This is a genomic window from Thioalkalivibrio thiocyanodenitrificans ARhD 1, assembly GCF_000378965.1.
Taxonomy (GTDB): domain Bacteria; phylum Pseudomonadota; class Gammaproteobacteria; order Ectothiorhodospirales; family Ectothiorhodospiraceae; genus Thioalkalivibrio_A; species Thioalkalivibrio_A thiocyanodenitrificans.
Window position 1 is genome coordinate 2,170,543 of the sequence record NZ_KB900536.1, and the last position, 55,824, is coordinate 2,226,366.

A 55,824-nucleotide genomic window follows, 5' to 3' on the forward strand; every position below is an offset into this window, starting at 1 on the left:
CGCCGCTCCGGACGCAGGCGGCGCCCCGCCAGATGGCCCATGGGCACCGGATGATGGAACGGGCGCGCGGTGGTGGTGCCGGTCTCGTCGATGTCGCGCCCGTTCAGGCGCGCGAGGATGCGCACCCCGTTCATGTTGGCGTGCTTGCCCTGGCTCGGACCCATGCCCACGGTGGAGTAGCGCTTGAGCAGTTCGATGTTGTCGAAGCCCTCGGCGGCGGCACGCTCCAGGTCCTTGAGCTGCAGGTCCTCGTCCAGGTCCACGAACACCTTTCCTTTTGGATGCGGGAACACGGGCCAGGGATGGGACATGCGTTCGCTTCCACGGCCGGGGCGCGCGTGCTGCCTGCTGTCCCTGCCCAGATACGCCAGTGCCTCGCCGGCCGCGGCCATGCCGTCGTCCATGCGCGCCTGAGCGCCGAACACGCCGTTGACCCGCCCGCAGGCAAACACGCCGGGCGAAAGCGCCTCCGGGACAAACTGGCCGGGCGTCCCGGCGAACACCATGCGCGCGCCGGACTGATACAACAGGGCGGCGGCAGGCGCATAGCCCACGGACATGAGCAGGCCGTCGCAGTCGATGCGCCGGGCGGTGTCCGGCCTCGCGCGGCCCTCGCCGTCCAGTTCGCAGACCGTCACCCCGTTCAGGAGGCCGTTGCCTTCCGCGCTGTAGACGGCGCTGCGTCCGAAAACGGGGATGGCCGCCGCCTGAACATCGGCCAACAGGTCGCCCCGTGTCCCGGGATCCTCCAGATCCACCAACGCGCGGATGGCGACGCCGGCGGCCTGCAGTTCCAGCGCCGTGCGATAGGCATCGCCGTTGCCGGCCAGGATCACCGCGGACTCGCACGGGGCGACACCGTAGCGATGCACCAGGCGCCGGGCCGCGCTTGCCAGCATCACGCCCGGGAGATCGTTGTTGCGAAACACGGCGGGCTGCTCGTAGACGCCGCCGGCGACGATGACCGCGCGGGCGCGCAGGCGGATCAGACCTTCGGGGGTTACCAGTGGGATGTAATGGTCCGCGTACCAGCCGGCGGCGACCGTGTCGGTCAGGATCGTGAGGTTTTCCAGTGCATGCGCCCGGCCCAGCAGTTCGTCGCACTGCAGATTGGCCTCCTGATCGTTGAAGCTGCCGCCGGGGCGCGCATTCTCGTCCGCCAGCCAGACACTGGCGCCGGCCTCGGCAGCCGTGACGGCCGCGGACAGACCGGACGGGCCCGCGCCCACCACCAGCAGATCGCAGAAAGCGTGCCGTGCGGGCGCGCGCCTGTCGTCGGGCCACGCGGCGTCCACGCGCCCCAGACCCGCCATCCGGCGGATGCGGTTCTCCCAGAAGGGAAGCAGCGCGCGGGGTCGGTGGAAGGTCTTGTAGTAGAAGCCCACCGGCAGCATGGGCGAGAGACGGTCCATGATGCGCCCGCGGTCCTTTTCCAGTCCGCCGGCCGTGTTGACGGCGGCGAGCTTCATGCCGTGCTCGACCGTGGTGACATCGCCGCGGATGTTGAAGTCGGTCTCCGACTGGAGCAGGACGTTGGTGTCGTGGTTGGCCGCCGAGAACACGCCCCGCGGACGGTGGTACTTGAAGCTGCGCCCCAGCACGCGCACGCCGTTGGCGAGCAGCGCTGACGTGATGGTGTCGCCCGCGAAGGCCGTGTACTTGCGCCCCTCGAAGGTGAAAGGCATCGTGCGCTCCCGGTCGATCCATTCCCCAGGCTGGGGCGGCAGGCGCCTAGCCATCGGCCGCCTCCCTCATGGCCTCGGCCACGGTCATGGTGTGCAGCAACTCGTCCTTCATCGTGTCGCGCTCGGCCACAAACCACATGCCCGTGGGCGCATGGCACCACCACTCCCTCTGTACCCCGGGGGCACCGTCCCGGTGGAAGACGTAGTGGCACCATTCGGTATCCGAACAGGCGTCCGGATCCGGCATGGGGCGCCAAAGGCCGCCGTAGACGAACTCGGACGCGGGGCGGGTGCCGACTTTGGGGCAGTGGATGAGTTTCATTGGGTTAACCGCGACGCAAAGGCGCCAAGACGCAAAGGGACGCAAAGGTAATTGATGTAAAAGCAGAAGCTGGCATAGGGCTATAACGGCCACAGCAACAAAATATGGCCACAGCAAACGAACAAACATTCATTAACTTTGCGTCCCTTTGCGTCATGGCGTCTTTGCGTCGAGTGCCTTGCTTTTCAAACTTACAAACCTACCGCGGCGCAAAGACGCAAAGGCGCGAAGGGACGCAAAGATGATCGGTGTAAAAGCAGAAGATCGCATGGGGCTGTAGCGGCCACAGCAACAGAGCCGAACCACCGCGCTCAAACAAGCATTCATTAACTTCGCGTCCCTTTGCGTCATGGCGTCTTTGCGTCGAGTGCCTTGCTTTTCAAACTTACAAACCTACCGCGACGCAAAGACGCTAAGGCGCGAAGGGACGCAAAGATGATCGGTGTAAAAGCAGAAGATGGCATAGGGCTGCGACGGCCACAGCAACAGAGCCTGGCCATCGCGCTCAAACAAGCATTCATTAACTTCGCGTCCCTTTGCGTCATGGCGTCTTTGCGTCGAGTGCTTTGCTTTCTGAACTTACAAACCTACCGCGACGCAAAGACGCTAAGACGCAAAGGGACGCAAAGTAGATGAATAGTTGTTTGAGCACTGGAGCCACGGTTCGCTACACCTGCGGCCGAAGCAGTGTGTCTTCTCTTGCTTTTACCTCCATCGTCTTTGCGTCCCTTTGCGTCTTTGCGCCTTCGCGTCGAATGGTTTTAAAACCCTCAATGCCCAACCGAAGCCGCCCCCCGCTCGCCGACCAGTTCGAAGCGGTCGAAGCGGGCGAGGCTGAAGGGTTCGATGAGTTCGTGGTCGCGGTCGTTGGCCACGGTCCAGGCCATGGTCTTGCCGGAGACGGGCGTGGCCTTGAAGCCCCAGGTACCCCAGCCGGCGTCGATGTAGAAACCGTCGATCGCCGTCCTGCCCATGATGGGTGCGAAGTCCGGCGTCATGTCCGCCATGCCCGCCCACTGGCGCATCACTTTGGCGCGCGACAGGAAGGGGAAGAGATCCAGCATCTGGTCGGCCAGCCCCTCCACGAAGTCCAGCGTGGAGCGCGTGGAATGCAGGATGGCGGGATCCAGCGCCGCGCCCATGACCAGCTCGCCGCGCGAGGACTGCGAGACGTACACGTGCAGGCTGCCCGAGACGATGATGGTATCCAGCCACGGCTTCATGGGTTCGGTCACGCAGGCCTGCAGGGGATGGATGACGATCGGCGTGGTGATGCCCACCATGTCGGTGATGCGCGGCGTGGAGCCGGCCACCATGGAGATCACCCGGCCCGTCTTCACGAAGCCCTTGTCGGTCTCGACACCGGTGACCCTGCCCTGCTCCACGCGGATGCCGGTGACCCGGGTCTTCTGGTGGATCTCCACGCCGCGCCGGTCGGCGCCGCGCCCGTACCCCCAGGCCACGGCATCGTGACGCACCACCGCGCCGGGTACGTGGTAAAGGGCGCCCAGCACCGGATGCTCGCCGCCGCAGTCCAGGTCCAGCATGGGCACGGCGTCGGCGATGAACTCCCGGTCCACCAGCTCGCTGTCGATGCCGAAGTGCTTGTTCACCTCGGCGCGCCAGCGCATGGTGCGCACGGCGGCATCCGTGTGGGCGAGGGTGAAGTGGCCGCGCTCGGAATAGAAAATGTTGAGGTCGAAATCCTCGGCAAGATCCCTGAAAAGACGGATGCTCTCGTCGTAGAACTTCACGCCCTCGGGGGTGAGGTAGTTGGAGCGCACGATGGTGGTGTTGCGCCCGGTGTTGCCGCCGCCGATGTAGCCCTGCTCCAGCACCGCCACGTTGGTGATGCCATGATCCCGGGCCAGGTAGTACGCGCAGGCGAGGCCGTGCCCGCCGCCGCCGATGATGACCACGTCGTAGCTGTCGCGAAGGGACTTGGGCGTTGTAAAGAAACGCGGGTCCGGCGCATCGCTGAACGCGTTCTTCAGCAGGCGCAACGGCATCAGTCGAACACCACCGTCTTGTTGCCGTGGACCAGTACCCGGTCCTCCAGATGATAGCGAAGCCCCCGGGCCAGCACGGCCTTCTCCACGTCACGTCCGAGGCGGATCAGTTCCTCGATGGAATCGTCGTGGCGCACGCGGATCACGTCCTGCTCGATAATGGGACCGGCATCCAGTTCCTCGGTCACGTAGTGGCAGGTGGCGCCGATCAGTTTCACGCCGCGCTCGAAGGCCTTGTGATACGGCTTCGCGCCCACGAAGGATGGCAGGAAGCTGTGATGGATGTTGATGATGCGCCCCGGATAGCGTTCGCACATGTCGGGCGGAAGGATCTGCATGTAACGGGCGAGCACCACGGCATCCGCCTCGCATGCCTCCACCAGGCGCATGACCTCGGCGAAGGCCGGCGCCTTGTCGTTTCGGTCCACCGGCACATGGTGGTAGGGAATACCGTGCCACTCCACGTAGTCGCGCATATCCTCGTGGTTGGAGATCACGCAGGGGATGTCGAAGAACGTCTCCCGGCTGCGCCAGCGGTAGAGCAGGTCCGTGAGACAGTGATCCAGCCTGCTGACCATGACGACCACGCGCTTCGGCACCTGCGCGTCGGTCACCTGCCACTGCATGCCGAACTCCTTGGCGATGGGGGCGAAGGCCTCGCGCAGGCCCTGCTCGTCGAAGGGCAGCGAGTCGGCTCGGATCTCGTAGCGCATGAAGAACCAGCCCAGGCCCTGGTCCGCGTGCTGGCTGGCCTCCGTGATCCAGCCCCCGTGGCTGGAGAGGAAACCGCTCACGGCGGCGACGATGCCCACCCGGTCGGGGCAGGACACGATGAGGCGGTACGTGTGCTGGCTCACGGGAATTCTCAAAGGGAAACTTTGTTTCCCATTAGGAATTATCCGGGGAGCCTTGTCAAGCGGGCATTGCGGTTGCCATAGGGGCTCATCCATGGCTCCGCGGGTTCCCGCTTGCGGGTCTCCCCATGCCAACCTCCAACCGCCCATGCCGGCACGGCGCAGGCGCCGTGCCGGCATGCTTCAGCCTGCGGGACGATCCCTGAACGCCCCCATCACCTGTGCCCGGATCCGGGCCTCGTCGCCCGTGTGGCGGGCAGAGGAATGAAGTGATCCATGTGGGCATGGGAGACGAACACATCGCTCAGGCGCGGGATGCGCCGGGGCTCCAGGCGGCTCACGTCCCCCAGATCGAACATCAGGGCGCGGCGGCGGAACTGTAAGTCGATATACAGCGCGGGGCCTCCGCGAGTGCCGTTGACAAGCCGGGTATGAAAGAGCGGCTTCATGGCACGGTTTTCACGGCTTCACGTGCACCGTGCCCGGCTCCCCCAGCTCGCCGTCGATGCGGATCGTCACCGGCAGGAAGCGGCGGATCACCTCCGCGTGGGTCAACAGATGCAGGGTCACCTCACTGGTGCGGAATGCAGATGGCCCGCCGGCGCACGCAAGGGGCAACAGCAGCTGATCGGCAAGCCAGCGATCCACGGCCCCGCCGGTGGCCAGAAAGCCGAGCAGTTCGTCCACGGCCTCGTCGGCCACCCGCTCCGCGCGTTTCCCCCGCGCACCGAGCGCAAAGAAGCAGGCCTGGCCGTGTTCGAAACGGGCCAGCAACACCAGCACCGTCCCCTGTGAACGGGCGGGCATGCTTTCAAGCACGATCCGCGCGGGACAGTCCAGCTCCCGCAACCGTCGAAGTGCACGGCCTCGCTGACGTTGGGCAATCTCCTCCGGCAGGTTGGCCACCGCGGAGAGGCCATGCACTTCGAGCAGCCTCCCCCGGTGGCACAGATTCAGCGCGTCGATGCGTGCGCCACCGGGAATCGCGGCATGGATCTCACCGCCGCCCTGGGGATAGAACCCGGCCGTGATCATCCCGAGGTCGAAACTCAGGCCCAGGCGCGAGAGCATGACCCGCCAGTGCCAGTCCAGGTAGTGAAAGCACGGGCTCAGGGGCACATGGGTGCCGCCCGTCACGCCGACGGTCGACGGGCCCCGCGCCAATGCCAGGGGCAGCAATACGGTCTGCAGCACCAGGGAGGTGTTGCCGGCCGTGCCGATATCGAAGTGATAGTCGCCGGGGACCACCGGGCCGGGGACGAACTCGAGGTCCTGCGAGCCGACCCGGTCGCCCTCCACCCGCGCACTGCTGATACGCGCCGCCGCATGCACCGCCATGCGGTGCTGAAAACCCAGTCCGGGCCGGTCCCGGCGGGCACGAATGCGGGTGAGACGGACCGCACGACCGGACAGCAGGGCGAGCGTCAGTGAACCGCGCAGCACCTGGCCGCCGCCCTCGCCCATGGTGCCGTCGATGTGGATCATCTCTGCCATGACCTGTGCCTCCGGCCGCAGGCGGTGTTCCGGGTTCCCGGCACTGCGCGACTGGCGAAACCGGACGTACCATCTTTCAATATCCGTCTTCGCCCGCCCGCCCGCAACCGGCTCACGGTTTGCGATAGAGGGCGAGCCGTTCCGAGATGACCGAGAAACCCGGCCCGCCCTCCGGAACCCGTTCATGCACGCCCAGCACAAGCACGCCACCGGGCAGCAGGCGGTCATGGAGCGCCTGAGCGGCCTGGAGCTGAAGGTCGTGCTCAAAATAGGTGAAGGCCAGATTGCGGCAGCAGATCAGGTCGAAACATCCCTCGTCCAGAGGCGTACGCAGGTCGTGGGACCGGAACCGGACCGCTGTCCTGAACTCCGGCTTGAGACAGTAGCGCTCGTCATGCAGCCGGAAGGCCCGGGCAAGCCAGTCCGGCGGCAGGTTGCGCACGGCGCTCCAGGCATAACAGCCTTCCGATGCCCGCGACAGCAGGTCGTCATCGGCATCCGTGGCGAGGATATCAAGGACGAGGCCCGGGAATCGTCGGGCGAGCTGGAGCTGCCATCCGATGGCCAGCGTGTACGGTTCCTCACCGGAGCCGCATCCGGCACACCAGACCCGAAGCGTCCGGTCGGAACGCGCCAGCGCCGCCCGGGCCAGTTCCGGCAGAACATCGTCCATGAGCGTCTGGAAGACCCGCCTGTCGCGGTAGAACCGGGTGACGGTGATACGGCAGAACGCGTCCAGACTGGCCCACTCCCCGGGATGTTCGTCCAGATACAACCGATAGGCTGCCACGTCCGGACAGGACAGGGCAGTCATGCGCCGCTGTATGCGCTTGCACGCCTGTTTACGCACCCGCCGGAAACCCGGCCAGCGCAGCTTCAGCCGGGGCAGCGCCCACTGCAGAAAAGCGACACATTCCGCATCCTTCACGCCACCCCCTCCTGATTCCCAATTCCCGAAAGCGTGTCACCGCCTACACTGAAATGGAATCCACGCTGCCGGGAGATCTGCCATGGAGCACGCGGTTCGGGCCCGCAGGTCCGACATGCCGGACGACGCCGTGACCCTGTTCGTCTGCGGAGACGTCATGACCGGGCGGGGCATCGATCAGGCATTGCCTCACCCGGGCAGCCCCGAACTCTACGAATCCTTTGTACGGGACGCCCGGGACTATGTGGCCCTGGCGGAAGCCGCCAGCGGCGCATTTGCCCGGCCCCTGGGCTTCGCCGGCATCTGGGGGGCCGCCCTGGACGAACTGGCGCGCTTCGATCCGGCGGTGCGGCTCATCAACCTGGAAACCGGCATCACCCGCCATGACGCGCCCTGGCCCGGGAAGGGCATCCACTACCGCATGCATCCGGATAACGCCCCCTGCCTGCAGGCGGCACGTATCAACTGCTGCGCCCTGGCCAACAATCACGTGCTCGATTGGGGCCGGGAAGGCCTCCGGGAGACCTGCCGGGTGCTGGACGAACTGGGGATCGCCCGTTGCGGTGCCGGGGAGGACGGACCGGCGGCGGCACGACCGGCGTGCCTGAAAGCTGCTCCGGGCGTGCGGGTGCTCATCTGGAGCATCGGTCTCTCGGACAGCGGCATCCCGGCCGACTGGAGGGCGGATACCGGCCGGCCCGGCGTGTGGCTGGCGCGCAAGGCATCGGGGCGCGGCGCGGAACCCCTGGCCGAAAGAATCGAGTCGGAGAAGCGGCCCGGTGACCTCGCCGTGGTCTCCATCCACTGGGGCGGCAACTGGGGATACCGGATTCCGGCGGGGCACCGCGCCTTTGCGCACCGCCTGGTGGACGCCGGCGCCGACCTCGTCCACGGGCACTCCTCCCACCATCCGCGGGGCATGGAGCTCTACCGGGGCCGGCCGATCCTCTACGGCTGCGGTGACTTCATCAACGACTACGAGGGCATCCGCGGCTACGAGGAATTCCGACCGGATCTGACACTCATGTACTTCCTGCGCCTTGCGCCGTCCACGGGAACACTCCTGGACCTCTGGATGACGCCGCTTCGCATGGCCCGCTTCACGCTGCACCGGGCCGACACGGACGACGCCCGCTGGCTGTTGGACCTGATCAACCGGGAGCGTCATCGCGACATGCCGCTCTTCAGCCTGGACGCGGAGGACCGGCTGTTCCTCCGACCCGGTCACTGACTCACCGGCCTTGTGTCCCGATCACACCGCTTCGATACGCCACCATGGGCATGTGAGCAGACATCAACCGCCTTCGGTCCAGCGTCCCATCGAGGCACTTGAACCATCCTGTGCCTCACTCCAAAAAAGCGGGCGCCGAAGCGCCCGCAACAGACCACACCTTGTGTGAGAGGTGCTGGCGGCCCGCGAACGGGCCCGGTAAACCCTATTTGACGGTGAACTCCGGGTAGGCCTCCAGTCCGCACTCGGACTGGTCCACACCCTGGTATTCCTCGTCCTCGCTGATCCGGATGCCCATCAGGGCCTTGAGGATCGCCCAGACGATGAGGCTCGCCACGAACACGAACACGAAGATCGCCACGATGCCGATCAGCTGATTGATGAAGGTGGCATCCGGGTTGGACAGCAGCACCGCAAACACACCCCAGATACCGGCCGTGCCGTGCACGGAGATGGCACCCACCGGGTCGTCGATCCGCAGCTTGTCCAGACCGATGATGGAGAACACCACGATGGCACCGCCGATGGCGCCGATGATCACCGCCAGCAGCGGCGAAGGCATCAGCGGTTCGGCGGTAATGGACACCAGACCCGCGAGGGCGCCGTTGAGCCCCATGGTGAGGTCGGTCTTGCCGTAGACGAGGCGGGTGATGATCAGCGCGGCGAGCACACCGCCGGTAGCGGCCAGGTTGGTGTTGGTGAACACCTGGGCCACGGCGTTGGCGGACTCGATGTCGGAGACCTTCAACTCGGATCCGCCGTTGAACCCGAACCAGCCCATCCACAGGATGAAGGTACCGAGCGTCGCCAGCGGCAGGTTTGAGCCGGGAATGGCATTGACCTCACCCCTGGGACCGTACTTGCCCTTGCGCGCCCCGAGCAGCAACACACCGGCAAGGGCCGCCACGGCACCGGTCATGTGCACGATGCCGGAACCGGCGTAATCCAGGTAACCGATCTGGTCCAGCCAGCCTTCGCCCCAGCTCCAGTAGCCCTGGAAGGGATAGATGACGCCGGTCATGAACACCGCGAAGGCCAGGAAGGCCCAAAGCTTCATGCGCTCGGCCACGGCACCGGAGACGATGGACATGGCAGTGGCCACGAACACCACCTGGAAGAAGAAATCGGACATGCCGGAGTAGTAGATCTCGCCGTCGCTGGCGAGTACTTCCTCGACGGTGTTGTCGCCGCCGATGAAGAAACTGAGTCCCGGAATGACAGAGTTCAGGCCGTCGCCGTACATGATGTTGTAGCCGATGAACATGTACATGATGCAGGCGAGCGAGTAGAGCGCGACGTTCTTGGTGAGAATCTCGACCGTGCTCTTGCTGCGGACAAGACCGGCCTCCAGCATGGAGAAACCCGCGGCCATCCACATGACCAGCGCGCCGGATACCAGGAAATAGAAGGTATCGAGCGCGTAGGCAACTTCAATGACTTGACTTTCCACTTGTGTGTCCTCCGCTAACGCTTGTCAGCTTTGTGATTTAGAGGGCGTCGGTGCCGCTCTCGCCGGTACGGATGCGGATCGCCTGTTCCAGCGGAAACACGAAGATCTTGCCGTCGCCGATCTTGCCGGTGTTGGCGGCCTTGGTGATGGCCTCGATGACCTGATCCGCCATGGCGTCGTCCACGGCCACCTCGAGCTTCACCTTGGGCAGAAAATCCACCACGTACTCGGCGCCCCGATAGAGTTCCGTATGCCCTTTCTGCCGGCCGAAGCCCTTGACCTCCGTGACCGTGATGCCCTGCACCCCGATCTCCGAGAGGGCTTCGCGCACATCGTCGAGCTTGAACGGCTTGATGATTGCAGTGACTAGTTTCATGTGAGTCCTCTCCCGGGAAGCGGGCCCGCTCAGGCGGGGACCGCCCCCATGAAATGGTGTTTCCCGCTGCTTCAGAACGACATGGTGTAGGAGACGTAGGCGCGCAGATCATCGTCATCCGTGAGGTCGTTCCGGACGATACCGATCTCGAAATCGCTCTTGGTCAGAAAGATGCCGTACCAGGTGTAGTCCTCGGCGGCGCTGTCGTCGAAAGCCACGTGGCCGATGCGGGCGCCGGCGGTCATGTCGCTGGCCACATCGAACTCGGCGCCAAGCTCATAGGAGATCGTGCCCTCGAAATCGCCGTCATCGGCGTTGGTCACGTAGGCGAGGCTTCCGTAGAAGTTCATGAAGCTCAACTCGCCGTAGAGCTCGCCGAAGTCGGCATCATCGCTGCGCGGATAGGTGTAGGCGATGTAGCCCACGTCGTAGCCGATGTCGCCCGCCTCGCCGGAGAAGCCCAGGTAGAGGTCGAGTTCGTAGTCGCCGCCGCCGCCGAGACTCGACATCCAGGTGCCGACGTAGAATCCGGATTCGTGCTCGTAGTCGAGCCCGCCGGAGATGGCAGCGTCATCGTCGGATTCGCTGACGCCACGGAAGAGGTAGTTGCTGGTGAGGCCGATGTTCGCGCTCACCTCGGCCATGGCGGTGCCGCCGGTGAGCCCTCCCACCATCAGCGCGCCGGAAAGGGCGGAGGCCAGCAGGGTCTTCTTGATGCGGTTGTTCATCGTGTTGCTCTCCTGGATTCGGGATTCTCGGTATGCAATCAGACGTTGCCGGCTTCACTGATGCACAGCGTGTGCCACAACTTTTTTCGCTTTGCATACAAATGGTTATGGGGAAGCCGGCAGAGACCGGACGGATGGCGCACCAATGGAGAGCGCCCTGCGCACGGATTTGCACCATATCCGTGCGCGCGACCGGCTGGTCTGGGGCACCGGGTCGGGGGCACAATGAATCGAACCCAAGACACCCCGTCGAACCGCAGCCAGGGAGGATCCCCATGCCCACCACAACCCAGCCCCTCGATGACCTGGTCCGGCGCCTGGCGGAGATGATGCCGGCGTCGGTCCGTCACGTTCAGGAGGACGTGGAGAAGAACCTCAAGGCGGGGCTCGCCGGTGCCCTGCAGCGCATGGATCTGGTCACGCGGGAGGAGTACGAGGTGCAGGCGAAACTCCTGGCCCGCAGCCGGGAGCGGCTGCAGGAACTGGAGGCCCGCGTTGTCGCCCTGGAGCAGGCGCTCTGGGCCGCGCGCGCCAGGGGATCACAGGGAAAGCCTCCGCCCGGGGAATAAACCCCGCCAACCCCGCATCTTCCTTGACAGGGTCCAAGGAAGGACTATGAGGATAGGGTCGGGAATTTAGAATCTGTCTAAGTTCTTCGGCCTGCCACGTTGTGCTTGAGCACCTGAGACGCGAACATCCGGGCGACCGTTGCCGGCGCCCGATTCACCTTTCGCGTGACACATCGATAACGATGCTGGAGGGGTAGGAACATGAAAAAAACGGATAACGGCACCTGGGAATGGCTGCGGGGCTATACCCGCGATCATGGCGCGAGCCCTCAGGACCTGGAAATCTTCGACGAGGTATCGTCCCGTCGCCAGTTCTTCGGCCAGGTGGGCAAGGGGGGCGCCGCCCTTGCCCTGCTCGGCTTCGGCGCCGGCACCGAGGCGGCCCTGCAGGGTCTGTTCGGCCGCGGCATGATCCCCGCCGCCTGGGCGAACACGGGGGCCGATATCACCGACGAGCAGGCCAGGCACATGATTGCCGACGCCGGCAAGGAAGGCCTGATCGTCTACAACGAACGTCCCATGAACGCGGAGACCCCGCCGCACCTGCTGGCCGACGCGGTCACCCCCGCCAAGCGCCACTTCATTCGCAACAACGACATGATCTCCGATCGGGCCATGCGCAAGGACCCCCAGGGCTGGAAGCTGGAGATCGAGGGGGAGGTACACAACACGGTCTCCTTCAGCCTGGACGACCTGAAGGGCATGCGCACGGTCTCTTATCGCGTACCCATCGAGTGCGGCGGCAACGGTCGTGCCCGTTTCGATCCCTCTCCTCGGGGCAACCAGTGGAAGTATGGCGCCATCGGTAATGCCGAGTGGACCGGTGTACCCCTGGCCGAATTACTGAAGGCCGCTGGACTCAAGGACACCGCCGTGTACACCGCTCACTATGGTGAAGAGCCGATCCTGGGCGACCGCCCCCGTTTCTCCAGGGGCATCCCCATCGAGAAGGCGATGGAGCCGCACACCCTGGTTGCCTTCCAGATGAACGGTCACGACATCCCCGCTGCTCACGGCTATCCCGTCCGTCTGGTGGTACCAGGCTGGGTGGGCAGCTGCTCCCATAAGTGGCTCAACAAAGTCGTGGTTCGGGATCGCGAGCATGACGGTCGTGGTATGACCGGTTACTCCTATCGCATGCCCAGATATCCCGTGCGCCCCGGGGATCGCCCGCCCGAGGAGGATATGGTGGTGGCCACTTCCTGGGTGGTTAAGTCACTGATCACGGGGCCTGCCGAGGACAGCGAGTTCAAGGTCGGTGAGACCATCAAGGTCACCGGCCACGCCTGGGCCGGCGAGAACGATGTCAAGGAGATGTGGGTGTCCACCGACTTCGGCCTGAACTGGAATAAGGCCAAGCTCGGCAGCCCCCACAACAAATATTCCTGGCAGCAGTGGGAGACCGACCTGAAGTTCGACGGAAAGGGCTACTACGAGATCTGGGCCCGGGCCGTGGACGACGAAGGCAACACCCAGCCCATCATCGAGGGCTGGAATCCCCGGGGTTATCTCGGCCACAAGGTGCACCGCGTGCCGGTGGTGATCCAGGCCTGAAGGCAGAAAAACCTCAGGCACGAGAAGCGGCGGTCCGGTCATCGGGCCGCCGCTTTCTCTGTCAACGACAACAATCCCGACGAGGAAGGAACAAGATGTTCAAGCGACACCGTCTCTCCCTGTGGCTGACCGCCCCCGCGCTGCTGACCGCATGGCTGGTGGGCCTTCCCGTTTCGCAGGGCGCCCTGACGACCGACGCCCGGGCGGACGAGATGACCCCGAAACAGCTTTTCGAAGTGCACTGCGCGGCCTGTCACTCCATCGAGCTGCCCATGACCCAGCGCCTGGCCCGCCATGACTGGGAATGGGTTCTCGACGACATGGAGGACTACGGCATGACCTGGCTCACAGACGAGCAACGCGAGCAGATCGTGGATTACCTGACCGAGAACTACGGGCGCGACACGCCGCGCTAGCGGAAGTCGGGTCTTCCCTTGACGACGAAAGCAGACACTCCGGTGTCTGCTTTTTTACATCCATCACCGGTATACGCCGCCGGCGCATGCGTCCCCCGGTCCGCCCTGATCCCGCCTGTCGCGGTGGGGTGGCGCTTCGGCAGGGCCGCAACGCCTCAGGCGTCGCGCCGATACCACTGCGCCTCGTCGCCTTCCCCCGGGTCGCCCGGGCGCACCACGTAGGAGCGCTGCTGCCCCGATTCGAAATAGGTGCGCGTCATCAGCTCGCTCAGTACCCCGGTGGTAATCAGCTGCACCGAGACCAGCATGCACATCACGCCCACAAACAGCAACGGACGGGTACCGATGTCCGAGCCCATGAAGACCTTGATCACGAACAGGTAACCCAGGATCACGGAACCGATGGCGCCGAACACCAGGCCGATGGAACCGAAGAAATGGCCGGGCCGCGCCTTGAAGCGCATGAAGAAATAGACCGACAGCAGGTCAAGGATCACGCGGAAGGTGCGGGAAATGCCGTACTTGGACGTACCGTGCGCGCGGGCATGGTGCTGCACCACGTGTTCGCGTATCCGCCGGGGGGAGGTCTGGGTGGCGAACCAGGCCGGGATGAACCGGTGCATCTCCCCGTACAGGCGCACCCCCTTGAGGACGTGGGCGCGAAACACCTTCAGGCTGCAGCCGTAATCGTGCAGGTTCACACCCGTAATGGACCGGATCAGCCTGTTGGCGATGCGTGACGGGATCTTGCGCCGCCAGAAGTCATCCTGGCGGTTCTTGCGCCAGCCCGCCACCATGTCCAGGTCCTCGTCGATCAGGCGCTGCACCATGTCGGGGATGTCGGCCGGGTCGTTCTGCAGATCGCCATCGAGCAGCGCCACCACGCTGCCCCGGGCGCAGTCGATGCCCGCCTGCATGGCGGCGGTCTGGCCGAAGTTGCGCTGCAGGGTGAGCACCCGCACGTGAGGCCCGAAACGCTCGCGCTGGGCGCGCATACGTTCGTTGGTGGCATCCGCGCTTCCGTCGTCCACGAGGACAATCTCCCAGGGATGGGGATAGTCGCCCAGCACCTCGTGGATCCGCGCCAGCATGGGCGCGACGTTCTCCTCCTCGTTGTACATGGGCACCACCAGCGAAAGACTCAGGCCGGCGGCCGTCCCCGGCGGCCGGGGCATCTCGTTCATCGCGGGCGTGTCGGTCGCACTCATGGGCATGCATTCTAGCCGTTTTGGAGGGCATCGCGCCCGCCCGGCAGGGTGAAAGTCAGCAGGCCACCGAACACCGCCGAGCCCAGCAGGAACAGGTGCAGGTTCACGGCCGCGGCCAGGGCGGCATCGGCGGTCACGCCAAAGGGCAGCAGTGCGGCCACCACGCCGGCTTCATAGGTGCCGGCCCCGGCCACACCGTGGACGGGCAGCACGCTGGTGAGATCGCCGGCAATCACCGCCAGCCATGCCGCAGCACCCGGGACCTCCAGGAACAACCCGAGCACCCAGACGAATACCGCCAGTTTCAGGAGCCAGTTGGCGAACGTCCAGGCCCAGGCGCGCCAGAACGTGCGGGGGGAATCGGGCAGCGCATCGAAGGCCCGGTACAGGAGCGCGCGCACGCGCCCCCCCTGCGGGTCCCCAAGCCGGTCGCGAAGCCGCGGCGCGAGCCGTTGCGCCACGGGCAGCAGGGCGAGCCACACGGCGGCGCCGGACAGGGCCGCCCATGGCCCCAGCAGGGACGCGCCCGCCGCAACCCAGGCGAACAGACCCAGGGTGTGCAGATCCATGAGCCGGAACCAGAGCAGCACGGGTACCGAATGGGTGGGCGGCACCTGGAAGTGGCGCGCCATCAGTACGGGAAAACTTAACTCCCCGGTGCGCATGGGCAGCAGATTATTGAGCAGATTGTGAACCAGCGTGAGGCGCAGGCAGACGAGAAAGCGCCCCCGCATCCCGTGGCGATAATAGTCGTAGACGCGCAGCGCGCGCAGCCAGTAGGTGAACAGGGTCAGCGCCACGGCGGCGGCAACCCCCGGGAGCGCCACATCTCGCCACGGCGACAGCAGCGCGCGCCAACCGAACCAGGCCTCCACGAACACCACGAAGGCTATGAAGATGACGGCGGAAAGCAGTGATCGCAGGTTCGGCATGGCGATAGGCGCGCCGCACTGGTGGGGGCCGGTGCGGACGGTTAGACTGTGCCACTTTCCAGAAAGGCCCCGGCATGACCCACACAGATCCCGGCGGGCACGGCCTGCGGACAGTCCCGGAGCGTTGGCTCGGCGTGGCGCTGGGCGTCGCGGTGTTTGCCGCGTTCTTTTTCAATCTGCACGGTTTCCCGCTGTTCGACCTGGACGAGGGCGCATTCAGCGAGGCGACCCGCGACATGCTGGCGCGGGGAGACTACATCGCCACCTACCTGTATGGCGAGCCGCGTTATGATAAGCCCATCCTCATCTACTGGCTACAGGCGGCCTCGGTCAGCCTGTTCGGGCTGAACGAGTTTGCCCTGCGCCTGCCCTCGGCGCTGGCCGCCACGGGCTGGATGCTCGCGCTCTACGCGTTCGCGGCCCGCGTATGCGACCGGCGCACCGGACTGCTGGCGGCGATCATCGGCGCCACCACGCTCGAGGTCGGCGTCATCGGCAAGGCGGCCATCGCCGACGCGCTGCTCAATCTCATGATTGCCGCGAGCCTGTTCTCCATCTATCTGCACTACCATGACGGACGGCGGCGATGGATCTACGCGGCCTTCCTGTGCATGGGCCTCGGCTTTCTCACCAAGGGCCCGGTCGCCGTGGCCATCCCGTTTGTCACGAGCCTGCTGTTCTTCGCATTCAAGGGGCGCATTCGCGACTGGCTGCGCGCCGTGTTCAACCCGCCGGGCATTGCCCTGTTTCTGCTCATCGTGCTGCCCTGGTATCTGGCGATCACGGTCCGGGAGGGCCCCGGTTTTCTGCTGGGTTTTCTGCTGGAACACAACCTGGGCCGCTTCCGGGAACCCATGGAGGGCCACAGCGGACCGATCTTCTATTACCTGCCCGTACTGCTGATCGGCACCCTGCCGTGGACTGCGATTCTGATCGCCGCCCTGTGGCGCGCGCGCGGGCAACTGCGCGACGACCTGGCGCTCTTCCTGCTCATCTGGTTCGGCTTCACATTCGTGCTCTTCTCCCTGGCAGCCACCAAGCTGCCCCACTACCTGCTCTACGGCATGACGCCGCTGTTCATCCTCATGGCCCTGGAACTGCCCCGGATGCGATCCGCATTCTGGTCGGCACTGCCGGCGGCGCTGTTCTTCGCCTTCATGCTGGCCTTCCCGGCCATCGTCGCCGCGATCAAGCCCACGGTGCGCGATCCGTTCACCGTCGCCCTGCTCACCGACGTGGACCGGCACTTCGGAGTGCTCTGGTACGGCGGCTTCGGCATCGCCCTTGCCGTCAGCCTGTGGTTCATGTTCGAGCGGCGCATTCACACCGCCTGGCGCATGATCGCGCTGGGCGTGCTGGTCACGGTGGGCGTGACGGGCCTGCTGCTGCCGACCGTAGCCGCTGTGCAGCAGGGGCCCGTTCGCGATGCGGGCATGGCCGCGCGGGACAGGCCCGAAACGGTGGTCATGTGGGGCCTGAACAACCCCAGCTTCAATGTCTACGCCGATCGGCACGTGGAACGCCGCGAGCCCCGGCCCGGGGAAGTGGCGGTAACCCGCTTCAACCGGCTGGACCCTGGTGTCGATTACGAGGTGCTTTTCGAGCGCAACGGGGTGATGCTGGTGAAGGTGGCGGAGGAGTGAAGGGGGAAGGGGGAAGGGGGAAGGATGAAGGTTGAAGGGACTGTAATTAAATCTGTGTAACTGCTTGTTTCTGTTTATGGTAGCTGAAACGGGAGGCAAGCAGATGCAAGAACAAGAGAAGAAGGAGTTGGCGGCGCGCCTGGCCAAGGGGATCAAGACGGAGAAGGATCTCAGTGATTTCAGCGCTGAGCTGATGAAGCTGGTGGTGGAAACCGCGCTGGGCGCGGAGATGGAGGCGCACCTGGGCTATGCCAAGCACGACCCGGCTGGGCACCACAGCGGCAACAGTCGCAACGGATTCAGCCGCAAGACGCTCAAGGGCAGTCACGGGGAGGTCGAGATTGCCACGCCCCGGGATCGCAACGGCAGCTTCGAGCCGCGGCTGGTGGGCAAGGGCCAGACGCGGCTGACACAGTTTGATGATCAGATCCTGGCGCTCTATGCCCGGGGCATGAGCACGCGCGACATTGTCTCGGCCTTTGAGCAGATGTACGGGGCGCAAGTGTCTGCGAACCTGGTCTCGCGGGTCACCGAGGCGGTGATCGAGCAGGTTGAGGCCTGGCAGAACCGGGTGCTCGACGAGGTCTATCCCATTGTTTTTCTGGATTGTGTGGTGCTCAAGGTGCGCCAGGACCGGCGCATGGTGAATAAATCGATGTACCTGGCGCTGGGCATCAACACCGAGGGCGAGAAGGAGTTGCTGGGGCTGTGGCTGGCCGAAACCGAGGGGGCGAAGTTCTGGCTCTCGGTGCTCACCGAGCTTCAGAACCGGGGGGTCAAGGAGATCTTCATCGCCTGCGTGGACGGGCTGAGCGGCTTCCCCGATGCCATCGAGGCGGCCTTCCCCCATGCGCGGGTGCAGCTGTGCATGGTGCACATGGTGAGAAACAGCGTGCGCTACGTCTCCTGGAAGGAGCGCAAGGCGGTGTGCCGGGACCTGCGCCAGATCTACCACAGCGCGAGCGCCGAGCAGGCCGAGGCGCAGCTTGCTGCCTTTGAGGCCGTCTGGGGCGAGCGCTATCCCAGCATTGGGCCGATCTGGCGCCGGCACTGGGCACAGGTGATCCCGCTGTTTGATTATCCGCCCGAGATCCGCAAGGTGACCTACACCACCAACGCCATCGAATCGCTCAACAGCGTCATCCGCAAGGCCACCAAGAACCGGCGTGTCTTCCCCAGCGATGCCTCGGCGATGAAGGTGGTATTCTTGGCCGTGCAGAGCGCCTCAAAGCGCTGGACCCGGCCCATCCAGAACTGGAAGGCCGCCATGCATCGATTCGAAATCGAACATGGCGAGCGAATCCGGGCCACTCAGGGATAGGCAGTTACACAAAAAGAATTACAGACTCAGGTTGAAGGATGAGGCTGGTCTTACGCCTATCGCCTATCGCCTTACGCCTTACGCCTTACGCCTACCACCTATCGCCTCACCCCCCTTCCCGCCCTTGAGCCCCCCGCCGCGCGCGGCTACCCTGTAACTACCCAAGGACGAACCCCAGTGGACGGATCCATGAACCTGGCCATCGTGCATGCCCGGGCACTCTCGGGCATCGACGCCCCGCCGGTACAAATCGAGGTGCATCTGGCCAACGGCCTGCCCGCCTTCGCCATCGTCGGTCTTCCCGAAGCCGCCGTGCGCGAGAGCCGCGAGCGGGTACGCGCCGCCCTGATCACCAGCGGCTTCGAGTTTCCCGCACGGCGCATCACCGTCAACCTCGCCCCGGCGGACCTGCCCAAGGACGGCGGACGCTTCGACCTGGGCATCGCACTGGGCCTGCTGGCGGCCTCAGCGCAGTTGCCCGTCCAGGCCCTGGAGGGTCACGAGTTCCTGGGCGAACTGGGCCTGAACGGCGAACTGCGCCCGGTGCGCGGCGTACTGCCGGCGGCCCTGGCCGCCCGGGCGGCGGGCCGGAGCCTGGTGGTGGCACAGGCGGACGCCGACGAGGCCGCGCTTGCCCGGGGGTGCCGCGTGCTGGCCGCCGACCAACTGCTGGCCGTCTGCGCCCACCTGCGCGGCGTGGAGCCCCTGGCCGGACACCCCGAACCGCAACCCTGCCGGATCTCCCCGGCCGGACCGGACATGGCGGAGGTCAGGGGCCAGCCCCAGGCAAGGCGCGTCCTGGAACTCGCAGCGGCCGGCGCCCATCACCTGCTCATGATCGGCCCGCCCGGCACCGGCAAGACCATGCTCGCCAGCCGCCTGCCGGGCCTGTTGCCCGACATGGACGACGACGAGGCCCTCGTCACGGCCGCGGTTCACGCGGTGAGCGGACAACCTCTGGACGTAGAGCGCTGGCGCCAGCGGCCGTTTCGCGCGCCGCACCACACCGCCTCCGGTGTGGCACTGGTGGGCGGCGGTTCCTACCCGCGGCCCGGCGAGGTGTCCCTGGCCCACAACGGAGTGCTGTTTCTGGATGAGCTGGCGGAGTTCGACCGCCGGGTGCTGGACGTGCTGCGCGAGCCGCTGGAGAGCGGCCGCATCACCATCTCCCGGGCCGCCCGTCAGGCGGAGTTTCCGGCGCGGTTCCAGTTGGTGGCCGCCATGAACCCGTGTCCCCAGGGCTATGACTGCGACCTGGCGGAAAACTGCCGGTGCAGCGCCGAGCAGCACCGGCGCCAGCGGGCCCGGCTTTCAGCACCCCTGCTCGACCGTATCGACCTCTCCGTGCAGGTGCCGCGGCTGCCCAGGGGCGCGCTGTTCGAGGACCACGGTCCGCCCCCCGAGGACAGCACCACCGTGCGCGGGCGCGTGCGGGAATGCCGCGAACTGCAGATGGAACGCCAGGGATGTGTCAACGCCAGGCTGGACGGACAGGACATCCATCGCCACTGCGCGCTGGATGGCACCACCCGGCAGACACTCGAGCAGGCCATGGACCGGTTCAGGCTGTCCGCCCGCTCCGCCCACCGCATCCTGCGCGTGGCGCGCACCATCGCCGATCTGGCGGAAAGTGAACACATCTCCCCGGCGCACCTCGCCGAATCCCTCAGCTACCGGGTGCTGGATCGATGGCGGTTGTAAAGCAGTGGCTTGAAGGCAGTGGCAAGTGGCAAGTCTCAAGTGGCAAGGGAACCCACCCTCACCCCGGCCCTCTCCCTGAGGGAGAGGGAGTAAAGCCCCCTCCCCCGCTTGCGGGGGAGGGTTGGGGAGGGGGCCCTTGCCACTTGAGACTTGCCACTTGCCACTGCCTTTCAGGTGGACTGATCGAAACCCTTAAAGGGTTTCGATATAAGCGGCCAGGTTGGCGATGTCCTCGTCGGACAGGGTCACGGCCTGCGGGGCCATCAGCGGCGTGTTTGGACCCACGGTCTCGCCGGCGCGGTATCTCGTGAGCAGGTCCACGATCTCCTCGGCGGTATGACCGGCCAGCTTGGGGAAGATCCCCATACCCTGGCCCTGTGCCCCGTGGCAGGCGATGCAGGTGGCAAACTTGGCCTGACCGGCGGTGGGGTCACCAGCCACAGCCTCGGCCTCCGGCTCTGCGGGGACATCCGGCTCCGCTTCGGCGTCGGCCTCCGCAACGGCCTCGGGCGCCCCGTTGTCCACGGTCTGCCCGCTCTCTTCCAGCAGGTAGACCACCGCGGCGCGCACTTCCTCGTCACTGAGGCTGGCGCCGCCCCGTGCCGGCATGGCGCCGATACCCTCGATGGCGTGCTGAACCACCGTATCCAGCCCCTGACCCAGGCGATCCGCCCAGATGCCCTCGTCACCCTTGAGGGGGGCTTCCGCGGCACCCGTATCGTGGCAAGCGGCACACACGGCGCGGTAGATATCCGATGCCGAGCGGCGCGCGGGCTCACCGTTCTCCGGCGCGTCTTCTTCGACATCGTCGGCTGTGGCCACCCGCCCGATAGGCCGGATACGCTCCTCCACGCGGGCCTGCGCGGCGGCGGCGAGGTCGTCCGGCAGGGCCGTGCGCTGCGCCACGGACACCAGCCGGGCAGCCAGGAAGAATACGGCCGCAAGCAGGACCAGTACGCTCAGTACCACCACGAACCGGGTCATGAAATCTTTGTCTTCTTGGGACGCCACAGTTTCCTCCCGCTTCTAGCGTAAGTGCGTTGACTCCCATCGGCACGATCCCGCCGCTCCTGCAGATCGCATGGGTCTTCTGCCTCGGCAGCAGGCGCGGATTATAGGGCATCGAACCGGTCGAGACCACTCGGGCAGCGATCGTGCCAAATGACAATGCGGGTGTGTCCAATGCCGCACCCACACCGGCCGCCGCGCCCCCCCTCTGACGCCAAGCCATTGAACCGACGAACGCTACCGGCTCTGGCACCGGGCTTGCTTGGCGATCACGTTATCCGGCTCATTAACCTCCTGGGAGTTCGCCAATAATGACAACTATCAGATTCGTGCGGCGTGTCGCGCCGCTATCCGCCCTGCTGCCCGCCATGGCCCTGGCCCAGGGGACCACCCTGGAGCAGGTCATCATCACCGCGCCGCAGATGGCGGACCCGCTCACCGTGATCACCGATCCGAAGGCCCCGCGCCAGCCGCTGCCGGCCCACGACGGTGCGGACTATCTCAAGACCATCCCCGGCTTCAACGTCATCCGCAAGGGGGGCACCGACGGCGACCCGGTGTTTCGCGGCATGGCCGCCTCACGCCTTAACATCGTGCTGGACGGCGAGCACATCTTCGGCGGCTGCGGCGGGCGCATGGACCCACCCACCGCCTATGTCTACCCCGAATCCTACGACCGGGTGACCGTCATCAAGGGCCCGCAGACGGTGCTGCACGGCCCCGGCAACTCCGCCGCCACGGTGCTGTTCGAGCGTGATCCGCCGCGTTTCGACGAGCCGGGCCGGGAGGGCTACGGCAGTGCCCTCCTGGGCAGCTTCGGGCGAAACGACCAGGTCCTCGGCCTCAGCGCCGGCGACGAGTCCTACTATGTGCGCGGGGGCGCGACCCGCTCCGACATGAACGACTACCGGGACGGCGACGGCACCAGGGTCCACTCCCGCTACACCCGCTGGAGCGCGGACCTGGCCGTGGGCTGGACCCCCGACGCGGACACCCTGATCGAGCTGTCCACCGCCCGCAGCGACGGGGAGGCAGCCTACGCCGATCGCATGATGGACGGCACCCTGTTCGAGCGCACCAACTGGGGCCTCAAGGCCGAACGGCGCAATCTCTCGGCGCTGATCGACAAGGTGGAGGGACAGGTCTACTACAACTACGTGGACCACGTCATGGACAACTATTCGATGCGCTCCCTGCCTCCGATGGGCATGATGGCCAACAAGCGCGTGGGCAATCCCGATCGCGAAACCACGGGCCTGCGCATGACCGCCGAGCTGTTGCCCGGCGGGGCCACCCTGGCGACCATCGGCGTGGATCACCGCCGCGACGTCCACTCCGCGCGCAGCAGCCAGAACCAGGACATGGATCCCTACCAGCTCAAACCCCGGATGGAGGATGCCCGCTTCTCCCAGACGGGGCTGTTCGGCGAGGTGGAGCATGACCTGAACGCGCGCAACCGCATCATCGGCGGTCTGCGCGTGGACTGGTGGGAAGCGGAGGACCGGCGCCGCTCCGGCCCCACGGCGGGCGAGACGCGCGACAAGACGCTGACCGGCGGCTTTGTGCGCCAGGAGCATGATCTCGGCACAGCCACGCTGCTGTACGCCGGGCTCGGCCACGTGCAGCGCTTCCCCGACTACTGGGAGCTGATCTCCCAGGGCCGCGAGAGCGAGACCACCGGCAGCGCCTTCCACACCCGCCCCGAACACACCACCCAGATCGACGTGGGGCTGATCCACGCCTCGGGCCCGTGGCACACATCCGTATCGGGCTTCATCAACCGCATCGATGACTTCATCCTCATCGACACGCGGTTCCCGGGCAAGGAGGGCACCATGGTCAGCCGCAACATCGACGCCAGCACCTGGGGCGCGGAGGCGGGGCTCGCCTGGTCCTCCGGACCCTGGAAGCTGGACGGCACGCTGGCATACGTACGTGGCGAGAACGACACGGACAACGTGCCGCTGGCGCAGATCCCGCCGCTGGAGGTGCGTCTGGGGGCCGAGTACACCACCGGTGCCTGGTCCCTTGGCGCCCTGGTGCGCGTCGTAGCCGACCAGAACCGGGTGGATGTGGGCGCCGGCAACATCGTCGGCCAGGACATCGACGAGACCGACGGCTTCACCGTGGTCTCCATCAATGGCAGCTACAGGCTGCGCCCCAACATGCTGCTCGCCGCCGGCATCGACAACCTGTTCGACGAGACCTACGCGGAACACATCAGCCGCGCCGGTTTCGCCGTGCCGGGCTTCGAGCAGACCACCCGGGTCAACGAGCCCGGCCGCAACCTGTGGGCCAGCCTCAAGGTGGATTTCTGACCGGCAGACCTCCCCGCCGCCCGTCGCGGCGGCGATACACGCGTTTGAGCAACCCCCCGTAGGAGCCCGGGGCACCGGGCGATCGGCCCTCCGGCGTTCCGACCGATCGCCCGGGGGACCGGGCTCCTACGGGGCGGGGCGGCAACCCGGCCCGCCGCATTCGCTTCGCCAGGGCCGGAACATATTCTATCCCCGCACCCGAAGCTGGTATCATGCGCCCGATGCGCCCGTAGCTCAGCTGGATAGAGCGCTGCCCTCCGGAGGCAGAGGTCAGAGGTTCGAATCCTCTCGGGCGCGCCATTCACTCACGTTCGTGTCGCTTCCGGTCGGATTGCCGGCCCCTCGGCACAGCCTCGCGGCGCTCGGCTCGTGCGAAGCGGTGCTTCGCGCAGATCACTCGCCTCGCCCTCTCGGGCGCGCCATTCACCCTCCTCGCCCTCCCGGGCACGCCCTGTCAGCTCCTGCTACGATCTGCGACCTGCTCCCTGCATCGTGACCGTTCGCCGTGGATCTGCTCTGGCACTACACACTGGTCTTCCTGGCCGCCGCCACGCCCTGGATCGAGATCCTGATCGTGATCCCCGTCGCCATCGGCGCCGGGCTGGCGCCCGTGCCGGTAGCCCTACTGAGTTTCGTGGGCAACGGACTGCCGGTACTGGCCATCGTGGTCCTGTTTCGCTGGTGGGAGCGGCGCAGGGGCCCGGTGCGGCGGCGCTGGAACCGCCGGGCGGTGCGCGTCTGGACCCGTTGGGGGCTGCCGGGCCTGGCACTGCTCGGACCGCTGGTCACGGGCATTCACCTGGCGGCGGTGATGGCCCTGGCCCTGCATGCGGAGCGCCGTGCCACAATCTGGTGGATGACCGCGAGCCTGGCCGCCTGGACCGTGGGCACGACCCTCGCCACGGTGGCCGGGCTGGAGGGTCTGCGGCAGCTGCTCGGCCGGGAATGAGCAAGGGAAGCCGCGGGCGGCTGGTACCTGCCTGCAGGTCTGCGACCAACGGTCAAAAAAAAAGACCCCGCTTCCTCACGAAAGCGGGGTACGGGGCCTCGATGGCCCGCGGCACTTCACCCATGTACTCGATTCATCTGCCCGGCCCGCTCCCGGCGGTCGGACCGTCGACCTCAGCCGGTGCTCCACGCCCGCGGACGCCGCATGCCGGCGATCTTGCACACCTGCTGCATGTAGCCGTAGGGAAAGAGTTCGTAGAGGCGCTGGCGGGCCCGGTCTCCGTAGCCCAGTTCCTCGGCGATGTACTTGATGACAAACCGGGCATCGATGGCCACATGCTGGGTCTCGAAGTGCTCGCGAATGTACTCCAGCACCTTGCGATGCTCCTCGGTGAGCACCACGCCTTCACGGTCCGCGATGGTCTCGGCCACCTTCTCGTCCCATGCCTCGGGGTCGATCAGATAGCCCTCGTCGTCGGTCTCGATACGCATGCTGTTGACTTGTATGCTCATGGAAATCTCCCGTCCGGTTTCACCTGTCAGGGGTTGCATCACGGCCCCGGTGCACTGTGGCGACAGGGCGCCGGGGACGGCTTTGATTTCCACTATAGGGATGATTTAGCCAAAGGCAAACGAAAGTTATTGCACTTTAATATCGTTATGACAGATATTAATACCCATGCCTCTGGATACGGACCAGATTCGAACCTTCCTGGCGGTGGCGGCCCACGGCAGCTTCGTGGAGGCCGGCGAACGGCTGCATGTCACCCAGTCCACGGTGAGCGCCCGCATCCAGAAGCTGGAAGCCGACCTGGGCGCCCGATTGTTCGTGCGCAACCGCTCGGGCGCCAACCTCACAACGGCCGGCCGGCGCTTCATGCGTCATGCCAAGGCCCTGATGCTGACCCTGGAGCAGGCCCGCCACGACGTGGGTCTGCCGGGCCGGTTTCGCGCCAGCATCACCGTGGGGGCCCGCATCGCCCTGTGGGAGGGGTTTTTCCTGCCGCGGTGGCTGGACCGTCTGCGCCGCAGTGCGCCGCATATCGCGGTGAGCAGCGAGATCGGCTTCGAGGAGGACCTGATGCGGCGGCTGGTGGAGGGCACGCTGGACATCGGCCTGATGTACACCCCCCAGCACAGCCCGGGGCTGGTGGTGGAACACCTGTTCGACGAGACCCTGGTGCTGCTCACCACGGACCCGGAGCGGCCCTGGCCCGACGACGGGTACGTGCACGTGGACTGGGGCCCGGCGTTCCATGCCCGGCATGCCAACCATTACCCGGACATGGAACGCCCGGCGCTGCACGCCAACCTCGGCTGGCTGGGCATCCAGATCATCCTCTGCAGCGGCGGATCCTGCTTCATGCCAATTCGCGTGGCGCGGCCGTTGGTGGACGCGGGGCAGCTCTTTCTGGTGCCCGACAGTCCGCGCTTTTCACTGCCCGCGTACATGGTCTTCGCGCGCGAGCGGGATGCATCGGCGGTGGCGTACGCGCTCGAGACACTGCGCGAGGTGGCGGCCGCCGAAGCGGCGCACGGTGCCCGGGAGAGCGCGTCTGCTCCGGTGGCGTAGGGGTCAGTCCAGGCCCGCGTCGTGGCCGTAGCGCAACACACGCACGTTCTCCAGTGTCACCAGGGCGCTGCCCAGCATGGGGACGAGCCGCTCCAGAAAGCCCTTGATGCGCGCCTCGGCGTCGACCATCTCGATCACGACGGGGAGATCCTCGGACAGGCGCAGGATCTTCGCCGTGTGCAGCCGGCTGGAGCGCCCGTAACCCATGGGCCCGCGCAGCAACGTGGCGCCGGCCAGGCCCTGCTCGCGGGCCTCGAGCACGATGGCCTCGTGCAGGGGCCTGCCCTCGAACTCGTCCGATTCGCCGATGAAGATGCGCAGCAGGGTCGCCTGGACGTAGTCGGTCATGAATCACTCCGCCTGAGCCGGTTCAAGCGCATGCCCGCGGCGTGTCCGGCCCACACGGCCGCGAGCCAGGCGGCGAGCGAGACGCCCACATAAAGCAGCGCCACACCGCTTCGCCCCTCACCGAACAGTAGCAGGGTTTCCAGGCTGAAGATGGAGAAGGTGGTAAACCCGCCGCAGAACCCGCCCAGCACGAACTGGCGCGCGGCGGGTCGAGCCATGAGTCTGCCGCCCGGTTCCGTGAGCGCCGCGTACAGGCCGATCAGCCAGGAGCCCAGCACGTTGGCGATCAAGGTGCCCCAGGCAAAGGCGGGGCCCAGGGCGACGAGCGCCGCCACGGATACCAGGTGCCGGGTGACGGCCCCCAGCGCACTGCCCAGGGCCACGGCCAGGTAGATGCGACCCGCACCCCCCTTCATGGTCCGCCTCCGAGAAGCGTCAGGGTCAGCGCGTGGCCGGCGGCGGCGGCGCCGAGGCACAGCGATACCGAGAGGATCACGTTGGCGGCCGCGCGTCGTCGCTCACCCTCGCGCAACAGGGCAAGGGTCTGGAGGCTGAACGAGGATACCGTGGTGTAGCTGCCGAGCACCCCCACCACCAGGGCCGCCCACAATGACACCGTGAGCCCGTGTCCGTCTCCCGGAGGCAGCAGGGCCGCGAGCACACCGATGCAGAGGGCGCCGCTCACGTTCACGGCCATGGTGCCCCAGGGGAAGGTCTCGCCGACGGCGCGCCCCACCACCCCCGAGAGCCAGTAGCGGGTCAGCCCGCCGACAAATCCGCCCAGGGCGATCATCGCGAGCAGCGCGGGACTCAATCCCGGCACCGGCAGCGGACCCTCCATCACCGGCCCCGACGCGCCGCGGGGGCGGTGACGCGAAGCCGCGCTTCCGCCCGACTCACGGGGGACCGGCCGTCAGTTGGCAGCAGAACGTGCGTCATGGGCGTCCATTGATAGCAGAAGTCGCGCCGCAAAACCCGTCGTTCCTGTGCCTGCTGTTGAGTTCGAAGTTCAAGGTTCAATGTTCAAGGTTCAAAGTTCAAAGGGAGAGGCGGGAACCGAATGCGGCTTCTCACCCGCGAGTCCGTTGCATTTCCTTTGAGCATTGAACTTTGAACTTTGAACCTTGATTTCCAAGCCCGTCGGACAAACGAGGCGGGGCGCCCCCGATCTCAGCGATAGAACAGCATCAACGTGGATACCGCCAGCGCGTTGCCGATGGCATGCGCCGCCATGCCCGGCAGCAGGCTGCGGAAACGCTCGAAGCTCCAGGCGAGCACCAGGCCGCTCCAGAACACCGACAGCATGGCGGTCATGGAATACAGGTGCAGGCCGCTGAACAGGGCGGCGGAGAGCACGATGGCCAGCCAGGGCCGCATCACGCTCCTGAGCGTCACATAGACCAGACCCCGGAAGGCGATCTCCTCGATCACCGCGGCCCACACCACCGCGTTGAACCCCGTGATCAGCGTATTGCGCAGGGAGCCGAACAGGGCCAGTTCGTGTATGCCGTGGGACCAGTGGCCCTCCAGCCCGGCGGCCCACCCGAGCCAGGCAATGACCATGTTGCCGCCCCACTGGATGGCCAGCACCACGAGGGTCACTGCGGCGAGGGCGCGCAGTCCCACACCGGAAAGGCTCAGCCCGAAGGCCTGCACATAGCCGATGCCCCGCGGGCGCAGCAGGTGCCGGTGGATGAGCCACAGCATGGGCAGGGCGACCACCAGCGTGCTCCACATGGAGAGGATGCCGGGGCGGAAGTAATGCTGCTGAAACAGGCTCAGACCCAGGGCGATGAGTACCGCGTAGAGGGCCGCACGCACCCCCACGGCAAGACCCTGGAGCGGCGCCCAGGGTTGATCCAGCACCGCCGCGCGCCAGGGCGGCGGCCGGGTGAACACCCGGGCCCGCACCAGCAGGATGATCCCCGCGCCAAGGGTGCCCGCCACGAATGCGGCGAGCCAGCGCAGGCGCTCGCGCATCTCTGTACCCCGTACCGCGAGGGCGGTGCGGAAGGCCCCGGCGGTCTCCAGGTCCCCCGCCCGCTCGGCCAGACGCATGCGCAGATGGTCGCGCCCCCAGCCGCCGGGCACCATGCGTGCGCCATAACGCAGCTCGGCTGGGATGAGCGTCTCACCTTCCACCCCGTAGGCATGGGCCAGGGTGGCCCGGAGCACGTCCTCCTCCGGCCCGCTGCCCAGGGTCTGCAATCCCTCGACGAAGGCCTCGACCCGGCCGGTCTCGGCCAGCGCGATCAGCCAGCGTGCGCGGGTGTTCTGTTCATTCCAGGGGCGGGTGCGGGACGGGTTGCGGGCGAACCATTCCAGCGTCTCCGCGTAGATATCGATGGACTTGCGCTCCACCGCCTCCCGGGGGCCGAACAGCATCCGGTGCATGGCGCGTTCCCACGCGGGCACGGTCTCGTAGCCGCCATAGAAATACAGGTGCCGGTCGGCCTTACGGCCCGCGGACTCGCCCACGAAGCGCAACCCCGAGGGGCCCTCACTGATCGCGGCCGGGTACAAGGTGAACACCATGACACCGGCCACCAGCAACGCCAACAGGCCGGTGAACCATGGATTGGGTCGGGTTTCCCCCATGAGCCTCATGGACCGTGGCGCGATCCGCAGGTTCCCGGGCCCGGTTGGTGCGCCGCGGAGCCGGCGGATGCGTCGACGCGACCGGCGGGTCACAAAGCCCCCGGGTTTGGTTTAAGGTTAGGAGAGTATTCTTCACCGGTCGAGCGGAGGACAACCATGGCTCAGTCGGATTACCGGGTCACACTCACCGGACCCTCGGCCTCCGGCGTGCCGCCGGACCAGGCCCGGGCGGCGCTGGCGCGGCTGTTCAAGCTGCCTGACGACCGGGTGCAGGCGCTGCTGGCCGAGCTCCCGGTGGTGATCAAGAAGGGCCTGGACGAGGCCACCGCCCGCAAGTACCAGGCCGTCCTGCAGCAGGCCGGCTGGCGCGCGGAGATCAGTGCACCCGGATCATCCTCCACCTACGCTCCGCCGGGCGGAGGGGCGGCGGGCACGGCCCTGGAGGCCACCCTGGCACCGCCAGGCGCGCTCATGGCCGACCCCCGGGATGTCCCGCCGCTGGAGGTGGACCTTTCCGGTCTGACCCTGGCCGAGCCCGGCGCGCAGATCGGGGAATCCCGCGAGGCGGCCCCGCTGCGGGTGGACCTCTCCGGCCTCACCCTGGCCGAGCCCGGCGCCCGCCTGGACAAGGATCCGTCCTGACGCGCCGGGTTCCACCCGTTTGCCGGGCAACCCGGATCCGCGCGCGGCGGGGACGACCGCGACCGCGTTGAACACCTGCGGGCAATGGGCGCCGGATCACCTTCACGCTTCGCGGCACCCGCGCCAACTTCCCCGGGGAACTCCGCCCGCCCGCCGGACACGAAAGGTGCATGAGGCCTGTGACGGCCGCCACCGGTCGGTTTTCAACGGGAGACGCCCATGACTCATCGCAGCCACTTGAGCCTGGCATTCGCCGTACTCGCCTTCGGCCTTGCCGCCGCCTGCGCCGCCGACACCCGCTTCGACACCCGGGAGCACGTGGTGCGCATGGTGGAGGTCGCCGACAACCTGGAACATCCCTGGTCCCTGGCCTTTCTGCCCGGCGGCGACATGCTGATCACGGAACGGCCCGGCCGGTTGCGGATCCTGCGCGACGGTGTACTGCTGGCGGACCCGGTACCCGGTCTTCCGGAGATCCGCGCCATCCGCCAGGGCGGACTGCTGGACCTGGCCGTCCATCCGGAGTTCGAGGCCAATCGCCTCCTGTACTGGTCCTACTCCGCCGACCACGGGCGCGGCGTGACCACCCATGTGGCCCGGGGGCGCCTCGAGAACGATGCGCTGCACGACGTGGAGGTCCTGTTCATCGCCGAGCCGGCTTCCGACGGCGGCCGCCACTTCGGCTCCCGGCTGCTGTTCGACCGCGTGGGTTATCTCTACATCACCGTGGGTGACCGCGGCGAGATGGAGCGCGCCCAGGCGCTGGACGACCACGCCGGCACCACCATCCGCCTGCACGACGACGGGCGCACTCCCGGGGACAACCCGTTCACGGACCGTGACGACGCCCGGCCGGAGATCTACACTTACGGCAACCGCAACGCCCAAGGCATGGCCCTCCACCCGGAGACCGGCGCCGTCTGGCAGAACGAGCATGGCCCCCGGGGTGGCGACGAGGTCAATCTCATCCGCCCCGGTGTGAATTACGGCTGGCCGGTGATCACCCACGGGATCGACTATTCCGGCGCCACCATCGGCGAAGGCATCACCGAGAAAGAAGGCATGGCGCAACCGGTACACCACTGGACGCCGTCCATCGCGCCTTCCGGCATGGCCTTCTATACCGGCGACAGATTTCCGCGCTGGCGGGGCGACCTGTTCGTGGGCGCCCTCGCCCGCACCCATGTGGCCCGGCTGGTGATGGAGGGTGATCGCGTGGTGGACGAGGAACCGCTCTTCCGGGAGCTGGGCCAGCGAATCCGCGACGTACGCCAGGGGCCCGACGGCTACCTGTGGCTGCTGACAGACCATCGCAACGGCCGGCTGCTGCGCCTGGAGCCGGCAGACTGAACCCGCTTCCGGGAGGACACGATCCATGTTCGGATTCATGAAGCCCGCCCTGATGCCCCGTCCGGAAGAGGCGCTCCCCGGCCGGGCGGACGCCATGCCCGTGCCGGAACGCCACGCGGTGCTCGGCACACCGCTCACCCCGCCCTGGCCCGAGGGCTTCGAGGAGGCTGTCTTCGGGCTGGGCTGTTTCTGGGGCGCGGAGAAGGCCTTCTGGGCACTACCCGGCGTGTACACCACGGCGGTGGGCTACGCGGCGGGCTTCACCCCGAACCCCACCTACCGGGAGGTATGCAGCGGTCGTACCGGCCACAACGAGGTGGTGCGCGTGGTCTACGACCCTGCGAAGATCACGTTTGCGGACCTGCTCAGGGTGTTCTTGGAAACCCACGACCCCACCCAGGGGATGCGCCAGGGCAACGACGTGGGCACCCAGTACCGCTCGGGCATCTACGTGAGCGGGCCGGACCGGCAGGCCGAGGCGAAGGCCTCCATGCACGCCTACGCGGCCGCGCTTGCCGACCGGGGCCTCGGACCCGTCACCACGGAGATCCGCGACGCCGCGGAATTCTACTACGCCGAGGACTACCATCAGCAGTACCTGGCCAGGAACCCGGGTGGCTACTGCGGCCTGGGCGGCACCGGTGTAACCTGCCCCGACTGGAGCCCGCGGGATGCCGGTGCCTGAGGCGGACCCCGCCGCGGGGGCGGCGCAGATCCTGGAGTTCTGGTTCGCCGGGCGCATCCGTTCCCGCTGGTTTCATTCCACCCCGCAACTGGACCGGGAGATCCGGGAACGCTTCGAGCCCCTGTGGCGGCAGGCGGCCGCGGGGGATCTGGATCACTGGGGCGACACCGCCGAGGGTGCCCTGGCCCTGGCCATCCTGCTGGACCAGTTTCCCCTGAACATGTTTCGCGGCACGCCCGAGTCCTTCTCCACGGAGGCCGCCGCACGCGCAGTGGCCGACGCCGCCATCGCCCGGGGCCTCGACCGGGAACTGAGCCCGGATCAGAAAGCCTTCCTGTACATGCCCTTCATGCACAGCGAGTCCCTGACGGATCAGGAGCGTTCCCTGGAACTGTTCTCCCGGCCGGGCCTGGAACACAACCGCCAATGGGCCGGACATCACCGGGACATCATTGCCCGCTTCGGGCGATTCCCTCACCGCAACGCCATCCTAGGCCGGGAAAACACCGCCGGGGAGCAGGCCTGGCTCGACAGCGACGACGCCTACCGCGGTTGATCGGGCGCAAGGACCTTGGGCGGGATTGTCTAGTTCACGGACCCCGATCCCGGACCTGATGTGTCTCGGGAAGTAAAGGCGGATTTGCCACAGAGGGCACAGAGGAAAAGACCTGAACGACTGCAGATCAGGCGCATCATCATCCCGCCTGCAAAGCCCCGGCCCATCGGCAACGCCTCGCTTTCGCATTAAACCTCTGTGACCTCTGTGCCCTCTGTGGCTGATCATTTCTGATACTGAAACCTCTGTGGCCGACCCTGGCCGATCCTGAATGGCTTCACGCCCCATTGCATCCTGCGCGGTTCGCCGTGCCAATCGCCTGTTTATTCCCGCACCGCCCGGGCCTAATATGGACCCATGACCACGACACCCGCCCCGCGCCATGTCGGCCTGTTCGTCACCTGCCTGGTGGATCTGTACAGACCCTCGGTGGGTTTCTCCGCGGTGAAGCTGCTGGAGCAGGCCGGCTGCCGGATGGAGGTGCCACCCGCCCAGACGTGCTGCGGGCAGCCCGCCTACAACAGCGGCGACAACCCCACCGCCGCCGACCTGGCCCGACAGGTGATCGAGGCCTTCGAACACTGCGACCACGTCGTGCTGCCTTCCGGCTCGTGTGCGGGCATGGTGCATGACTACCCGCGGCTGTTCGAAACCGAGCCCGACTGGCAGATCCGCGCCAGGGCACTGGCGGACAAGACCTTCGAACTCACCAGCTTTCTCACCGACGTATGCGGCATGACCTCCGTCGACGCGCGCTATGCCGGCACCGTGACCTACCATGACAGCTGCTCCGGCCTGCGCCAGCTGGGCGTGAAGCGCCAGCCCCGCGACCTGCTGGCCACAGTGGACGGTCTGCAGCTCGACGAGATGGCGGACGCCGAGGTGTGCTGCGGCTTCGGCGGCACATTCTGCGTCAAGTATCCGGAGATCTCCCGGCGCATGGTGTCCGACAAGTCCGACGCCATCACCGCCACCGGCGCGGACACGGTGCTGGGCGGCGACCTCGGCTGTCTGCTCAACATCGCCGGCCGGCTCAAGGCCGTGGACAGCCCGGTGAAGGTCTACCATGTGGCCGAGGTGCTGGCCGGTATGACGGATCATCCGGGTCTTGGGGAGCCCGAGATCAAATGAAAAGGCAATTTGCCACAGAGGTCACAGAGGTCACAGAGGTCACAGAGGCAAGAGACAACAACCCGGCTGAGCACCTCCCACATGTGGATGTATACAAGCGCGCTTCATGACATTGTTTTTCTCTGTGCCCTCTGTGGCAAAAAAGGTTTTCCGACAACATGACCCAGCCCCGTAGCCAGGAATTCAAGACCCGCGCCGTGGAAGCCCTTCGCGACGAGACGCTGCGCAGCGCGCTCGCGCGCGCAAAGGACGGGTTCGTGCTCAAGCGCCGGGTGGCCTTCGAGGCCCTGCCCGAGTACGAGGCGCTGCGCGATCGCGCCGTGGTCATCAAGAACCACGCCCTGGAAAACCTGGATTATTACCTGGAGCGCTACGAGGAGGCCGTCACCCGCCAGGGCGGGCACGTGCACTGGGCCGCCACCCCGGAGGACGCCTGCCGCATCGTGGTGGAGATCTGCCGGGACGCCGGCGCCCGCAGCGTCACCAAGGGCAAGTCCATGGTGGGCGAGGAGGTGAACGTCAACGAGGCCCTGGAGGCCGCGGGGATGGAAGCGGTGGAGACGGACCTGGGCGAATACATCATCCAGCTGGCCGGGGAACTGCCCAGTCACATCATCGCCCCCGCCGTGCACAAGACCCGGGGGCAGATCTCGGATCTCTTCCAGGAACACCACGCGAAATACGGCCTGACGGAGAGGCTCACCGAGATCCCGGACCTCGTCAACGAGGCCCGCCAGGTGCTGCGCCAGAAGTATCTGGATGCGGACGTGGGCATCACCGGCGCCAACTTCCTGATCGCCGAAACCGGCTCCAGCATCATCGTCACCAACGAGGGCAACGGTGATCTCACCAACACCCTGCCGAGAGTGCATGTCGTCACGGCGGGCATCGAGAAGGTGGTGCCCACCCTGGAGGATGCCACCACCCTGCTCCGCCTGCTGCCGCGCAGCGCCACGGGCCAGCAGATCACCAGCTACACCACCCTGTCCACCGGCCCGCGGCGCACCGATGATCCGGACGGCCCGGACCAGTACCACGTGGTGCTGGTGGACAACTGCCGTTCCGCCATGCTGAAGGACGAGTTCCGGGAGATGCTCCGCTGCATCCGCTGCGGGGCCTGTCTGAATCACTGTCCGGTATACGGGGCGGTCGGCGGACATGCCTATGGCTGGGTGTATCCCGGCCCCATGGGTTCGGTGCTCACGCCGCTCACACTGGGGCTTCGGGAAGCGCAGGACCTGCCCAACGCCTGCACGCTCAACGGCCGCTGCCGCGAAGTCTGTCCGGTGCGCATCCCCCTGCCGGACCTGTTGCGCACCTTGCGCCATCGGCAGTTCGAGCATCACCTGGGTACTCGCCGTGCCCGCTGGGCGCTGGCTGCCTGGGGCTGGCTGGCCCGCCGCCCGGGGCTCTATCGGCAGGTGACGGCCCTGCAGGCGCGCGCGCTCGCATTCCTTGCCGGACGGCGCGGCCGCCTCGACGCCCTGCCGCTGGCCCGTGCCTGGTTCCGGGGCGGGCGCGTCTTGCCCGCGCCCCAGGGCGACACCTTCATGGCCGCCTGGAAACGCAGGGAGAAGGACCAATGAGCGGGGCGCGTGACCACATCCTCGCCGCCATCCGGCGGGGGCTCGGACGCGGTCCCCTGTCGGCGGCGTCCCGGGAGGCCCTGGATGCGCGCCTGCGCCCCGGCGCGGGCGCGCAAGACAACCTCCGGCCCCGCCTGCCGGTAGGTGACCTGACCACGCTGTTCCGCTCGCGCCTGGAGGCGGCGGCAGGCTCGCTCGAGCCGCTGGACGCCGAGACCGGGGTGCCCGCGCGCGTGGCCACCTACATGACCGGGCGGGGACTGGCCGGTCCCGTCGCCGTGGCGCCGTCGCTGGAAACGCTGGATTGGCGGAGCGCAGAGCTCGAGCCGCGCTTCGGCCGAAGCTTCGGCGAGGAACCGTTGTGCGTGAGCCGCGCGTTCTGCGCCGTGGCCGAGACGGGCAGCCTCGTCCTGCTCTCCGGACCGGAGAATCCCACCACGCTCAACTTCCTGCCGGACCATCACCTGGTGGTCCTTCACGCGGCCGATCTGGTCAGCCATCTGGAGGACGCATGGGACCGCATCCGCGCACGGGATGCCGTCTGGCCGCGCACGGTGAATCTCATCACGGGACCGTCACGCACCGCGGACGTGGAACAGACGATCCAGCTCGGGGCCCATGGGCCGAGAAGCCTGCACGTGCTATGGGTCGAGTCCGACGTTCCGGAGTCGGTCGCCTCGCAGACCGGGTGAAGGCGCAGCCGTAGCCGGCAATGGCGCAATGCCCGTCCGGCAGGGAAAGGACAGACGGGATGCGCAGGGTTAGCAGGCTGTTGAAAAACCCTCGGGCGGCGCCATGCTGCGTTGGAAAGCGGCTCAAAATGCTCATGTACTCCCGTGTACACTGCGCTTTTTCGCCACTTTCCGCCTTGCCTGGCATCCGCCGGAGACTTTTTCAACAGCCTGCTAGGGGCCTGACCGGGTGAAGGCGCTTCAATCGGTTCTTCGACGTTTCGAGTGGAATGCCTTCGTTGGCGACAGCCGGAACATGCACGTCCCGTTGTAGATGGATACACACGTAGGAGCCCGGTCCTCCGGGCGATGCGCCCCTGACCGGGGACAACCATGAATTCCCGGACGTCGTCAAATCCACTCGAAACGGCGAAGGGCGCTTCGGCGGCCGTAGCCGAGGGTAGAGGGATCTGCGGGTCAGAACCGGGACCAGCGGATCTCGATGATGTGCCCGCCGCTGACCCGGATGGTGTAGTTCAGGTCATTGTGCCGATAGAACCAGGTCTCCTGTTGCTGCCAGCGCTCGCAGCCGTACACGCCCCGCCGCACGCACACATCCTCCCGGCTGCGATACAGGGGTTCCCCCAGATGTTCCAGCAGCAGGTAGGCGGGGCTGCCCTCGCGGATCAGCACCCCGTCAAAACGCAGGCTGGAGGCCGCAGCCGTGCCGGCGGCGATCAGCAGAATGAGTACCGCGATGCGTGACATCCTGTTCATGACCTTCTCCCTGGCCGGCATGAGGGGCCGGTGGATTCAGGTGTCGACTCAACCCGCATATTGCACCAAAACGGATTCAACGACCCGATGCCGGCTCCGGAACTTCCGACTCGAAGGGGTTGAGCACGACAACCTGATCCAGGGTCTGACCATGCTGCAAATCTTCACTCAGCAGATAGCGGCATCCTGCCCGGCTTGCCGCCGCGACGATCAGTGCGTCCCACCATGAGAGATGATAACGGGCTTCCAGTGTCCAGGCCACCTCCAGGACCAGGCTGTCGGCAGACACTGGCCGCCAGGACATGAGGTCTCGGACATCCGAACGCGCTGACTCCACATCCATTCCCGGTGTCAATTTTCTGGTAACGACCTGGTAGTACTCCTGCAACACCTGATAGCTAAGGAAATCAAGGGGTCAGAGTTGTTGAAGTTGGTTTCAACAACTCTGACCCCTTGATTCGTTCTGTCATGTTTGGTGGGGACACGCCGGCTTGCGCTGGCGATACGCCTTGCTGCGCCGATCACCCCCATGGTTCAGTCGTGTCACCGGTCGGCGCAGTACCGCTTCGACCTCCTTCCGAAAGCGCTTGCCACCCAGAATCGTTCCGGCATGTGTCGCGTCCCGGATTTCCCGCAGGGTTCGAGATTCAAGGTGGCCGTCGAACAATGCCCTGTAGGCCGCCTCCCGCTCCGCAATGGTCGGCCCCAATGCACGATAGATGGGATGCGGCGTAGTCAGGTTGTCTGCGAGGCCTCGGGCATTGCACCCGTAACTTGACCAGGAGTACTCACCGGGGTGCGCCACCATCCCGGCGCGCACCGGATTGAGTTCGATATAGCGGCTGCATACCAGCAGGTAGTTCTCGGAATCCACCACCACCGACTTATAGCGCCCTTCCCATAACGTACCCGTTCGACCGTGACGCGTATTCACATAGCGGACGTAGCGCCGGCCAACGGCCTGCATCATGCGCGCAGGCCCCTGCTCATCCTCGGGGGTCAGAAGCAAGTGCACGTGGTTGGTCATCAGCACGTAGGCATGAATGGCGCAGCCATGGCGCTTGGCAGCATCACGCAGGTCGTTCAGGTAACGCGGATAATCGCAGCGCTCAAAGAAGACATCCCCACGATTATTGCCACGCTGGATGATATGTAACGGCTGACCCGGGATCACGATCCGTGGCATCCGTGCCATGGACGACTCCTTATCTCCTTAACTCAAAAAAAATGGGCCGGTGGGCAATCAGCTTTCCAATCGTCCGAACCCGATCCCAACGACGTCCGGTTACCAGCAAGTCAGCCGACTCGGGTGGATCAACGACTCTGACCCCTTGATCCGGGTCAGCGCCAGCAATCGTTCTCCGCAGCCGTGCGCTGCCCGGCCTGGTCGAGCGACAGGGCGCCGCATCGATGGCCCGCCTGCGGGCCCGTGGGGGTGGCGGTCAGGGTGAACGTGGTGGCGGTCACGTTGCCCAGGGCGATGTTGTAGGCGGTGGTGGAGTTCGGGTTCCGCGGAGAGATGGAGAAGGGCAGGTTCGCGGTGGTGATGCCGGCATAGGAATTGTTCAGTGAATAGCGCCGCTCCACCCACTGGGCCAGTTCCATCAGGTCCCCCTGCACGGTGGCCACCCGACTGTCCTGGATGTGGCGCGTGTAAGCGCCGTAGGCGATCGTCCCCAGGATGGCGACGATCACCACGACGATCATCACCTCGATCAGTGTAAAACCCCTGTTCCTGTCCATTTGCATGGTTTCCTTTCGTTCCAGGCGACTTGCCTCTTCAAGACCGGTTGACGCACGGGCCGGGCATCATGCCGCCGTCACGAGCCCGCCGGGGTGATGTCGATCCACGAACGCCGGCCCGGGCGGAAGTTGGGGCCCAGGGCGGGGCTCAGGTCCTCCGAGGCGTCCACCACGTCGGCGGGCGTGCCGTCCTCGCTCACCCGGTCGATATCCAGCAGGTGCTGATCGGGCACCAGGCCGGGGGCGTAACCCCGATACTGATGGTATTGCTCCAGTTCCGGGCTTTCCGCGAACAGCTCATGCAGTTCCAGCATGATCTGCTCGATGGCGTCCTCATCCATGATCTCCATGGCCTGATGCAACCGTTCCAGAAGAGCGCCGTACTCCGCGATCAGTGTCGCGGCGTTGTCGAAGTCGATCAGCGCCGAATACTGGCCGAAGTTGATGCCCGCGGTCTCGTTGCGCAGCACGGCGCCGTAGTATGACACTCCGTAGCACGAGGGCGGGTGGCCCTGCTGCTGGAGGTCGTACATGTCACCCCAGTGCCAGAAGATGCTGGATTCGTAGAGAAGGCCGCTATTGTTCTCCGCGGTCGCCCGGATGATGTCTTTCTTGTTTGCATGCCGCGCGAAGCCCTTCGCAAAGATGCCGCCGAATCCCAGACTCGCCCGTGCGTTGAGCCCCACCGGCAGTTCTTCGTCCTGCAGTTCATAGGCGGCGGTGCCATCAGGGTTGACCGCGAGCAGCTGCATGGTGAGCGCGCCGTTGCGCCAGCGGTAGCCGTGACCCTCGTTGTTCTCGGTGACATGCGGGTCAACCGAGTACAGATCCTCCAGCCCGGGGTCCTTGGGCGTGCCATCGTAACGATGGGTGTTGTTCACGCAGCCCGGCAGCGTGCCGTGCAGCACCCCGTCCCGGCCGACACGGTCGGTGATGGTGATGCGCAGCGTCGGGTTGTCGCAACCGGTGTCGTTGAGAATCCCGTTGAGCGTGAACACCAGGGACCCGCCGTTCTCGTCACGGAGATCACCGGGCGCCGTGCCATTACGCAGCTGCGGGGTGATCATCTGCTGGTAGTCATAGGTATTCCAGGTGCGGCAGCCGATCTGGAGCTCGGTGCCCTTGGACAGGTCCGCGTTGGTGAGGGTGACGATGAACGGGGCATTCATGTCCAGCCCGTTCACTTGGGTCACCTTGTTGAGTTCACGCTGCACGGTGTACGGACTGGTGCCGATCAACAGGCTGGTCTTGCCCTCCCGCGGCTCCATGTCGAAGAAGTCCACGTACTGGACATCGTGCACCTTGTCGTAGGCATGGTGATGGGCATCGGTGCGGTTGCCGATGCCGTCCGCGTCCAGGAAACGGTTCATGTCATCGGGGTCGGGATAGTCGCCGCCCGGGACGATCATGTCGCCCAGCGGGCTGTCCGTATGCACGTCCACGTCTCCGGAGAAGGTACCGCCGCCCTGCGGCGGCAGCAGCAGGCCGTTGATGTAGAGGGCGTCCGTGCCCACGCCCAGCCGGGCGATGGCCGGCTGGGCGATGTTGCCCGGGCCCAGGTTCTGGCCGATGGGATGCTCCCCGTCCGGCAGGGCGTCGTCGTCGTCCAGCACGCCGTTGTGGTCGAAATCGAACAGCGCGCGGCCCGAGGTGCCGCCGGTCTCCATGTTGAGCTGCATCATCCAGCTCTCGCCGTTGACGTCGGCAATCGGATTGGTGGTGATGAACTGCAATCGCGCGGAACGGATCTGCGGACGACCCACCAGCCGCTCGCCCTCCTTGGGCAGATCCACACGCCAGCCGAGATCCGTCGACCAGTCCGGCTCGTTGCCGCTGGCGTCGATGCGCACGATCCGCTCGTTGGTACCCCCGTCCCCGGTCTGCCAGGTATGGGTGCGCTCGGCGAGCGTCTGGGTCAGCAGTTGATTCCCCGGCACGCAGGCCGTCGTGGCCGAGCGGCACTCGCTTTCCTCATCGTCGTCGAAGCGGTCCCAGATGCCGTAGATGCTCTGGGTATCCCTGTTGCCGATATCCATGGCACTCAGGAGGCTGCCGGTGCCCACGTACACAATGAGTCCGCCGACCGCATGGCGGGTCGCGTCCGGTTCCACCGTGATGGGCTTGTCGATGCCGGCCGCAAACAGCCTGGCCCGGGAGTTGTCGTTGAAGCCGAATCGCCACAGATTGCCTTTGAGGTCCCCGGCATAGGCGTAGTCGGCCCGGGCGTTACCGTTGTAGTCCACCAGCGCCGGCGGCGACAGCCCGCCCGTGTTGCTCAGTCCGACGGACATCACGCGGATGGACCCGCCTCCACCCACGGGGTGCATGATCAGCTTGGCATCCCCGCCCTCGCGGCGATATCCGTTGCCGGTGACCATGTACCAGTTGCCGTCCGGCAGCCGGGCGAAGGTGGGCCGGCCGTGGATATGACCGACGTCGTTCCCCAGTTGCTCATGATCGGGGCCCACCTCGATGAGCACGCGCGGGTTGTTCCTGTTGGTCACGTCCAGGACGAAGTAACCCTTGCCGCCGGCGCCGAGGCCCCCGGCCACCAGGTGCCGGCCGTCGGGGAGCGTGATGCCCCGAAGCTCGCCGTTGACAAAGTAGGTGTGCTCGTAAGGGGTTGCGGTCAGGGCACGCAGCTTGCCCAGGACCATCGACGGCACGTACGCGAACACCTCCTCACCGTCAACCCTGTCGAAGGCATGCAGCTTGCCGTCGTTGGCGCCCACCAGCACCATATCGTTGATGAACACGGGCCGGGAATGGATGATGTCGCCAAGGACGCTGTAGCGCAGGCGCAGCGTACCGCCCGGCTGGTCACGCTCGTTGCTGCGATCGCCGCGCACGAAATTCAGGATCGGGCTGGCATAGCTGCCGGTCGGCCCTGAGCCGTTGTCATAGGTGTCCGAATCCACCGCGGCCCGCTGATCGTCGCTGAGCTGATCCCAGAGGAAGGGGACCGTCGTGCCCTCGCGGGTGGTGATGATGTTGCGGTTCTGCGGCCAGCTGCCCTGCTGCCAGTAAGTGGCGTTGATACCCTCGCGCAAGGCGAAGGTCGCCCGGGCACTCCAGTTGTTGTGGCCGTTGGTCGGCGGATTCGCGCCCACGTCCACATCCGTGCTGCGGACGCCCTGCTCGGTGATGGTGTACTGGATGATGTCGCCCTGCCAGGCGCCGTTCTCGAACCAGGGCCGGTAGGCATAGGTGGGCCCGCGCGTGAGATCCTCGTTCTCGAGCACGTAGGGCGCCAGCGTCTTTGCGGGATGGGTCGAGGGATCCACGACGGCCTCCGCCATGGCGGTGCCGCCCAACAGCATTCCCGCCAGGAGCGCGGCACACCGCGACAGACAGGGCAGACTTGATTCCTTCATGACCATTCTCCTCCAGGGCCGCCGCGCTTCACGGCGCCTCGAGCGTGACGTACACAGACTGGACGGTGCGCAATGCACCGCGGTCACCGTCGCCGCGCGCGGTGACCCTGAACACATGTACATGGCTGCCGGCGGCACCGCCCGGCAGTACCGCGGTCTCACCCGGCACCTCGTACTGGCCCAGGTACTCGATCACGAACTGGCCGGAGATCTCGTCCTTGCCCGCCTCGTCGACAAGGATCGTCAGGAGCTCGGCACCGGAGGGCCAGGTAAGGTCTTCCACGGGAAAGGGATCATCCCCCCCGTCCAGAGTCAGATCGTAGTAGTTGACCACCTTCTGTCCCAGCACCAGGGCCTCCACATCCAGCTCCCCTTCCCGCAGCACGACCTCGGCGCCCGACAGCGTCGTGGCCTGGGTCTGGTAACTGGTGGACATGAGCCCCTGCATGACGGACGAGTTCATGGCGGTGATGCCTATGAGCGTCATCACGAGCAGTAGCACCAGGCTGACCACCAGCGCCGTGCCTCGCTGTGCGCATGGCCTGCCGTGGTACGAATCCATGGGCATGGGCGTCGGCCTCATCAGTTGGTCCAGTTCCGCAGCATCACGGTTGCGACATAGAGCTGGCGCCGGAAGTCATCCGGCGCAGCCGGATAGTCGATGTCGCCCATGACATAGGTGGTGGTGTTGTTCAGACCCGGTTCGGGACATTCCGAGCGCATCAGCAGCCAGACACGCACGGCGGACACATCCGCCCAGTCGTCGTTGAGCGTGACGGTGTTTGCGTCCACATACTGGGCGCCGCCGGCCACCAGATAACGGACCTGCAGGTGCTCCACGCCGGGCACCAGTTCCTCATTCATCGGTACGCCGGTAGGCCCGACCCGAACACGGCGCAGCACCGGCACGGCACCCCCGGTGCGGGGACAGGTCACGCCCGTTGTGGTGTTGCCCACATAGTAGGCATTCGCCAGCAGCTCTCGGACCACGGGTTCATCGGCAGCGAACTGCACGATCTCGTTGTCGCCGATATTCGCATTGTTTCCACGCATGATGCGGCCGCTGAACAGGCTCGAACGCAAATAGATACGGTTCGCGTCGAGGGCAGTCTCGTCGGCCGGGTCGAACGCCGAGTGACGCATGGCCAGGATATCGCCACGCAGATAGCTGCCGGCACAGCCGTAACCTGTGGCGGCATTGTTCACCCCGAACACCCGCCGCTCCACCATACGCACCCACTCATCATTGTTGGTACAGGTACCGTCAGGGGCCACGCGCCCGGGGAAACCGGTGATCTGGGTGGCATCCGCGTTGCCGCCCCAGTAACCGGCCCGGCGCAGATCCTGTGTGATCAGGTCCATGGCGTACCGGCCATTCTCCTGCATGCGGGCGAGGTCCTCCTGGGCATGCGCGCTCTGCCGGCCACTCAGGTAGATCTGGAACACGCCGGCGAGCAGGACAAGCCCGATGAGCAGGGCCACCATCAGCTCCACCAGAGACAGACCCTGCTGGCGGCGGGCACGGTCCATGGGCACGGGCATGCTCACAGGCGCACCCTCAGCTGATAGATCCATTCGGTCTCTCCCTGTTCCTCCGCCTGGGAGTCGGTCCATTCCACCGTCACCACGTAGTCACCGCCGGCCTCCTGGATCACCCGACCCAGCCCGGAGGGCAGATAGCAGGCGACGGCATTCAGCCAGTTATCCCGATCCGAGGTCCCCAGGGAGACGTCCTGGTCAAGGCTGTCACAGCCGAAGCCGGCCATGCTGCCGTCGTAGAGATAATTGCCCAGGCCGGCATCCAGCCGGTCCGCCGCGCGGATGCGGTCCGCCATGTCGTAGGCCATCAGGGTCGCCTGGGAACTCAGGTACGCATTGTGGCTGCTCTTCAGGCCCGCCACCTGCAGGGCGGCAAGGCCCAACAGCCCGATGGACAGCACCAGCAGGGCGATGAGGACTTCGAGGAGGGTGAATCCCCGTTGCCCCCGGCAAGCGCCGCAAACCGAATGAACGGGAGGGGACATCATCATGGGCAGTTCATCCGGTTGACATTGACCCGCCCGGTGACGCCGACGGTCAGTGCCCTGGCGCGGTTGATCGTGATCGGACCGCAACCCAGCGGGTAGATCTCCATGGCGACCTGGGCCCCGGCCAGTGCGCCCCGGGCGTTGAACGCCACCTGGGTGGCGCCGGTATCCACGACCATGCGATTCATCGCCGGGTAGACCCGAATGCGGTCATCGCCGGCACAGGCCGCCCCCTGGTGGACACACCACCCGTCGGCGAAATCCCCGCCCTCGGCCCGGACCGTCACCGTGACGCCGCGCTTGACCGCCTCGCTGCGCGCCAGGTTCAGAGCCGCGACGAGTTCGTTGGTCTGGCTGGTCGTGCGGCTGTTCTGCACCAGCGTCACCATGCCGGGCACGGCAATGGTCACGAGGATGGCCGCCACGGCCAGCGTGACCATCAACTCAATGAGGGTGAATCCGGCGGATCGGTTCATGGCAGCAAGTGTAGACAGCGGTTTACGGGCATGTCTCCCCGGATTCGATAAACGGGCGGGTTTCGGACGATGACCGGGGGGCGGATGTCCAAACACCCGATATCCGGACGGGAATCAGCAGCCTGCGGTTTCCACCCGGGGCCGCCCCGTGCTGCTGATGATCACCCTGCGGGCCCGTTCCCCGCCACAGATTTCCACCGTGCCCATCTGCAGTGCCCCGCTCAGCCGGCGGGTTTCGCCCGTGCCCAGATAGGAGATGTAGCCGGGCACACCCTGGTTACCGATGACCGTCAGCGAAGGATGGCCGGAGAAGACGCGGATGACCTCTCCCGCGCCATCCACCAGTGAGCCCCCCGGGGCGGGCCCCTCCCGGACCAGCCAGCCGCCGGAGAAGTCGTCCGGCGAACTGCAGGTCTGTCCGTCGGTACTGGCGCAGAGCGTCACCCGGGTACCGCGCCTGACAGCCTCGGAGCGGGTCAGGTGCAGCGCGGTGACGAAGCGGTTGGTGGTGGTGATCACCCGCTGCTCCGCGACGAGCCCGGTCAGCCCCGGCACGGCGACGGTGACCAGAATGGCGGCCACGGCCAGCGTGACCATGAGATCAATCAGGGTAAAGCCATGCTCCCTTGGCATGATGCGCTCCTCGTCCGTGAGGGGGGATTAGAATAAAGGATGAAGGATGAAGGATGAAGGATGAAGGATAAAGGGTGAGCCGGGGGCTCCGCAGGTCGGGAGGCCCACCTTCTCATGGAGGCGGTGTCACGCGGGGGCCTCCCGATCGCCGACTGCCGGCCGGGGAATCAGCGGTATACCTGCCGACGGTGGGCGATACCCACCACCAGGACGACAAGCGTTTCGTCCCGCAGTTCGCAAATGACCCGATAGTCGCCAACGCGGTAGCGCCAGAACTCGGAGAGGTGGCCCTTCAGAGGGCGACCGAAGCGACGCGGGTCCGGGGACCCCGCCACCCGGTCACGAAGAAAAGCCATGATCCGGCGGACCTCCGCATGCCCCAGTTTCCTGAGCGCCTTCTCCACATGCGGCGCAAACTCAATCGTCCAAGCCAAGGCGTCGACTCATCTCATCCATGGTGATGGTCTTCTCTCGACCGGCGCGAATGTCCGCCAGCACCTGCTCCGCAAGATATATGTCCTCCAAATCATCCAACTGCGCCTCAATGGCCTCGCGAATGTAGTACGTGGCGGTGCGGCCGGTGCGCGCGGCCAGCACTTGGAGACGCTCGTAGGTCTCGTCGGGGAGTCTGATGTTGGCCTGCTTGCTCATAATGGGCACCTCGCAGCAATCCTGCTTTACACGTAAAGCAGGATTATGGGCCTAGCGGGCAGAAGGTGCAACAAGCGAAAGAATCAAGGGGTCAGAGTTGTTGAAGCGAACTTCAACAACTCTGACCCCTTGATTCGGCGGGCCAGGCGTGGTTGTGGAGATGGTGCCGTTGAGAGGAGTCGAACCTCCGACCTACTGATTACGAATCAGTTGCTCTACCAGCTGAGCTACAACGGCATTGCGGCGGGACGGCAAAGCATACGCCAAGCCCGGCACGGGCTCAATCGTGCCGGGCTTGGCGAGGAGAAAGGCGTCAGGCGCAACCCTTGAGACTTGCTACTGCGAAGCCCCGCTGCGCCTGACCCGGATGATCACGTCCACACCCTCCACGGCCACATCGGCAGGCAGATCCGGGAGACGGCCCACTTTGACCTGGTTCACAGGGACGTCCTCGAGGGTGCCGGTGTCCATGTGAAAGAGGTGGTGATGAGGATCCAGGTTGCTGTCGTAGAAGACCCTGGCCGGGTCCACGATGACCTCGCGCACAAGGCCCTTTTCGGCAAACAGGCCCAGGGTGTTGTACACCGTGGCCTTGGACACGGTGGCATCCTTCCCGTTGACCCGCGCCAGGATCTGGTCGGCGGAGACGTGCTGATGGCGCTCGAAGAGCACGCGGGCAATCTCCACACGCTGCTGGGTGGGGGTGATGCCGTGGGCGCGCAGACGCTCGATGAGCGCATTGCGTGACTGTGACATGTTGTGAATGTCCGATGACATGAATCACACTTTACCGGGCAGTTTAGACAAAGTCCAGATTCCGGCCCGGGTCGGATCACCCGGGGGCATCGATGGGGCGATCCAACCGATAAGGGGCTGAGTCTATCACCACCGACCCGGACCCGCACACCAGGTCCGCGGCCAGACGGCATGAGGCCAGGCTCATCACCACCCCGTTGCGGAAATGCCCGGCATTGACGAACAGGCCCGGACAATCCGGGTGTTCGCCGATGTACGGCACCCCGGCAGGGGATCCCGGCCGCAGCCCCGCCCAGTGGTGTTCCACGGGGGCGTCTGCCAGCGCCGGCACCAGCGCCGCGGCTGCGGCCTGCAGGTCCTCCCGGGCCATGTCGGTGATTTCCTTGTCGAAACCCACGTATTCCAGGGTGCTGCCCATGAGAATGCGCCCGTCCCGGCGCGGGATCAGGTAGCGGCCGCCGCTCAGCAGGATGCGCTGCATCAGCCCGACCCTGGCGCGAAACAGGATGATCTGGCCACGCACCGGCATCACCGGCAGGTCCGGCCCGCCCGGCGGCATGAGGCCCGCGCTCCAGGCCCCGCCGGCAATCACCACCCGCCCGGCAGCCAGCGCACCGCTGGGAATGCGCACACCGGTGACACCCTGCCGGTTACGGCGCACTCCCAGCACCGGAGTCTGTTCGCGAACCGCGATTCCCCGCAGGGCCAGGCTTTCCCGCAGGGCCCGGACCAGGCGGGGATTGCGCACCTGGGCGATGCCGGGCATCCACAGGCCCAGGGTCGGCGCGTGGCCCAGGGCCGATTCGCAGGCCAGGGCCGCCGGTCCGGCAAGCTCCTCCAGCACCATGCCGTGGTGATCGGCCCAGGCGCGGGCCGCTGCGGACTCCCCGGCATCCAGCACCAGCATGCCGGAACGGGTCCATTCCGGGTCGATGCCGGTCTCGTCCAGCAGGGCGTCGGCGAAGGCCTGATAGCGGTCCTGGGTATGACGCGCAAGCGCCGTGACCGCATCCGGATAGCGCCAGGGATAGAGAGGGGAGAGAATGCCGCCGCCCGCCCAGGAGGCCTCCCGACCCGCCTGGCCCCGCTCCAGCACCGTCACCGACAGGCCGGCGTCGTGCAGGAAACGGGCGGTCAGCATGCCGATCAGGCCGCCGCCCACCACGATACAGTCGGTCATGCGCAGGTCCGGATGAAGACGGATACGCCCCTGGAGGGCGAAAGTGGAGCGGGTGATGGGAATCGAACCCACGTCATCAGCTTGGGAAGCTGAGGTTCTACCATTGAACTACACCCGCATTAGCACGTCATTTTATCCAGCCCATGGCGGCAAAGGAAGCCGGAAGCGCCGGGCCGCGCGATCCGGAACGCCGTGTCGCCGGTTGTATCCTGTACATGGCTTCTGTCTTAAAATGGCTGTTCAACCTTTCTGACTCGCAGCAACCAACCATGGAAATCACCCTCAACGGCGAAACCCGCACCGTCCCCGACGGGCTCACGGCCGCGGGATTGATCGACCACCTGGAGATGACCGGCCAGCGGCTGGCCATGGAGGTCAATGGCGAGATCGTCCCCCGCAGCCAGCATGATGCGCATACCCTCAACCCCAGCGACCGGGTGGAGATCGTGCGCGCCATCGGCGGCGGCTGAACCACCCGAAACCGGAATCCCGATGCCCCAGACAGAACGCTCCCAAACCGCTGACGACAGCCTCACCATCGCCGGCCGCACCTGCCACTCCCGGCTCCTGGTGGGCACCGGCAAATACAAGGATCTGGACGAGACCCGCCGCGCCGTGGAGGCGAGCGGCGCCGATATCGTCACCGTGGCCATCCGCCGCACCAACATCGGCCAGAACCCCGGCGAACCCAACCTGCTGGACGTGCTGCCGCCGGACCGCTACACCTACCTGCCCAACACCGCCGGGTGCTACAGCGCCGAAGACGCGGTGCGCACCTGCCGGCTGGCCCGGGAGCTGCTGGACGGGCACAGGCTGGTCAAGCTGGAGGTGCTGGGCGACGAAAAGACCCTCTACCCGGACGTGGTGCAGACACTCGAAGCGGCCGAAACCCTGGTGGCGGACGGCTTCGACGTGATGGTCTACACCAGCGACGACCCGATCCTCGCGAAGCGGCTGGAGGCCATCGGCTGCGTGGCGGTGATGCCCCTGGCGGCCCCCATCGGCTCGGGCCTCGGCATCCAGAACCGCTACAACATCCTGGAGATCGTGGAGAACGCCACCGTACCCATCCTGGTGGATGCGGGCGTGGGCACGGCCTCGGACGCCGCCATCGCCATGGAACTGGGTTGCGACGGCGTACTCATGAACACCGCCATCGCCGCGGCGAGGGACCCGATACTCATGGCCGGTGCCATGAAAAAGGCCATCGAGGCCGGGCGCGAGGCCTTCCTCGCCGGGCGCATGCCCCGCAAGCGCTACGCTTCGGCCTCGTCACCGGTGGAAGGGACGTTCTTCTAGCGTCCTTTCATCACGCAGGGTGCAAAGGGCGCTTCAGAAATGTGCGCAGATCGGGGCAAGGAGCGAATCCCAACAGGTGCGTAGGTTGGGGTGAGCAAAGCGAATCCCAACACGGGGCGTGAATCCCGGCCAATCCTGTTGGGGTTCGCGTTGCTCACCCCAACCTACCGGATTCGGTATTTTCCCGGCGCGTCCTGCGTCTCCTGGCGAGAGAATGCATTGCCTTGCATCTATGCTCATGGTTGACAGGTCTTCTCCATGACCGGATCCCCCCCGAAACACCACCGACCGATCCGCAGCTTCGTGCGCCGGGAGGGGCGGCTGACGGCGGGTCAGCAGCGGGCCCTGGACACGCTGTGGCCGCGCTTCGGGATCGAATACTCGGAGAAGATGCCGAATCTGGCATCGATATTCGGGCGATCGGCGCCGATCACCCTGGAAATCGGCTTTGGCAACGGGGAAAGCCTGGCGGCCATGGCCCAGGCGGCCCCGGAGCGGGACTTCCTCGGTATCGAAGTGCATCGCCCGGGGGTGGGACACCTGTTGCAGCGTATCGAGGCCCTGGGGCTCACCAATCTGCGGGTCATGTGCCATGACGCCGTGGAGGTGCTGAAACACCGGATCCCGCCCGGCAGCCTCGACACGGTGCAGATCTTCTTCCCCGACCCCTGGCACAAGAAGCGCCATCACAAGCGGCGCATCATCCAGCCAGCATTCGTGGCGTTGCTGGCCACCCGCATACGGCCGGGCGGCACCCTGCACCTGGCCACGGACTGGGAGGACTACGCACAGCACATGCTGGAGGTCATGCGGGGATCAGGGGCGTTCCGCAACACCGCCGAGGGCTTTGCCCCCCGCCCGGCCCACCGGCCGCCCACCAGATTCGAGCAGCGGGGGCAAAGGCTGGGGCACGGGGTATGGGACATCGTTGTTGAGAAGTGCGAACTGTGAATTGGGAAGTGCGAAGCAAGGTTCTTCCTGCCTCCTGCCTTCTACTTCCTACTTCCTACTTCCTACTTCACCACAAGTACGGCACACTCGGCCTGCCCGATCACCCGCTCCGAGACACTGCCCATCAGCAGCCGCTGCAGACCCGTGCGGCCGTGGCTGCCGATGACGATGAGATCGGCACCCTGGCGCTTGGCCACGTCGACGATCACGTCGTCGGGGCGGCCTTCCTCCTGGACACCGGTGACCTCGATCTTCTCGTCCTTCAGCGCATCGCGAACACGTTCGATGGCGGCGCGCGCCTCCTTGCGCCGCTCCTCGCTATGACTGGGCACATCCACCGACACCACCGTCAGCGGAAGTTCGCAGGATCGCGCCAGGCTGGAGGCTGCCACGGCAGCTGTGTCGCCCAGACGTGACCCGTCGGTGGCCACCAGGATGCGCGCCTCCGGCATGCGCGCGGCGCGCGGTACCACGAACACGCTGCAGGGTGCATGGCCGATCACCTTGGCGGTGGAGTCACCCATCATCAGACGGGCCAGGTCGCTGCGGGTACGCCGGCCGATGACGATCACGTCCACCTTGGTGTCCTCAGCCGCCTCGACAATCTCCAGATACGGGTCCGGCCCATGGCGCAACAGGCCCTCGTATTCCAGGCCGGCATCGTCGGCACGCTGTTCCAGTTGCGCGAGGAACTCACGGGCCGCCTCGGCCTCCGCCTCCACCCGCTCCGGTGCCATGGCCTCGTACTCGGGATTGGTGAGCACCACCCGCAGCACGAACAGCTTGGCGCCGCAGCGCTGTGCCATGCTGAAGGCCGCCTGTTCGGCACCGGCGCTGTATTCCGTGCCGTCGGCGGCCAGCAGGATGCGTTCGAATCGGCCGACGGGAGAGAGACTGGATTCCATTGGATGCTCCTGGACCATCAGTGACCCACCACCAGCAGGCCGGACGCGGCGAGAATCAGTACCAGCGCCGTGGCCGCCGTGATGCCCGCGTACACCTTGTCCCCGGTCTTCAGGAACAGGGGAATGACACGAATGTAGCAGGCAATGGTGACCAGGGACAGAAAAGCGATGCCGAAAAAGTTCATGAAATCGCCCTTGTGGGCGAGCGCCAGCCAGGACCAGCCGGTGCCGACGCCGGCCGTGTCCAGATACTCCCGGGCGGACAGGCTCCAGACCTGCGGCAGATCGTTCACCGGCACATGGGGTTCGAAGACCCCCAGCAGGTAGGCGGCGAAGCTGGCCACCAGCATCAGGAAACCGATCCGCATGCCCCAGTCCAGCCAGTAGGCATAGATCTGCTGTTCCTCGGTGGCGTAGCGGTGTGGATCACGATCGGACACGGTTGTCTCTCCTATTCCCAGATACCCAGGCCCTTGAGCAGGGCCCGGGAACCCGCCAACAGCAGCATGACGATGACGATGCGCCGCACCATGGCCGCCCGGGTGCGCTTGAGCAGCCGGACACCCACCAGCGATCCCAGCATGATGCCGATGATTGAGGGCACGGCGATCATGGCCAGCACCGCACCCTGGTTGATGTAGACCCAGGCGGCGGAGGTGTCGACGATGGAAAGCAGGAACTTGGACGACGCCACCGACACCTTGAGCGGCGCGCCCATCATCAGATTCAGCACCGGCACGTTGGCCCAGCCGGCGCCCAGACCGAACATCCCCGCCAGCAGCCCGATGAAGAAGAACATCACGAGCCCGAGCGGCGTACGGTGAACCTTCCAGTCGATGTCCTTCTGGGAGAAGGGTTCGTGGTAGATGCCGGTGATGCGCAGCGCCGTGGACAGCCGGTCGGCCTCCGGCACGTCCGGGTACTCGGACTTCCTGGCGATCCACATGAGCGCGACAATGGCCAGGATGGTCAGCCCCAGCAGGGTCTGCACCAGGTCAGTGGGCAGGGCGAGACCCACCATGGCGCCGATGATGGCCGAGGCCGCCGCGATCATGGCCAGCGGCAGCACCAGCCGAAGACTGGCCATGCCCGAGCGCAGCAGGCCCGGACCGGCCGCCAGGGCGCCGGCCAGGGCCACCAGCAGGCCCGCGCCACGGACGAAATCCAGATGAAAGGGGAAGAAACCGCCCACGATGGGGACGAAAAGGACCCCGCCACCCACCCCGCCGAGCACGGCAACGATACCCAGCAGGAAACTCACGATGAACAGGGCCAGGGGCCAGATCCACCAGGGCGTGTCGCCCCCCGCCTCGACGGGCATGGCCGCCCAGAGGGGGCCCACGGCCGCAAGACACAACAGTCCGATGACGACGTAGACGAACAGGCGCAAACGCGAAGGCATGTGGAGATCCCTGAACAAGCCAATCCATTGACCGCGGAGATACGGGCGCCCGCGGCCAGCCGCCCGCCGACCACGGCATGACCCCGGCCGAACCGGGATCGCGTGGGTCAGTGCGTCGATTTGTCGTTGTTGGAATTGGCGCACCGCCGGCGAGAGGCGCGCATTCTATACGCAATGGCCATCGGAGACAAAGCGACGGCCCGTCACGCATCACCCCGGTGCCTGCACCGCCGGCTGCATCCGCAGCCGCCGGGATTCGGCGCGGGGCAGGATCTCCGGCTGCCTGACGGGCGGCCAGCTTGGCTTTGGCAGGCCGCAATGGGATAATCTCGGCCTTTTTGCGACTTTACACCCCCTTGAAAGGCACCCTTTTCCGACATGCAAGAAACCGTCACGCTCACCCCCGAAATGATGGTGGTCCTCGGACTGCTGGGCTTCACGATCTTCCTGTTCGTCTCCGAGATTGTCCGGGTGGACGTGGCCGCGGTGTCGGTCATGGTCCTGCTGGGACTGCTCAGCATGGTTCCGGGGCTGGGCGGGGTGGCCGACACCCATCAGTTGTTCGACGGGTTCGCCAGTAATGCGGTGATCTCCATCATCGCCGTGATGATCATCGGCGCGGGGCTCGACAAGACCGGCGTCATGAGCCGGGTGGCGTCCTTCATCATGCGCGTGGGCGGCTTAACCGAGCGGCGCATCATCCCGCTCATCTCCGGCACCGTGGGGGTGATCTCCAGCTTCATGCAGAACGTGGGGGCGGCCGCCCTGTTCCTGCCGGTGGTCTCACGCATCTCGGCGCGTACCGGCCTGCCCATGTCCCGGCTGCTCATGCCCATGGGCTTCTGCGCGATCCTGGGCGGCACCATGACCATGGTGGGTTCCAGTCCGCTCATCCTGCTCAACGACCTGCTGCCCCAGGGCATGGAGCACTTCAACCTGTTCGACGTGACGCCCATCGGCCTGGCCCTGGTGGCCACCGGCATCGCCTACTTCGTGCTCATGGGCCGCTACGTACTGCCCAAGACCAGCGGCGACGGGACGATGGGCGAGAGCGCCGTAGAGTACTTCCGACGCGTATACGGACTCGACTACACCATCCGGGAGTTCCGTGTGCCCGCCGACCACCCCCTGTCCGGCAGGACGGTGGGCGAGCTGGAGCGCGAGCATGGCGTCGTGGTGGCCGGCTCCATGCTGGGAGACGACCTGCGCGTGGGGCCCTGGAGCGGCTACAAGCTCGATGGCAGCGCGCAACTGGCGCTGCTCGGCCGGGCCGAGCAGCTCGACGCATTCGCCGAGAACACGGGTATCGAGCCCAAGGGACATCTGGACGTCTTCTCCGATGTGCTGGCGCACACCAAATCCGGCATTGGCGAGATCGTCATGCCGCCCAGTTCCGGGCTGCTGGGCAAGACCGTCACGGACCTGGCCATGCGCAAGACCTACGGCCTGTCCGTGCTGGCCATCCACCGGGGCGAGGAGACGTTCCGCGAAGGATTGCGGGACATTCCCCTGCAGGCCGGCGACACGCTGGTCAGCCATTGCAACTGGGATTCGCTGGCCCGCCTGGAGAAGGACCGGGACTTCGTGGTGGTCACCAGCGAATACCCCCACGAGGAGCTGCGTCCCCAGAAGGTGAGTTACGCACTGGTGTTCTTCGCCATCACCCTGAGCCTGATCCTGTTCACGGACCTGCGCCTGTCGGTGGCGCTGCTGGTGGGCGCGGTGGGCATGATCCTGACCGGTGTGCTCAACATGGATGAGGCCTACAAGGCCGTGAGTTGGAAGACGGTGTTCCTGCTGGCGAGCCTGATTCCCCTGGGGATGGCCGTGGAAGATACCGGCACCGCCGCCTGGATCGCCCAGCAGACCCTCGCGTTGCTGGGCGAAGTCCCGCCCTGGGTCCTGCAGGCGGCGATCGCTGTGCTCGCCACGTTCTTCACACTGGTCATGTCCAACGTGGGCGCCACGGTGCTGCTGGTGCCGCTTGCGGTGAACATCGCCATCGCGGCCCAGGGCCTGGGAATGGACGCGGATCCGCGCATCTTCGCCCTGACGGTGGCCATTGCCACGTCCAATTCCTTCCTGATCCCCACCCACCAGGTGAATGCCCTGATCATGGGACCGGGCGGTTACCGGGTGAAGGACTATATGAAGGCGGGCGGCATCATGACGGTGCTTTTCCTGATCGTTTCCCTGATCATGCTGAATCTGATTTTCTAATGAGAGCAGAAATCCTGAAGGAGTAGAAACCATGTCCAGAAAGCACCCGATCGTCGCGGTGACCGGCTCATCCGGGGCCGGCACCTCCACCGTCAAGCGCGCCTTTGAGCACATCTTCCTGCGCGAGAGCATCAGTCCGGTCATCATCGAGGGCGACAGCTTCCACCGATACAACCGCGCCGAGATGAAGGAGGCCATGAAGAAGGCCGCCGACGCAGGCAACAACCACTTCAGTCACTTCGGTCCGGAAGCCAACCTGTTCGACAAGATCGAGTCCCTGTTCAAGACCTATGGCGAGACGGGCGGCGGGAAGAAGCGCTATTACATCCACAGCGAGGACGAGGCGGCCCATCACAACAGCCGGCTGAGCACCAGCCTCAAGCCCGGTGAATTCACTCCCTGGGAGGACATCCCCGAGGGCACCGACCTCATGTTCTACGAAGGCCTGCACGGCCTGGCGGTCAACGGCAACGTCAATGTGGCCCAGCACGTTGACCTGGGAGTGGGCGTGGTGCCCATCGTCAACCTGGAGTGGATCCAGAAGATCTTCCGGGACAACGAGGAACGCGGCTATACCGCCGAGGCCATCGTGGACACCATCCTGCGCCGCATGCCGGACTACGTGAAGTACATTACGCCTCAGTTCTCGCTGACCGACATCAACTTCCAGCGGGTGCCCACGGTGGATACGTCCAACCCCTTCATTGCCCGCGACATCCCCACCCCGGACGAGAGCATGGTGGTGATCCGCTTCAAGGACCCGAAAAAGTTCGGCGTGGACTTCCCCTACCTGCTCAACATGCTGCACGACTCGTTCATGTCCCGGCGCAACAGCATCGTGGTGCCGGGGGGCAAGATGGGCCTCGCCATGGAGGTCATCCTCGCCCCGATCATCGGCGAGATGATCGACAACAGCCGGCGCTGAGCATGACGTCCCCCATGCCGGCCCCGGCGGGGCCGGCATACCCGGCGCCCCGGATGCCATCGGCGACGACCGGGGGCGGGCCGCCCCGCGGGTTGCTATTCTCATGGGGGACATGAATTCACAGGGTCCTCGCCCGCATTTCTTCCCCGGACATCTTCGGGATCCGACGCGGTTCCGCCGGCAATGTCTGAACGATATGGAGACGTGCCATCCCATGAAGCTGCCCACCATCCGTGATCGCCACCGTTTCCGTGGAGCGGGAACGGTCTTGCATGCCCATGACGCGTGGCCGGCGGAGAGGCACCCGCGGCCATGAACCCTTCGGCCCCCTTCTCCGTTGCGACCGCCGAGGGCTTCGATGCGGACACCCTGGTCGCCACGCTGGCGGCCAGGCTCATCCCCCCTGCACACGGGGAGGCCCTGGGGTTCCTGTATGTCACCGATGCCCTCGCCCGGCAACTGCCGGACCTGCTCGCGCAACTGCGGGAGGCCACCGGCGTGCAGCGCTGGACGGGCAGTGTGGGCGTGGCGCTCTGCGCGACGGGCCGCGAGATCTACGACGGGCCCGCCGCGGTGGCCATGGTGGGCGGCTTTCCGGAAGGCAGCACACAGCTGCTGCCCCTGCTGAGTGACGGTACGGCGCCCCTGCAGGAGCTGCTGGAGCGGTGGC

Annotated in this window: 57 protein-coding genes, 3 tRNA genes and 1 pseudogene (2 of these 61 cut by a window edge); 24 read left to right on the forward strand and 37 right to left on the reverse strand. The window is 66.0% G+C overall.

Annotation, left to right across the window (positions count from 1 at the left end; all coding sequences use genetic code 11):
• From THITHI_RS0110225 to THITHI_RS0110255, 7 genes and pseudogenes are all read right to left on the reverse strand, one after another.
• Positions 1–1,739: the 5' portion of a 2Fe-2S iron-sulfur cluster-binding protein gene (locus THITHI_RS0110225; protein WP_033336938.1), read on the reverse strand. It extends 1,171 nt beyond the left edge of the window; 1,739 of the gene's 2,910 nt are visible here — the first part of the coding sequence; its start codon is at positions 1,737–1,739; the stop codon falls past the left edge of the window.
• Positions 1,732–2,007 carry a sarcosine oxidase subunit delta gene (locus THITHI_RS0110230; protein WP_018232999.1) on the reverse strand — a complete coding sequence of 92 codons (276 nt, stop codon included), beginning with the start codon at positions 2,005–2,007 and terminating at the stop codon, positions 1,732–1,734. The genes THITHI_RS0110225 and THITHI_RS0110230 overlap by 8 nt, the downstream gene beginning before the upstream one ends.
• A 770-nt stretch (positions 2,008–2,777) precedes the next feature.
• Positions 2,778–4,016, reverse strand: a complete 1,239-nt coding sequence (locus THITHI_RS0110235; protein WP_018233000.1) for an FAD-dependent oxidoreductase — start codon at positions 4,014–4,016, stop codon at positions 2,778–2,780.
• Entirely contained in the window at positions 4,016–4,873 is an 858-nt protein-coding gene (gene purU, locus THITHI_RS0110240; RefSeq protein ID WP_018233001.1) for a formyltetrahydrofolate deformylase, read from the reverse strand. The genes THITHI_RS0110235 and purU overlap by 1 nt, the downstream gene beginning before the upstream one ends.
• A gap of 260 nt (positions 4,874–5,133) precedes the next feature.
• Positions 5,134–5,319: pseudogene (locus tag THITHI_RS0110245) on the reverse strand (ribonuclease Z); the annotation flags it as partial.
• A gap of 10 nt (positions 5,320–5,329) precedes the next feature.
• A complete protein-coding gene (gene rtcA, locus THITHI_RS0110250; RefSeq protein ID WP_018233003.1) occupies positions 5,330–6,364 on the reverse strand; it encodes an RNA 3'-terminal phosphate cyclase in 1,035 nt (344 codons plus the stop codon).
• Between the two features lie 112 nt (positions 6,365–6,476).
• Positions 6,477–7,292, reverse strand: a complete 816-nt coding sequence (locus THITHI_RS0110255; protein WP_018233004.1) for a CheR family methyltransferase — start codon at positions 7,290–7,292, stop codon at positions 6,477–6,479.
• A gap of 82 nt (positions 7,293–7,374) precedes the next feature.
• On the opposite strand from THITHI_RS0110255, the gene THITHI_RS0110260 reads away from it, so the two are divergent.
• A complete protein-coding gene (locus tag THITHI_RS0110260; protein ID WP_018233005.1) occupies positions 7,375–8,523 on the forward strand; it encodes a CapA family protein in 1,149 nt (382 codons plus the stop codon).
• 205 nt (positions 8,524–8,728) lie between these two features.
• On the opposite strand, the gene THITHI_RS0110265 is transcribed toward THITHI_RS0110260, so the two are convergent.
• The 3 genes from THITHI_RS0110265 to THITHI_RS0110275 form a co-directional block, all read right to left on the reverse strand.
• Positions 8,729–9,973, reverse strand: a complete 1,245-nt coding sequence (locus tag THITHI_RS0110265) for an ammonium transporter (protein ID WP_018233006.1) — start codon at positions 9,971–9,973, stop codon at positions 8,729–8,731.
• Positions 9,974–10,010: 37 nt separating this feature from the next.
• The gene (gene glnK, locus THITHI_RS0110270; protein WP_018233007.1) at positions 10,011–10,349 is read right to left on the reverse strand and encodes a P-II family nitrogen regulator; all 339 of its coding nucleotides are present in this window, start codon (positions 10,347–10,349) and stop codon (positions 10,011–10,013) included.
• Positions 10,350–10,420: 71 nt separating this feature from the next.
• Positions 10,421–11,077, reverse strand: coding sequence for a TorF family putative porin (locus THITHI_RS0110275; protein ID WP_018233008.1), 657 nt, complete (start codon positions 11,075–11,077; stop codon positions 10,421–10,423).
• Positions 11,078–11,352: 275 nt separating this feature from the next.
• Between THITHI_RS0110275 and THITHI_RS0110280 the strand changes: the two genes are divergently transcribed.
• The 3 genes from THITHI_RS0110280 to THITHI_RS0110290 all read left to right on the forward strand — a co-directional run bounded on the left by THITHI_RS0110280 (position 11,353) and on the right by THITHI_RS0110290 (position 13,616).
• Positions 11,353–11,646 carry an accessory factor UbiK family protein gene (locus THITHI_RS0110280; RefSeq protein ID WP_018233009.1) on the forward strand — a complete coding sequence of 98 codons (294 nt, stop codon included), beginning with the start codon at positions 11,353–11,355 and terminating at the stop codon, positions 11,644–11,646.
• Positions 11,647–11,847: 201 nt separating this feature from the next.
• Positions 11,848–13,200 carry a sulfite oxidase gene (locus THITHI_RS0110285; protein WP_018233010.1) on the forward strand — a complete coding sequence of 451 codons (1,353 nt, stop codon included), beginning with the start codon at positions 11,848–11,850 and terminating at the stop codon, positions 13,198–13,200.
• Between the two features lie 95 nt (positions 13,201–13,295).
• Positions 13,296–13,616: a c-type cytochrome gene (locus tag THITHI_RS0110290; protein WP_018233011.1), complete on the forward strand. Its 321-nt coding sequence runs from the start codon at positions 13,296–13,298 to the stop codon at positions 13,614–13,616.
• Between the two features lie 155 nt (positions 13,617–13,771).
• On the opposite strand, the gene THITHI_RS0110295 is transcribed toward THITHI_RS0110290, so the two are convergent.
• Complete coding sequence (locus THITHI_RS0110295) at positions 13,772–14,800, reverse strand: glycosyltransferase family 2 protein (RefSeq protein ID WP_018233012.1); 1,029 nt, start codon at positions 14,798–14,800, stop codon at positions 13,772–13,774.
• 35 nt (positions 14,801–14,835) lie between these two features.
• Positions 14,836–15,756: a lysylphosphatidylglycerol synthase transmembrane domain-containing protein gene (locus tag THITHI_RS0110300; protein WP_018233013.1), complete on the reverse strand. Its 921-nt coding sequence runs from the start codon at positions 15,754–15,756 to the stop codon at positions 14,836–14,838.
• Between the two features lie 74 nt (positions 15,757–15,830).
• On the opposite strand from THITHI_RS0110300, the gene THITHI_RS0110305 reads away from it, so the two are divergent.
• From THITHI_RS0110305 to THITHI_RS0110315, 3 genes are all read left to right on the forward strand, one after another.
• A complete protein-coding gene (locus tag THITHI_RS0110305) occupies positions 15,831–17,399 on the forward strand; it encodes an ArnT family glycosyltransferase (protein ID WP_026186251.1) in 1,569 nt (522 codons plus the stop codon).
• Positions 17,400–17,502: 103 nt separating this feature from the next.
• Positions 17,503–18,720: an IS256 family transposase gene (locus THITHI_RS0110310; protein WP_018231858.1), complete on the forward strand. Its 1,218-nt coding sequence runs from the start codon at positions 17,503–17,505 to the stop codon at positions 18,718–18,720.
• Positions 18,721–18,909: 189 nt separating this feature from the next.
• Positions 18,910–20,421: a YifB family Mg chelatase-like AAA ATPase gene (locus THITHI_RS0110315; RefSeq protein WP_026186252.1), complete on the forward strand. Its 1,512-nt coding sequence runs from the start codon at positions 18,910–18,912 to the stop codon at positions 20,419–20,421.
• Between the two features lie 192 nt (positions 20,422–20,613).
• Here the strand turns inward: THITHI_RS0110315 and THITHI_RS0110320 are convergent, their stop codons facing one another.
• On the reverse strand, positions 20,614–21,405 hold the full coding sequence (locus THITHI_RS0110320) for a c-type cytochrome (RefSeq protein WP_018233016.1): 792 nt from the start codon (positions 21,403–21,405) through the stop codon (positions 20,614–20,616).
• Between the two features lie 335 nt (positions 21,406–21,740).
• On the opposite strand from THITHI_RS0110320, the gene THITHI_RS0110325 reads away from it, so the two are divergent.
• The 3 genes from THITHI_RS0110325 (at position 21,741) to THITHI_RS0110335 (ending at position 24,696) form a co-directional block, all read left to right on the forward strand.
• The gene (locus THITHI_RS0110325) at positions 21,741–23,747 is read left to right on the forward strand and encodes a TonB-dependent copper receptor (RefSeq protein WP_156820520.1); all 2,007 of its coding nucleotides are present in this window, start codon (positions 21,741–21,743) and stop codon (positions 23,745–23,747) included.
• Between the two features lie 223 nt (positions 23,748–23,970).
• Positions 23,971–24,047, forward strand: a tRNA-Arg gene (locus tag THITHI_RS0110330).
• Positions 24,048–24,252: 205 nt separating this feature from the next.
• Complete coding sequence (locus tag THITHI_RS0110335; RefSeq protein WP_018233018.1) at positions 24,253–24,696, forward strand: small multi-drug export protein; 444 nt, start codon at positions 24,253–24,255, stop codon at positions 24,694–24,696.
• 173 nt (positions 24,697–24,869) lie between these two features.
• Here the strand turns inward: THITHI_RS0110335 and THITHI_RS0110340 are convergent, their stop codons facing one another.
• Positions 24,870–25,208 carry a TusE/DsrC/DsvC family sulfur relay protein gene (locus THITHI_RS0110340; protein WP_026186255.1) on the reverse strand — a complete coding sequence of 113 codons (339 nt, stop codon included), beginning with the start codon at positions 25,206–25,208 and terminating at the stop codon, positions 24,870–24,872.
• A gap of 172 nt (positions 25,209–25,380) precedes the next feature.
• Here THITHI_RS0110340 and THITHI_RS0110345 point away from each other — a divergent pair, with 172 nt between their 5' ends.
• Complete coding sequence (locus tag THITHI_RS0110345) at positions 25,381–26,268, forward strand: LysR family transcriptional regulator (protein ID WP_026186256.1); 888 nt, start codon at positions 25,381–25,383, stop codon at positions 26,266–26,268.
• A 3-nt stretch (positions 26,269–26,271) separates the two neighbouring features.
• Here the strand turns inward: THITHI_RS0110345 and THITHI_RS0110350 are convergent, their stop codons facing one another.
• The 4 genes from THITHI_RS0110350 to THITHI_RS0110365 all read right to left on the reverse strand — a co-directional run bounded on the left by THITHI_RS0110350 (position 26,272) and on the right by THITHI_RS0110365 (position 29,214).
• Positions 26,272–26,616: a DUF190 domain-containing protein gene (locus THITHI_RS0110350; RefSeq protein WP_018233021.1), complete on the reverse strand. Its 345-nt coding sequence runs from the start codon at positions 26,614–26,616 to the stop codon at positions 26,272–26,274.
• Positions 26,613–27,032: a fluoride efflux transporter FluC gene (locus THITHI_RS0110355; RefSeq protein ID WP_018233022.1), complete on the reverse strand. Its 420-nt coding sequence runs from the start codon at positions 27,030–27,032 to the stop codon at positions 26,613–26,615. Before THITHI_RS0110355 ends, THITHI_RS0110350 begins: the two co-directional genes overlap by 4 nt.
• The gene (gene crcB, locus THITHI_RS0110360; RefSeq protein WP_018233023.1) at positions 27,029–27,457 is read right to left on the reverse strand and encodes a fluoride efflux transporter CrcB; all 429 of its coding nucleotides are present in this window, start codon (positions 27,455–27,457) and stop codon (positions 27,029–27,031) included. Before crcB ends, THITHI_RS0110355 begins: the two co-directional genes overlap by 4 nt.
• 329 nt (positions 27,458–27,786) lie before the next feature.
• Positions 27,787–29,214 (reverse strand): CPBP family intramembrane glutamic endopeptidase, encoded by a 1,428-nt coding sequence (locus tag THITHI_RS0110365; protein ID WP_018233024.1) that lies wholly within the window; start codon positions 29,212–29,214, stop codon positions 27,787–27,789.
• Positions 29,215–29,370: 156 nt separating this feature from the next.
• Between THITHI_RS0110365 and THITHI_RS0110370 the strand changes: the two genes are divergently transcribed.
• The 7 genes from THITHI_RS0110370 (at position 29,371) to THITHI_RS18870 (ending at position 35,856) form a co-directional block, all read left to right on the forward strand.
• The gene (locus tag THITHI_RS0110370) at positions 29,371–29,856 is read left to right on the forward strand and encodes a hypothetical protein (RefSeq protein ID WP_018233025.1); all 486 of its coding nucleotides are present in this window, start codon (positions 29,371–29,373) and stop codon (positions 29,854–29,856) included.
• 219 nt (positions 29,857–30,075) lie between these two features.
• On the forward strand, positions 30,076–31,206 hold the full coding sequence (locus tag THITHI_RS0110375) for a PQQ-dependent sugar dehydrogenase (RefSeq protein ID WP_018233026.1): 1,131 nt from the start codon (positions 30,076–30,078) through the stop codon (positions 31,204–31,206).
• 25 nt (positions 31,207–31,231) lie between these two features.
• Entirely contained in the window at positions 31,232–31,891 is a 660-nt protein-coding gene (gene msrA, locus THITHI_RS0110380; protein WP_018233027.1) for a peptide-methionine (S)-S-oxide reductase MsrA, read from the forward strand.
• Positions 31,878–32,447 carry a DUF924 family protein gene (locus THITHI_RS0110385; RefSeq protein WP_018233028.1) on the forward strand — a complete coding sequence of 190 codons (570 nt, stop codon included), beginning with the start codon at positions 31,878–31,880 and terminating at the stop codon, positions 32,445–32,447. Before msrA ends, THITHI_RS0110385 begins: the two co-directional genes overlap by 14 nt.
• A 357-nt stretch (positions 32,448–32,804) precedes the next feature.
• Positions 32,805–33,578: a (Fe-S)-binding protein gene (locus THITHI_RS0110390; RefSeq protein WP_018233029.1), complete on the forward strand. Its 774-nt coding sequence runs from the start codon at positions 32,805–32,807 to the stop codon at positions 33,576–33,578.
• A 158-nt stretch (positions 33,579–33,736) separates the two neighbouring features.
• Positions 33,737–35,164 carry a LutB/LldF family L-lactate oxidation iron-sulfur protein gene (locus THITHI_RS0110395; protein ID WP_018233030.1) on the forward strand — a complete coding sequence of 476 codons (1,428 nt, stop codon included), beginning with the start codon at positions 33,737–33,739 and terminating at the stop codon, positions 35,162–35,164.
• Positions 35,161–35,856: a LutC/YkgG family protein gene (locus tag THITHI_RS18870; RefSeq protein ID WP_018233031.1), complete on the forward strand. Its 696-nt coding sequence runs from the start codon at positions 35,161–35,163 to the stop codon at positions 35,854–35,856. Before THITHI_RS0110395 ends, THITHI_RS18870 begins: the two co-directional genes overlap by 4 nt.
• A 456-nt stretch (positions 35,857–36,312) precedes the next feature.
• On the opposite strand, the gene THITHI_RS0110405 is transcribed toward THITHI_RS18870, so the two are convergent.
• The 16 genes from THITHI_RS0110405 to THITHI_RS0110480 form a co-directional block, all read right to left on the reverse strand.
• Complete coding sequence (locus THITHI_RS0110405) at positions 36,313–36,612, reverse strand: DUF2845 domain-containing protein (RefSeq protein ID WP_156820521.1); 300 nt, start codon at positions 36,610–36,612, stop codon at positions 36,313–36,315.
• A 76-nt stretch (positions 36,613–36,688) separates the two neighbouring features.
• Positions 36,689–37,003: a PIN domain-containing protein gene (locus tag THITHI_RS18875; protein ID WP_083908706.1), complete on the reverse strand. Its 315-nt coding sequence runs from the start codon at positions 37,001–37,003 to the stop codon at positions 36,689–36,691.
• A 75-nt stretch (positions 37,004–37,078) separates the two neighbouring features.
• Entirely contained in the window at positions 37,079–37,807 is a 729-nt protein-coding gene (locus THITHI_RS0110415) for a transposase (protein WP_018233034.1), read from the reverse strand.
• Positions 37,808–37,953: 146 nt separating this feature from the next.
• The gene (locus tag THITHI_RS0110420; protein ID WP_018233035.1) at positions 37,954–38,355 is read right to left on the reverse strand and encodes a type IV pilin protein; all 402 of its coding nucleotides are present in this window, start codon (positions 38,353–38,355) and stop codon (positions 37,954–37,956) included.
• Positions 38,356–38,432: 77 nt separating this feature from the next.
• Positions 38,433–41,729, reverse strand: a complete 3,297-nt coding sequence (locus THITHI_RS0110425) for a pilus assembly protein (protein ID WP_026186258.1) — start codon at positions 41,727–41,729, stop codon at positions 38,433–38,435.
• Positions 41,730–41,757: 28 nt separating this feature from the next.
• Complete coding sequence (locus tag THITHI_RS19800; protein WP_018233037.1) at positions 41,758–42,297, reverse strand: pilus assembly PilX family protein; 540 nt, start codon at positions 42,295–42,297, stop codon at positions 41,758–41,760.
• A gap of 14 nt (positions 42,298–42,311) precedes the next feature.
• Positions 42,312–43,304: a PilW family protein gene (locus THITHI_RS0110435; protein ID WP_198005600.1), complete on the reverse strand. Its 993-nt coding sequence runs from the start codon at positions 43,302–43,304 to the stop codon at positions 42,312–42,314.
• Complete coding sequence (pilV, locus tag THITHI_RS18885) at positions 43,274–43,759, reverse strand: type IV pilus modification protein PilV (protein ID WP_018233039.1); 486 nt, start codon at positions 43,757–43,759, stop codon at positions 43,274–43,276. The genes THITHI_RS0110435 and pilV overlap by 31 nt, the downstream gene beginning before the upstream one ends.
• Positions 43,756–44,232 carry a GspH/FimT family pseudopilin gene (locus tag THITHI_RS0110445; RefSeq protein WP_018233040.1) on the reverse strand — a complete coding sequence of 159 codons (477 nt, stop codon included), beginning with the start codon at positions 44,230–44,232 and terminating at the stop codon, positions 43,756–43,758. The genes pilV and THITHI_RS0110445 overlap by 4 nt, the downstream gene beginning before the upstream one ends.
• A 114-nt stretch (positions 44,233–44,346) precedes the next feature.
• Entirely contained in the window at positions 44,347–44,865 is a 519-nt protein-coding gene (locus THITHI_RS0110450) for a GspH/FimT family pseudopilin (protein ID WP_018233041.1), read from the reverse strand.
• 167 nt (positions 44,866–45,032) lie between these two features.
• A complete protein-coding gene (locus tag THITHI_RS0110455) occupies positions 45,033–45,299 on the reverse strand; it encodes a type II toxin-antitoxin system RelE family toxin (RefSeq protein WP_026186259.1) in 267 nt (88 codons plus the stop codon).
• Positions 45,283–45,516, reverse strand: a complete 234-nt coding sequence (gene relB / locus THITHI_RS0110460) for a type II toxin-antitoxin system RelB family antitoxin (RefSeq protein WP_018233043.1) — start codon at positions 45,514–45,516, stop codon at positions 45,283–45,285. The genes THITHI_RS0110455 and relB overlap by 17 nt, the downstream gene beginning before the upstream one ends.
• 161 nt (positions 45,517–45,677) lie before the next feature.
• Positions 45,678–45,753 (reverse strand) — tRNA-Thr (locus THITHI_RS0110465).
• 99 nt (positions 45,754–45,852) lie between these two features.
• Positions 45,853–46,293: a Fur family transcriptional regulator gene (locus THITHI_RS0110470; RefSeq protein ID WP_018233044.1), complete on the reverse strand. Its 441-nt coding sequence runs from the start codon at positions 46,291–46,293 to the stop codon at positions 45,853–45,855.
• Positions 46,294–46,348: 55 nt separating this feature from the next.
• Complete coding sequence (thiO, locus tag THITHI_RS0110475) at positions 46,349–47,452, reverse strand: glycine oxidase ThiO (protein WP_018233045.1); 1,104 nt, start codon at positions 47,450–47,452, stop codon at positions 46,349–46,351.
• A 44-nt stretch (positions 47,453–47,496) separates the two neighbouring features.
• Positions 47,497–47,570: transfer RNA gene (locus tag THITHI_RS0110480), tRNA-Gly, on the reverse strand.
• A 151-nt stretch (positions 47,571–47,721) separates the two neighbouring features.
• Between THITHI_RS0110480 and thiS the strand changes: the two genes are divergently transcribed.
• The 3 genes from thiS (at position 47,722) to trmB (ending at position 49,702) form a co-directional block, all read left to right on the forward strand.
• Positions 47,722–47,922 carry a sulfur carrier protein ThiS gene (gene thiS, locus THITHI_RS0110485; RefSeq protein WP_026186260.1) on the forward strand — a complete coding sequence of 67 codons (201 nt, stop codon included), beginning with the start codon at positions 47,722–47,724 and terminating at the stop codon, positions 47,920–47,922.
• A gap of 22 nt (positions 47,923–47,944) precedes the next feature.
• Complete coding sequence (locus THITHI_RS0110490) at positions 47,945–48,751, forward strand: thiazole synthase (RefSeq protein ID WP_018233047.1); 807 nt, start codon at positions 47,945–47,947, stop codon at positions 48,749–48,751.
• Between the two features lie 258 nt (positions 48,752–49,009).
• Complete coding sequence (gene trmB / locus THITHI_RS0110495; RefSeq protein ID WP_018233048.1) at positions 49,010–49,702, forward strand: tRNA (guanosine(46)-N7)-methyltransferase TrmB; 693 nt, start codon at positions 49,010–49,012, stop codon at positions 49,700–49,702.
• 62 nt (positions 49,703–49,764) lie between these two features.
• Here the strand turns inward: trmB and THITHI_RS0110500 are convergent, their stop codons facing one another.
• The 3 genes from THITHI_RS0110500 to THITHI_RS0110510 are packed head-to-tail and all read right to left on the reverse strand — an operon-like array spanning position 49,765 to position 52,009.
• The gene (locus THITHI_RS0110500) at positions 49,765–50,607 is read right to left on the reverse strand and encodes a universal stress protein (protein ID WP_018233049.1); all 843 of its coding nucleotides are present in this window, start codon (positions 50,605–50,607) and stop codon (positions 49,765–49,767) included.
• A 17-nt stretch (positions 50,608–50,624) separates the two neighbouring features.
• Positions 50,625–51,047, reverse strand: a complete 423-nt coding sequence (locus THITHI_RS0110505; RefSeq protein ID WP_018233050.1) for a hypothetical protein — start codon at positions 51,045–51,047, stop codon at positions 50,625–50,627.
• Positions 51,048–51,058: 11 nt separating this feature from the next.
• Complete coding sequence (locus THITHI_RS0110510) at positions 51,059–52,009, reverse strand: sulfite exporter TauE/SafE family protein (RefSeq protein WP_018233051.1); 951 nt, start codon at positions 52,007–52,009, stop codon at positions 51,059–51,061.
• A gap of 378 nt (positions 52,010–52,387) precedes the next feature.
• Between THITHI_RS0110510 and THITHI_RS0110515 the strand changes: the two genes are divergently transcribed.
• The 3 genes from THITHI_RS0110515 to THITHI_RS0110525 all read left to right on the forward strand — a co-directional run.
• Positions 52,388–54,229, forward strand: a complete 1,842-nt coding sequence (locus THITHI_RS0110515; RefSeq protein WP_018233052.1) for an SLC13 family permease — start codon at positions 52,388–52,390, stop codon at positions 54,227–54,229.
• Between the two features lie 31 nt (positions 54,230–54,260).
• Complete coding sequence (locus THITHI_RS0110520) at positions 54,261–55,154, forward strand: phosphoribulokinase (RefSeq protein ID WP_018233053.1); 894 nt, start codon at positions 54,261–54,263, stop codon at positions 55,152–55,154.
• A gap of 312 nt (positions 55,155–55,466) precedes the next feature.
• Positions 55,467–55,824, forward strand: the beginning of a protein-coding gene (locus THITHI_RS0110525; protein WP_018233054.1) for an FIST signal transduction protein. 767 nt of this gene lie beyond the right edge of the window; only the first 358 of its 1,125 coding nucleotides appear in the window; the start codon lies at positions 55,467–55,469; the stop codon falls past the right edge of the window.

Coding starts and splice junctions, on each gene's coding strand:
- thiS (WP_026186260.1), top strand. CDS start 47,722: ATGGAAATCACCCTCAACGGCGAAACCCGCACCGTCCCCGACGGGCTC.
- THITHI_RS0110365 (WP_018233024.1), bottom strand. CDS start 29,214: ATGGGGGAAACCCGACCCAATCCATGGTTCACCGGCCTGTTGGCGTTG.
- THITHI_RS0110390 (WP_018233029.1), top strand. CDS start 32,805: ATGACCACGACACCCGCCCCGCGCCATGTCGGCCTGTTCGTCACCTGC.
- THITHI_RS0110290 (WP_018233011.1), top strand. CDS start 13,296: ATGTTCAAGCGACACCGTCTCTCCCTGTGGCTGACCGCCCCCGCGCTG.
- THITHI_RS0110500 (WP_018233049.1), bottom strand. CDS start 50,607: ATGGAATCCAGTCTCTCTCCCGTCGGCCGATTCGAACGCATCCTGCTG.
- THITHI_RS0110490 (WP_018233047.1), top strand. CDS start 47,945: ATGCCCCAGACAGAACGCTCCCAAACCGCTGACGACAGCCTCACCATC.
- crcB (WP_018233023.1), bottom strand. CDS start 27,457: ATGGAGGGTCCGCTGCCGGTGCCGGGATTGAGTCCCGCGCTGCTCGCG.
- THITHI_RS0110355 (WP_018233022.1), bottom strand. CDS start 27,032: ATGAAGGGGGGTGCGGGTCGCATCTACCTGGCCGTGGCCCTGGGCAGT.
- THITHI_RS0110435 (WP_198005600.1), bottom strand. CDS start 43,304: ATGGATCTATCAGCTGAGGGTGCGCCTGTGAGCATGCCCGTGCCCATG.
- THITHI_RS0110315 (WP_026186252.1), top strand. CDS start 18,910: ATGAACCTGGCCATCGTGCATGCCCGGGCACTCTCGGGCATCGACGCC.
- THITHI_RS0110280 (WP_018233009.1), top strand. CDS start 11,353: ATGCCCACCACAACCCAGCCCCTCGATGACCTGGTCCGGCGCCTGGCG.
- relB (WP_018233043.1), bottom strand. CDS start 45,516: ATGAGCAAGCAGGCCAACATCAGACTCCCCGACGAGACCTACGAGCGT.
- THITHI_RS0110405 (WP_156820521.1), bottom strand. CDS start 36,612: ATGAACAGGATGTCACGCATCGCGGTACTCATTCTGCTGATCGCCGCC.
- THITHI_RS0110305 (WP_026186251.1), top strand. CDS start 15,831: ATGACCCACACAGATCCCGGCGGGCACGGCCTGCGGACAGTCCCGGAG.
- THITHI_RS0110325 (WP_156820520.1), top strand. CDS start 21,741: ATGACAACTATCAGATTCGTGCGGCGTGTCGCGCCGCTATCCGCCCTG.
- THITHI_RS0110295 (WP_018233012.1), bottom strand. CDS start 14,800: ATGAACGAGATGCCCCGGCCGCCGGGGACGGCCGCCGGCCTGAGTCTT.
- THITHI_RS0110395 (WP_018233030.1), top strand. CDS start 33,737: ATGACCCAGCCCCGTAGCCAGGAATTCAAGACCCGCGCCGTGGAAGCC.
- THITHI_RS0110470 (WP_018233044.1), bottom strand. CDS start 46,293: ATGTCATCGGACATTCACAACATGTCACAGTCACGCAATGCGCTCATC.
- THITHI_RS0110415 (WP_018233034.1), bottom strand. CDS start 37,807: ATGGCACGGATGCCACGGATCGTGATCCCGGGTCAGCCGTTACATATC.
- rtcA (WP_018233003.1), bottom strand. CDS start 6,364: ATGGCAGAGATGATCCACATCGACGGCACCATGGGCGAGGGCGGCGGC.
- THITHI_RS0110235 (WP_018233000.1), bottom strand. CDS start 4,016: ATGCCGTTGCGCCTGCTGAAGAACGCGTTCAGCGATGCGCCGGACCCG.
- trmB (WP_018233048.1), top strand. CDS start 49,010: ATGACCGGATCCCCCCCGAAACACCACCGACCGATCCGCAGCTTCGTG.
- THITHI_RS0110310 (WP_018231858.1), top strand. CDS start 17,503: ATGCAAGAACAAGAGAAGAAGGAGTTGGCGGCGCGCCTGGCCAAGGGG.
- THITHI_RS0110385 (WP_018233028.1), top strand. CDS start 31,878: ATGCCGGTGCCTGAGGCGGACCCCGCCGCGGGGGCGGCGCAGATCCTG.
- THITHI_RS0110520 (WP_018233053.1), top strand. CDS start 54,261: ATGTCCAGAAAGCACCCGATCGTCGCGGTGACCGGCTCATCCGGGGCC.
- THITHI_RS0110350 (WP_018233021.1), bottom strand. CDS start 26,616: ATGACCGACTACGTCCAGGCGACCCTGCTGCGCATCTTCATCGGCGAA.
- THITHI_RS19800 (WP_018233037.1), bottom strand. CDS start 42,297: ATGCCCATGGATTCGTACCACGGCAGGCCATGCGCACAGCGAGGCACG.
- THITHI_RS0110300 (WP_018233013.1), bottom strand. CDS start 15,756: ATGCCGAACCTGCGATCACTGCTTTCCGCCGTCATCTTCATAGCCTTC.
- msrA (WP_018233027.1), top strand. CDS start 31,232: ATGTTCGGATTCATGAAGCCCGCCCTGATGCCCCGTCCGGAAGAGGCG.
- THITHI_RS0110375 (WP_018233026.1), top strand. CDS start 30,076: ATGACTCATCGCAGCCACTTGAGCCTGGCATTCGCCGTACTCGCCTTC.
- THITHI_RS0110420 (WP_018233035.1), bottom strand. CDS start 38,355: ATGGACAGGAACAGGGGTTTTACACTGATCGAGGTGATGATCGTCGTG.
- THITHI_RS0110445 (WP_018233040.1), bottom strand. CDS start 44,232: ATGAACCGATCCGCCGGATTCACCCTCATTGAGTTGATGGTCACGCTG.
- THITHI_RS0110370 (WP_018233025.1), top strand. CDS start 29,371: ATGGCTCAGTCGGATTACCGGGTCACACTCACCGGACCCTCGGCCTCC.
- THITHI_RS0110425 (WP_026186258.1), bottom strand. CDS start 41,729: ATGAAGGAATCAAGTCTGCCCTGTCTGTCGCGGTGTGCCGCGCTCCTG.
- pilV (WP_018233039.1), bottom strand. CDS start 43,759: ATGATGATGTCCCCTCCCGTTCATTCGGTTTGCGGCGCTTGCCGGGGG.
- THITHI_RS0110275 (WP_018233008.1), bottom strand. CDS start 11,077: ATGAACAACCGCATCAAGAAGACCCTGCTGGCCTCCGCCCTTTCCGGC.
- THITHI_RS0110450 (WP_018233041.1), bottom strand. CDS start 44,865: ATGCCAAGGGAGCATGGCTTTACCCTGATTGATCTCATGGTCACGCTG.
- THITHI_RS0110260 (WP_018233005.1), top strand. CDS start 7,375: ATGGAGCACGCGGTTCGGGCCCGCAGGTCCGACATGCCGGACGACGCC.
- THITHI_RS0110340 (WP_026186255.1), bottom strand. CDS start 25,208: ATGAGCATACAAGTCAACAGCATGCGTATCGAGACCGACGACGAGGGC.
- glnK (WP_018233007.1), bottom strand. CDS start 10,349: ATGAAACTAGTCACTGCAATCATCAAGCCGTTCAAGCTCGACGATGTG.
- THITHI_RS0110285 (WP_018233010.1), top strand. CDS start 11,848: ATGAAAAAAACGGATAACGGCACCTGGGAATGGCTGCGGGGCTATACC.
- thiO (WP_018233045.1), bottom strand. CDS start 47,452: ATGACCGACTGTATCGTGGTGGGCGGCGGCCTGATCGGCATGCTGACC.
- THITHI_RS0110320 (WP_018233016.1), bottom strand. CDS start 21,405: ATGACCCGGTTCGTGGTGGTACTGAGCGTACTGGTCCTGCTTGCGGCC.
- THITHI_RS18870 (WP_018233031.1), top strand. CDS start 35,161: ATGAGCGGGGCGCGTGACCACATCCTCGCCGCCATCCGGCGGGGGCTC.
- THITHI_RS0110515 (WP_018233052.1), top strand. CDS start 52,388: ATGCAAGAAACCGTCACGCTCACCCCCGAAATGATGGTGGTCCTCGGA.
- THITHI_RS0110230 (WP_018232999.1), bottom strand. CDS start 2,007: ATGAAACTCATCCACTGCCCCAAAGTCGGCACCCGCCCCGCGTCCGAG.
- THITHI_RS0110510 (WP_018233051.1), bottom strand. CDS start 52,009: ATGCCTTCGCGTTTGCGCCTGTTCGTCTACGTCGTCATCGGACTGTTG.